The organism is Xanthomonas arboricola (genome assembly GCF_002940665.1).
Taxonomy (GTDB): Bacteria; Pseudomonadota; Gammaproteobacteria; order Xanthomonadales; family Xanthomonadaceae; genus Xanthomonas; species Xanthomonas arboricola_B.
Window position 1 is genome coordinate 167,627 of record NZ_MIGY01000001.1, and the last position, 57,216, is coordinate 224,842.

49 protein-coding genes (2 of these 49 only partly in view) are annotated in these 57,216 nt (G+C 65.9%); 21 read left to right on the forward strand and 28 right to left on the reverse strand.

Going from position 1 to position 57,216, the window contains the following annotated elements; all coding sequences use genetic code 11:
* The 10 genes from XarjCFBP7645_RS00810 to XarjCFBP7645_RS00860 all read left to right on the forward strand — a co-directional run.
* A protein-coding gene (locus tag XarjCFBP7645_RS00810) for a 23S rRNA (adenine(2030)-N(6))-methyltransferase RlmJ (protein WP_104535882.1) crosses the window boundary here: on the forward strand, positions 1–669 show its 3' portion. Its footprint begins 240 nt before the window's first position; 669 of the gene's 909 nt are visible here — the last part of the coding sequence; its start codon lies off the left edge, out of view; its stop codon occupies positions 667–669.
* Between the two features lie 190 nt (positions 670–859).
* Positions 860–1,402, forward strand: a complete 543-nt coding sequence (locus tag XarjCFBP7645_RS00815) for a GNAT family N-acetyltransferase (RefSeq protein WP_104535883.1) — start codon at positions 860–862, stop codon at positions 1,400–1,402.
* Between the two features lie 681 nt (positions 1,403–2,083).
* The gene (gene mfd / locus XarjCFBP7645_RS00825; RefSeq protein WP_104535885.1) at positions 2,084–5,554 is read left to right on the forward strand and encodes a transcription-repair coupling factor; all 3,471 of its coding nucleotides are present in this window, start codon (positions 2,084–2,086) and stop codon (positions 5,552–5,554) included.
* A gap of 498 nt (positions 5,555–6,052) precedes the next feature.
* On the forward strand, positions 6,053–6,382 hold the full coding sequence (locus XarjCFBP7645_RS00830; RefSeq protein ID WP_047126873.1) for an STAS domain-containing protein: 330 nt from the start codon (positions 6,053–6,055) through the stop codon (positions 6,380–6,382).
* 16 nt (positions 6,383–6,398) lie between these two features.
* Positions 6,399–8,408: a chemotaxis protein CheA gene (locus XarjCFBP7645_RS00835; protein WP_104535886.1), complete on the forward strand. Its 2,010-nt coding sequence runs from the start codon at positions 6,399–6,401 to the stop codon at positions 8,406–8,408.
* A 68-nt stretch (positions 8,409–8,476) separates the two neighbouring features.
* Entirely contained in the window at positions 8,477–10,630 is a 2,154-nt protein-coding gene (locus XarjCFBP7645_RS00840; RefSeq protein WP_104535887.1) for a methyl-accepting chemotaxis protein, read from the forward strand.
* 10 nt (positions 10,631–10,640) lie between these two features.
* Positions 10,641–11,159 (forward strand): chemotaxis protein CheW, encoded by a 519-nt coding sequence (locus XarjCFBP7645_RS00845; protein ID WP_104535888.1) that lies wholly within the window; start codon positions 10,641–10,643, stop codon positions 11,157–11,159.
* A gap of 28 nt (positions 11,160–11,187) precedes the next feature.
* On the forward strand, positions 11,188–12,471 hold the full coding sequence (locus tag XarjCFBP7645_RS00850) for an EAL domain-containing response regulator (protein WP_104535889.1): 1,284 nt from the start codon (positions 11,188–11,190) through the stop codon (positions 12,469–12,471).
* 1 nt (position 12,472) lies between these two features.
* On the forward strand, positions 12,473–13,279 hold the full coding sequence (locus XarjCFBP7645_RS00855) for a CheR family methyltransferase (protein ID WP_104535890.1): 807 nt from the start codon (positions 12,473–12,475) through the stop codon (positions 13,277–13,279).
* Complete coding sequence (locus XarjCFBP7645_RS00860; protein WP_181126204.1) at positions 13,276–14,403, forward strand: protein-glutamate methylesterase/protein-glutamine glutaminase; 1,128 nt, start codon at positions 13,276–13,278, stop codon at positions 14,401–14,403. Before XarjCFBP7645_RS00855 ends, XarjCFBP7645_RS00860 begins: the two co-directional genes overlap by 4 nt.
* A gap of 27 nt (positions 14,404–14,430) precedes the next feature.
* Here the strand turns inward: XarjCFBP7645_RS00860 and XarjCFBP7645_RS00865 are convergent, their stop codons facing one another.
* The 4 genes from XarjCFBP7645_RS00865 to gpmA form a co-directional block, all read right to left on the reverse strand.
* On the reverse strand, positions 14,431–15,993 hold the full coding sequence (locus tag XarjCFBP7645_RS00865; protein WP_104535892.1) for a phospholipase D family protein: 1,563 nt from the start codon (positions 15,991–15,993) through the stop codon (positions 14,431–14,433).
* A gap of 155 nt (positions 15,994–16,148) precedes the next feature.
* Positions 16,149–18,248, reverse strand: coding sequence for a M13 family metallopeptidase (locus XarjCFBP7645_RS00870; protein ID WP_104535893.1), 2,100 nt, complete (start codon positions 18,246–18,248; stop codon positions 16,149–16,151).
* A 250-nt stretch (positions 18,249–18,498) separates the two neighbouring features.
* Positions 18,499–18,816, reverse strand: a complete 318-nt coding sequence (locus XarjCFBP7645_RS00875; protein ID WP_104536696.1) for a hypothetical protein — start codon at positions 18,814–18,816, stop codon at positions 18,499–18,501.
* 124 nt (positions 18,817–18,940) lie between these two features.
* Positions 18,941–19,690, reverse strand: a complete 750-nt coding sequence (gene gpmA, locus XarjCFBP7645_RS00880) for a 2,3-diphosphoglycerate-dependent phosphoglycerate mutase (protein ID WP_104535894.1) — start codon at positions 19,688–19,690, stop codon at positions 18,941–18,943.
* A 103-nt stretch (positions 19,691–19,793) separates the two neighbouring features.
* On the opposite strand from gpmA, the gene nfi reads away from it, so the two are divergent.
* Together nfi and XarjCFBP7645_RS00895 are read left to right on the forward strand one after the other, a co-directional pair.
* Entirely contained in the window at positions 19,794–20,507 is a 714-nt protein-coding gene (nfi, locus tag XarjCFBP7645_RS00885) for a deoxyribonuclease V (RefSeq protein ID WP_104535895.1), read from the forward strand.
* Between the two features lie 699 nt (positions 20,508–21,206).
* Positions 21,207–21,668, forward strand: a complete 462-nt coding sequence (locus tag XarjCFBP7645_RS00895) for a hypothetical protein (protein WP_104535897.1) — start codon at positions 21,207–21,209, stop codon at positions 21,666–21,668.
* 209 nt (positions 21,669–21,877) lie between these two features.
* Here XarjCFBP7645_RS00895 and XarjCFBP7645_RS22135 read toward each other — a convergent pair whose 3' ends face one another.
* Together XarjCFBP7645_RS22135 and XarjCFBP7645_RS00905 are read right to left on the reverse strand one after the other, a co-directional pair.
* Positions 21,878–22,003 (reverse strand): hypothetical protein, encoded by a 126-nt coding sequence (locus XarjCFBP7645_RS22135; RefSeq protein ID WP_429001447.1) that lies wholly within the window; start codon positions 22,001–22,003, stop codon positions 21,878–21,880.
* A 40-nt stretch (positions 22,004–22,043) separates the two neighbouring features.
* Complete coding sequence (locus tag XarjCFBP7645_RS00905; protein WP_104535898.1) at positions 22,044–22,901, reverse strand: pirin family protein; 858 nt, start codon at positions 22,899–22,901, stop codon at positions 22,044–22,046.
* 231 nt (positions 22,902–23,132) lie between these two features.
* Here XarjCFBP7645_RS00905 and XarjCFBP7645_RS00910 point away from each other — a divergent pair, with 231 nt between their 5' ends.
* Together XarjCFBP7645_RS00910 and XarjCFBP7645_RS00915 are read left to right on the forward strand one after the other, a co-directional pair.
* Positions 23,133–25,205, forward strand: coding sequence for a carbon starvation CstA family protein (locus XarjCFBP7645_RS00910; protein ID WP_104535899.1), 2,073 nt, complete (start codon positions 23,133–23,135; stop codon positions 25,203–25,205).
* Entirely contained in the window at positions 25,205–25,429 is a 225-nt protein-coding gene (locus XarjCFBP7645_RS00915) for a YbdD/YjiX family protein (protein WP_016904074.1), read from the forward strand. Before XarjCFBP7645_RS00910 ends, XarjCFBP7645_RS00915 begins: the two co-directional genes overlap by 1 nt.
* Positions 25,430–26,452: 1,023 nt before the next feature.
* Here the strand turns inward: XarjCFBP7645_RS00915 and XarjCFBP7645_RS00925 are convergent.
* Positions 26,453–27,157: an HAD family hydrolase gene (locus tag XarjCFBP7645_RS00925; protein WP_181126085.1), complete on the reverse strand. Its 705-nt coding sequence runs from the start codon at positions 27,155–27,157 to the stop codon at positions 26,453–26,455.
* Between the two features lie 240 nt (positions 27,158–27,397).
* Here XarjCFBP7645_RS00925 and XarjCFBP7645_RS00930 point away from each other — a divergent pair, with 240 nt between their 5' ends.
* Positions 27,398–28,162, forward strand: a complete 765-nt coding sequence (locus tag XarjCFBP7645_RS00930; RefSeq protein WP_181126087.1) for an ankyrin repeat domain-containing protein — start codon at positions 27,398–27,400, stop codon at positions 28,160–28,162.
* 36 nt (positions 28,163–28,198) lie between these two features.
* Positions 28,199–29,365 (forward strand): XVIPCD domain-containing protein, encoded by a 1,167-nt coding sequence (locus tag XarjCFBP7645_RS00935; protein WP_104535902.1) that lies wholly within the window; start codon positions 28,199–28,201, stop codon positions 29,363–29,365.
* A 185-nt stretch (positions 29,366–29,550) separates the two neighbouring features.
* On the opposite strand, the gene XarjCFBP7645_RS00940 is transcribed toward XarjCFBP7645_RS00935, so the two are convergent.
* The 8 genes from XarjCFBP7645_RS00940 to XarjCFBP7645_RS00975 form a co-directional block, all read right to left on the reverse strand.
* The gene (locus XarjCFBP7645_RS00940; RefSeq protein WP_104535903.1) at positions 29,551–30,801 is read right to left on the reverse strand and encodes a DUF819 domain-containing protein; all 1,251 of its coding nucleotides are present in this window, start codon (positions 30,799–30,801) and stop codon (positions 29,551–29,553) included.
* Between the two features lie 223 nt (positions 30,802–31,024).
* Positions 31,025–31,240 carry a hypothetical protein gene (locus tag XarjCFBP7645_RS00945; RefSeq protein ID WP_104536698.1) on the reverse strand — a complete coding sequence of 72 codons (216 nt, stop codon included), beginning with the start codon at positions 31,238–31,240 and terminating at the stop codon, positions 31,025–31,027.
* 513 nt (positions 31,241–31,753) lie between these two features.
* Entirely contained in the window at positions 31,754–32,362 is a 609-nt protein-coding gene (locus XarjCFBP7645_RS00950) for a nucleotidyltransferase family protein (protein ID WP_104535904.1), read from the reverse strand.
* 527 nt (positions 32,363–32,889) lie between these two features.
* Positions 32,890–33,903 carry an XdhC family protein gene (locus XarjCFBP7645_RS00955; RefSeq protein WP_104535905.1) on the reverse strand — a complete coding sequence of 338 codons (1,014 nt, stop codon included), beginning with the start codon at positions 33,901–33,903 and terminating at the stop codon, positions 32,890–32,892.
* Positions 33,900–36,107, reverse strand: coding sequence for an aldehyde oxidoreductase molybdenum-binding subunit PaoC (gene paoC / locus XarjCFBP7645_RS00960; RefSeq protein ID WP_104535906.1), 2,208 nt, complete (start codon positions 36,105–36,107; stop codon positions 33,900–33,902). The genes XarjCFBP7645_RS00955 and paoC overlap by 4 nt, the downstream gene beginning before the upstream one ends.
* Position 36,108: 1 nt before the next feature.
* Positions 36,109–37,059, reverse strand: a complete 951-nt coding sequence (locus tag XarjCFBP7645_RS00965) for an FAD binding domain-containing protein (protein ID WP_104535907.1) — start codon at positions 37,057–37,059, stop codon at positions 36,109–36,111.
* The gene (gene paoA, locus XarjCFBP7645_RS00970) at positions 37,056–37,715 is read right to left on the reverse strand and encodes an aldehyde dehydrogenase iron-sulfur subunit PaoA (RefSeq protein ID WP_258079485.1); all 660 of its coding nucleotides are present in this window, start codon (positions 37,713–37,715) and stop codon (positions 37,056–37,058) included. Before paoA ends, XarjCFBP7645_RS00965 begins: the two co-directional genes overlap by 4 nt.
* A gap of 551 nt (positions 37,716–38,266) precedes the next feature.
* The gene (locus tag XarjCFBP7645_RS00975; RefSeq protein ID WP_104535908.1) at positions 38,267–39,274 is read right to left on the reverse strand and encodes a zinc-dependent alcohol dehydrogenase family protein; all 1,008 of its coding nucleotides are present in this window, start codon (positions 39,272–39,274) and stop codon (positions 38,267–38,269) included.
* 273 nt (positions 39,275–39,547) lie between these two features.
* On the opposite strand from XarjCFBP7645_RS00975, the gene XarjCFBP7645_RS00980 reads away from it, so the two are divergent.
* Positions 39,548–41,053, forward strand: a complete 1,506-nt coding sequence (locus tag XarjCFBP7645_RS00980) for a sensor domain-containing diguanylate cyclase (RefSeq protein WP_181126091.1) — start codon at positions 39,548–39,550, stop codon at positions 41,051–41,053.
* 210 nt (positions 41,054–41,263) lie between these two features.
* On the opposite strand, the gene XarjCFBP7645_RS00985 is transcribed toward XarjCFBP7645_RS00980, so the two are convergent.
* Positions 41,264–41,788 (reverse strand): single-stranded DNA-binding protein, encoded by a 525-nt coding sequence (locus XarjCFBP7645_RS00985; RefSeq protein ID WP_016902371.1) that lies wholly within the window; start codon positions 41,786–41,788, stop codon positions 41,264–41,266.
* Positions 41,789–42,061: 273 nt separating this feature from the next.
* Between XarjCFBP7645_RS00985 and XarjCFBP7645_RS00990 the strand changes: the two genes are divergently transcribed.
* Positions 42,062–43,060, forward strand: coding sequence for a polyprenyl synthetase family protein (locus XarjCFBP7645_RS00990; RefSeq protein ID WP_104535910.1), 999 nt, complete (start codon positions 42,062–42,064; stop codon positions 43,058–43,060).
* 76 nt (positions 43,061–43,136) lie between these two features.
* Here XarjCFBP7645_RS00990 and XarjCFBP7645_RS00995 read toward each other — a convergent pair whose 3' ends face one another.
* The 5 genes from XarjCFBP7645_RS00995 to XarjCFBP7645_RS01015 form a co-directional block, all read right to left on the reverse strand.
* Positions 43,137–43,937, reverse strand: a complete 801-nt coding sequence (locus tag XarjCFBP7645_RS00995; protein ID WP_047130474.1) for a dienelactone hydrolase family protein — start codon at positions 43,935–43,937, stop codon at positions 43,137–43,139.
* A 156-nt stretch (positions 43,938–44,093) separates the two neighbouring features.
* Positions 44,094–45,503: a UDP-N-acetylmuramoyl-L-alanine--D-glutamate ligase gene (murD, locus tag XarjCFBP7645_RS01000; protein ID WP_104535911.1), complete on the reverse strand. Its 1,410-nt coding sequence runs from the start codon at positions 45,501–45,503 to the stop codon at positions 44,094–44,096.
* On the reverse strand, positions 45,484–46,839 hold the full coding sequence (gene murL, locus XarjCFBP7645_RS01005) for a UDP-N-acetyl-alpha-D-muramoyl-L-alanyl-L-glutamate epimerase (RefSeq protein ID WP_104535912.1): 1,356 nt from the start codon (positions 46,837–46,839) through the stop codon (positions 45,484–45,486). The genes murD and murL overlap by 20 nt, the downstream gene beginning before the upstream one ends.
* On the reverse strand, positions 46,836–47,294 hold the full coding sequence (locus XarjCFBP7645_RS01010; RefSeq protein ID WP_104535913.1) for a hypothetical protein: 459 nt from the start codon (positions 47,292–47,294) through the stop codon (positions 46,836–46,838). Before XarjCFBP7645_RS01010 ends, murL begins: the two co-directional genes overlap by 4 nt.
* Positions 47,278–49,887: a bifunctional aspartate kinase/diaminopimelate decarboxylase gene (locus XarjCFBP7645_RS01015; protein WP_104535914.1), complete on the reverse strand. Its 2,610-nt coding sequence runs from the start codon at positions 49,885–49,887 to the stop codon at positions 47,278–47,280. The genes XarjCFBP7645_RS01010 and XarjCFBP7645_RS01015 overlap by 17 nt, the downstream gene beginning before the upstream one ends.
* A gap of 184 nt (positions 49,888–50,071) precedes the next feature.
* Between XarjCFBP7645_RS01015 and XarjCFBP7645_RS01020 the strand changes: the two genes are divergently transcribed.
* Entirely contained in the window at positions 50,072–50,950 is an 879-nt protein-coding gene (locus XarjCFBP7645_RS01020; protein ID WP_047126900.1) for a PhzF family phenazine biosynthesis protein, read from the forward strand.
* Positions 50,951–50,981: 31 nt separating this feature from the next.
* Complete coding sequence (locus XarjCFBP7645_RS01025; RefSeq protein ID WP_104535915.1) at positions 50,982–51,863, forward strand: PhzF family phenazine biosynthesis protein; 882 nt, start codon at positions 50,982–50,984, stop codon at positions 51,861–51,863.
* 128 nt (positions 51,864–51,991) lie between these two features.
* On the opposite strand, the gene XarjCFBP7645_RS01030 is transcribed toward XarjCFBP7645_RS01025, so the two are convergent.
* The 5 genes from XarjCFBP7645_RS01030 to XarjCFBP7645_RS01055 all read right to left on the reverse strand — a co-directional run bounded on the left by XarjCFBP7645_RS01030 (position 51,992) and on the right by XarjCFBP7645_RS01055 (position 55,387).
* Positions 51,992–52,588: a glycine zipper 2TM domain-containing protein gene (locus tag XarjCFBP7645_RS01030; RefSeq protein ID WP_047126902.1), complete on the reverse strand. Its 597-nt coding sequence runs from the start codon at positions 52,586–52,588 to the stop codon at positions 51,992–51,994.
* Between the two features lie 148 nt (positions 52,589–52,736).
* Complete coding sequence (locus tag XarjCFBP7645_RS01035) at positions 52,737–53,177, reverse strand: OsmC family protein (protein WP_047126903.1); 441 nt, start codon at positions 53,175–53,177, stop codon at positions 52,737–52,739.
* Positions 53,178–53,397: 220 nt separating this feature from the next.
* Complete coding sequence (locus tag XarjCFBP7645_RS01045; RefSeq protein WP_047126904.1) at positions 53,398–54,345, reverse strand: aspartate carbamoyltransferase catalytic subunit; 948 nt, start codon at positions 54,343–54,345, stop codon at positions 53,398–53,400.
* A 15-nt stretch (positions 54,346–54,360) separates the two neighbouring features.
* Entirely contained in the window at positions 54,361–54,828 is a 468-nt protein-coding gene (ruvX, locus tag XarjCFBP7645_RS01050; RefSeq protein WP_047126905.1) for a Holliday junction resolvase RuvX, read from the reverse strand.
* On the reverse strand, positions 54,821–55,387 hold the full coding sequence (locus XarjCFBP7645_RS01055; protein ID WP_047126906.1) for a YqgE/AlgH family protein: 567 nt from the start codon (positions 55,385–55,387) through the stop codon (positions 54,821–54,823). The genes ruvX and XarjCFBP7645_RS01055 overlap by 8 nt, the downstream gene beginning before the upstream one ends.
* Positions 55,388–55,717: 330 nt before the next feature.
* Between XarjCFBP7645_RS01055 and XarjCFBP7645_RS01060 the strand changes: the two genes are divergently transcribed.
* Entirely contained in the window at positions 55,718–56,272 is a 555-nt protein-coding gene (locus tag XarjCFBP7645_RS01060) for a DNA-3-methyladenine glycosylase I (protein WP_047126907.1), read from the forward strand.
* Here XarjCFBP7645_RS01060 and XarjCFBP7645_RS01065 read toward each other — a convergent pair.
* A complete protein-coding gene (locus tag XarjCFBP7645_RS01065; protein WP_047126908.1) occupies positions 56,257–56,931 on the reverse strand; it encodes a YitT family protein in 675 nt (224 codons plus the stop codon). The two genes, XarjCFBP7645_RS01060 and XarjCFBP7645_RS01065, sit on opposite strands and share 16 nt — an antisense overlap.
* 280 nt (positions 56,932–57,211) lie before the next feature.
* Positions 57,212–57,216, reverse strand: the end of a protein-coding gene (locus XarjCFBP7645_RS01070; protein WP_047126909.1) for a PilT/PilU family type 4a pilus ATPase. Its footprint extends 1,126 nt past the window's final position; 5 of the gene's 1,131 nt are visible here — the last part of the coding sequence; its start codon lies beyond the right edge, outside the window; its stop codon occupies positions 57,212–57,214.

Here is a 57,216-nt window from a genome sequence, read left to right on the forward strand (position 1 = left end):
CTGCGCGCGGTGCAGGCCGACAACCAGGGCGTCGCCCGCCCGGCCACGCCCGGCCAGAAGCCGGCACGCCCCACCGCCGGCATCCAGATCAACCATTACCCCGGCTCGCCGCTGCTGGCAGCGCAGGCGTTGCGCGAACAGGACCGCATGGCGTTCTGCGAGTTGCAGCCGGAAGAGGCCGAGGCGCTCAAGCGCCTGTTCGCCAGGGACAACCGCGTGCGCGTGCATGCCGGCGATGGCTACGAGGCGATTCGCGCATTCGTGCCGCCGCGCGCGGGCGAAACCAGGATCGGCCGCGGGCTGGTGCTGATCGACCCGCCGTACGAGGCGCAGGAGGCCGAGTACCCGCAGGTCATCCACAGCGTGCGCGAGACTCTGGCGCGCTGGCCGCAGGCGATCTGCATGGTGTGGTACCCGATCAAGCTGCGCCGCAGCCTGCAGCCGTTCATGCGCAAGGCCGCCACGCTGCCGGCCAAGTCGGTGCTGGTGGCCGAGCTGCAGGTGCGCGCGGACGACTCACCGCTGCGCCTGACCGGCAGCGGGTTGCTGATCGTCAATGCACCGTGGCAGTTCGACCAGGTGCTGGCGCCCGCGCTGCCGGTGCTGAAGCAGCATCTCGGCGAGGCCGGCGCCTCGACCCGGCTGGAGTGGCTGCGCCAGGACGCCTGAGTCATCGGTGGCGGCGCTTCCTCGCGCTGACAAACGCGGCGCCACACTCACGGCTGGATCACAGTATCGCTCGGTACAGTGGCGAGGGAAGCAATGCCACCCCCTGACGGCCCCAGCGGCGCACCGGATTCGTTCACGGTCGTGCCCTGGGCGGGTGCCAGAATCTTCCGATCTTTAAGGAACACCGGTCATGGCCATTCGTAATCGCATGCCTCCCTGGCATGAAAATTTCTGCCTGCCCAATGGCCGCACCCTTCTGCTCCGCCCGATCCGCCCCGAGGACGGTCCGCCGCTGCAGGGCGCTTTCAGCCTGTTGGGACCGGAGGAAATCCGCGCGCGCTTTGTGCGTTCCTCCGCCGAAATCACCCCGGAGATGGTGCAGCGCCTGACCCATCCCAACCCCAAGAGCGAAATCGTGCTGGTGGCCGCCGAACAGCTGCCGCCGGGCGAAGCGCTGGTGGGCGCGGTGGCGCGCGCGGCGCTGGTGCCAGGCACCCGCCAAGCCGAGTACACCATCCTGGTCAGCAGCTTCGTCGCCGGCCAAGGGCTAGGACGGCAGCTGATGCGCAAGCTGGTCAAGTGGGCACGGCGCAAGTACCTGGATTGCCTGTTCGGCGACGTGCTGCAAAGCAATATGCCGATGCTGCAGCTGGCCGAATCGCTGGGCTTCAAGCCGCAGCCGCATCCGGATTCGCCGGAGCTGGTGCGGATGGTGCTCGAACTGGATGCCTGAGGGCTGGGATTCGGGATTCGGGAACCGGTTAGAGCAGGATCTGCGGCTTGGCTGCAGGGTCCTTGCCCGCCCACCATCGCGGGACACGCCGCAAGTACGTCCCTGTAGGCTCTGGCGCGGCATCCATGCCGCTCAAGGTCCCGCGACGGTGAGCGGGCAAGGACCTGTCGGGATGGTCGGTAGGCATAGTGCGAACAGGCACGGTGTCCTGCTCGGGCAAGGACGCGTCCGCTCGTTCCGCAACAAAGCCAGGGCAGCGGACCAGCTTTTCAAACAACCGACCAACCGTCTGGTGCGGCGCCCTCGCCGATTGCGGGACCGTGTGGCGGCATGGATGCCGCCACCGAGCCCCCAGGGACGGGTTCACGGCGTGTCCCGCGAGCGGTGAGGACGCCGCGCGCCCGACTTACCCAGCTTTGATTGTTGATCTGTCGCTTGGCTGCAGGCCCTTACCCGCCCACCATCGCAGGACACGCCGCAAGGACGTCCCTGTAGGCTCTGGCGCGGCATCGATGCCGCTCAAGGTCCCGCGACGGTGAGCGGGCAAGGACCTGTCGGGATGGTCGGTATGTATCTGGCGGGAGCGCCGCATATCCGACCAACGTGGCGCAGGTAGCTCGACGCCGGCTTTCACGCCGGATGGACCGGCCGCGGTGGGTGCTCTGATAAAATTACCGGCTGATGCCGTCGCCAACCACCTTCCCCTCCCCGCCGCTGCCCAAGTCCGGCCAGCTCCGCGCCTATTGGCGCGCTCCGTCTTCGCCGACCGCACTGGCCTGGTCGATCGCACGCGCCGCCGAGGCGCATGCGGGGCCGTTGCTGGTGATCGCCCGCGACAACCAGAGCGCGCATCAGATCGAGGCGGATCTGCATGCCTTGCTCGGCGAGCAGACCACGCTGCCGGTGGTGCCGTTTCCCGATTGGGAAACCCTGCCCTACGACCAGTTCAGCCCGCACCCGGAAATCATCAGCCAGCGTCTGGCAGCGCTGCATCGGTTGCCTGCACTGACCCGTGGCGTGGTCATCGTGCCGGTGCAGACGTTGATGCAGCAGCTGGCGCCGTTGAGCTACATCGTCGGTGGCAGTTTCGATCTCAAGGTCGGGCAGCGGCTGGATCTGGATGCGGAAAAACGCCGTCTGGAAAGCGCCGGTTACCGCAACGTCCCGCAGGTGATGGACCCGGGCGATTTCGCGGTGCGCGGCGGCCTGCTCGACGTGTTTCCGATGGGCGAAGCCACGCCGCTACGGATCGAGTTGCTGGACGAGGATATCGACTCGATCCGCGCATTCGACCCGGAATCGCAACGCTCGCTGGACAAGGTCGAGGCCGTCAAGCTGCTGCCCGGCCGCGAAGTGCCGATGGACGATGCGAGCGTGGAGCGCGTGCTGGCCTGCCTGCGCGAGCGTTTCGACGTGGATACCCGGCGCAGCGCGCTGTATCAGGATCTGAAATCGGGCCTGGCGCCGTCGGGGGTCGAGTACTACCTGCCGATGTTCTTCAGCAAGACCGCCACCTTGTTCGATTATCTGGACAAGCGCGTGCTGCCGCTGGTCGCCACCGGCGTCTCCAACGCGGCGGACACGTTCTGGGCGCAGACACAGGACCGCTACGAGCAGCGCCGCCACGATGTGGAACGCCCGCTGCTGACGCCGGACGAGTTGTATCAATCGCCGGACGCATTGCGCGAGCGGCTCAACAAGCTGGCGCGTATCGAAGTCTGGGCCAGCGATCATCCGCGTATCGACGAGGCCGCCGCACTCGGCGACCAGCCGTTACCGCCGCTGCCGGTGGCGGCAAAAGACGCACCGGCCGGTCAGGCGCTGGCCTCGTTCCTGGGCCATTACCCTGGCCGCGTGCTGGTGGCCGCAGATACTGCCGGTCGTCGCGAAGCCTTGATGGAAGTGCTGGCCGCCGCGCAGTTGAAGCCGGAGGTGGTCGCCGACCTGCCCGCCTTCCTGGCTGCGCCCGGGCTGCGCTTCGGCATCACCGTGGCGCCGCTGGAAGACGGCTTTGCGCTGGACGCCCCGCAGATTGCGGTACTGACCGAGCGCCAGCTGTTTCCCGAGCGCGCCAACCAGCCACGCCGCAGCCGCCGGGTCGGACGCGAGCCGGAAGCGATCATCCGCGATCTGGGCGAACTGTCCGAAGGCGCGCCGATCGTGCACGAGGATCACGGTGTCGGCCGCTACCGCGGGCTGATCGTGCTCGATGCCGGCGGCATGCCCGGCGAGTTCCTGGAAATCGAGTACGCCAAGGGCGACCGGTTGTATGTGCCGGTGGCGCAGCTGCATTTGATCAGCCGTTATTCCGGCGCCTCGGCCGAGACCGCGCCGCTGCATTCGCTGGGCGGCGAGCAATGGACCAAGGCCAAGCGCAAGGCGGCCGAAAAGGTCCGCGACGTGGCGGCCGAATTGCTGGAAATCCAGGCTCGCCGACGTGCGCGTGCCGGTCTGGCCTTGCAGGTGGACCGAGCGATGTACGAGCCGTTCGCGGCCGGTTTTCCATTCGAGGAAACCGCCGACCAGCTGGCGGCCATCGATGCGACGCTGCGCGATCTAGGCAGCAGCCAGCCGATGGACCGCGTGGTCTGCGGCGACGTCGGCTTCGGCAAGACCGAAGTGGCCGTGCGTGCCGCATTTGCCGCGGCAAGCGCCGGTAAGCAGGTCGCCGTGCTGGTGCCGACCACGCTGCTGGCCGAGCAGCATTACCGCAATTTCCGCGACCGCTTCGCCGATTACCCGATGAAGGTGGAAGTGCTGTCGCGCTTCAAAAGCACCAAGGAAATCAAGGCCGAGCTGGAGAAGGTCGCCAGCGGCGAGATCGACGTGATCATCGGCACGCACCGGCTGCTGCAGCCGGACGTCAAGTTCAGGGACCTGGGCCTGGTCGTGGTCGACGAAGAGCAGCGCTTCGGTGTACGGCAGAAGGAGGCGCTCAAGGCGATGCGCGCCAACGTGCATCTGCTCACGCTCACCGCCACGCCGATCCCGCGCACGCTCAACATGGCCATGGCCGGCCTGCGCGACCTGTCGATCATCGCCACCCCGCCGCCGAACCGGCTCGCGGTGCAGACCTTCATCACCGCCTGGGACAACACGCTGCTGCGCGAGGCCTTCCAGCGCGAGCTCAGTCGCGGCGGGCAGCTGTACTTCCTGCACAACGATGTGGAAAGCATCGTGCGCATGCAACGCGAGTTGTCCGAACTGGTGCCGGAAGCGCGCATCGGCATCGCCCACGGGCAGATGCCCGAGCGCGAGCTGGAACGGGTGATGCTGGATTTCCAGAAGCAGCGCTTCAACGTGTTGCTGTCGACCACCATCATCGAGTCGGGCATCGACATCCCCAATGCCAACACCATCATCATCAACCGCGCCGACCGCTTCGGCCTGGCCCAGTTGCACCAGCTGCGCGGCCGCGTCGGCCGCTCGCATCACCGCGCCTACGCGTACCTGGTGGTGCCGGATCGTCGCTCGATGACCTCCGATGCGGAGAAGCGTCTGGAAGCGATCGCCTCCATGGACGAGCTCGGCGCCGGCTTCACCCTGGCCACGCACGATCTGGAAATCCGTGGCGCCGGCGAGCTGCTGGGCGAAGACCAGAGCGGGCAGATGGCCGAGGTCGGTTTCAGCCTCTATACCGAGTTGCTGGAACGCGCGGTGCGCAGCATCCGCCAGGGCAAGCTGCCGGACCTGGATGCCGGCGAGGAGGTTCGTGGCGCCGAGGTCGAGCTGCACGTGGCCTCGCTGATTCCCGAGGCCTATCTGCCCGATGTGCATACGCGCCTGACGCTGTACAAGCGCATCTCCAGCGCACGCGATGCCGATGCGCTGCGCGAACTGCAGGTGGAGATGATCGACCGCTTCGGCCTGCTGCCGGACCCGGTCAAGCACCTGTTTGCGATTGCCGAGCTCAAGCTGCAGGCCAATGCGCTGGGTGTGCGCAAGCTGGACCTGGGCGAGAACGGCGGCCGGCTGGTCTTCGAGGCAAAACCGGCGATCGACCCGGTCGCGGTGATCCAGCTGATCCAGAAGCAGCCCAAGATCTACACCATGGACGGCCCGGACAAGCTGCGCATCAAGCTGCCGCTGCCGGAAGGCGCCGACCGTTTCAACGCCGCACGCGGCCTGCTGACGATGCTGGCGCCGAGATAACGGAGCTGCCGGGGCGGTTGCGCCTGCTTTGCGCACCGCTCTCGGTCATGGAAGACGCAAGGACGGGTCGATCGCCTTGCAATTGCGGGGCGGAGTGAACCCGGTCCAGTGCGGCATTTCACTACGCGCAGCACCTTGCGATGCCGGTGCGTGACCCCTGCTGCCTGTTTCGTGTGCATTCCCGGCAGCGGCGGCGCACCCATCCAGGCCGCACGCAGGAAAAGCAGGCCACCATCCGGTTGGCTGTCCTGCGGGGCTGTCCAGGACATTGGTTCCTGAGTCTGCTTGCGACAAAGCTGAGCAATTAATGTCCGGGAAGTGATGGGTTTCGCAAATCCGTCACCGCAGTGAATTTGGCCTCAATATTCCTGCCGCGCGCCGATACCTGCATGGACCGGCGTGATCCCCGTGTGCAGAGATGCCCGCGAGCCCACGTCGGAGCGACCGTCTTCCGCGTCCAGGCACGCACCCGTGCGCCATCGCATCGTTGAGGCATCAATGAACACGCTCCTGTCCGATCTACCCGCGCCGCTGACGCTCGCCCTCGAAGGCGAGATGACCATCCGTCGCGCTGCAGAACTCAAGCCGCTGCTGCAGCCGGCATTGCTGCATCCGGGTGGATTGCATCTGGACCTGGGGGCCGTCAGCGAAATCGATACCACCGGTCTGCAGCTGCTGCTGGCGACCAAGCAGGCGATCCAGGCCGACGGACGGCCGTTTTCGCTGACCGATTCCAGCCGCGCGGTGGTCGATGTGATCGAACTGCTCGGCCTGCTCGAAGCGCTGTACCCGCATGCGGTTGCAGGTATCGGCGAACGCATTCACTAACGGACTGGCAACGCGCATGGACATGAATCAGCTGATGCAGACCTTCCTGGCCGAGAGCCGGGATCTGCTCGAAGACATGGAACGTCATCTGCTCGAAGCCGAGCGTGGCGAATCCTCGCCGGACGCGGTCAATGCGATCTTCCGTGCGGCGCACACCATTAAGGGCTCGGGCGGACTGTTCGATCTGCCGCAACTGGTCGGCTTCACCCATGTGGTGGAAAGCGTGCTGGACCTGGTGCGCGATGACGCGCTGACGCTGAGCTCGGAACTGATCGCGCTGCTGCTGGTGTGCTGCGACCACATCCATGCGCTGGTGGAAACTGCGGCCGACCCCGGTCACGCCGATGCCGCCGCATTGGCTGCAGAGGCCGAGCCCCTGCTGGCACAATTGCAGACCTACCTGCAGGTCAGCGCATGCGGTGTCACTGCCACGGCCCTCCAGCACAGCATTCCGGAAAAACAGAGCGGTTACTGGCGCATCACGCTGAAACTGTTCGCCGACGCGCTGCGCTACGGCAACTCGCCGCTCAAGCTGATTCGCAATCTGCGTGGGCTGGGTTCGGTCGAGTCGATCAGCACCGACGTCAGCCAGCTGCCGAGCTTTGAGGCACTCGATCCGGAAGCCAATTATCTCGGTTTCCAGATCCTGCTACGCAGCGATGCCGACCGTGCCGCCATCGAGGACGTGTTCGAGTTCGTACGCGAAGACTGCGATCTGGAAATCATCTCGGTGCCGGCGCCGTCAAACGCCACCGCCGTGCTTGCAAGCGAGCCGGCCGTGGCTGCCGCAGCGCCGATCGTCGGCTTGCTGGCTGCCGCCCCGGCCACAGCGCCGGTGCGTGCGGCGCAGGACACCGGCGCACGCAACACCGACGCGCGCTCGATCCGCGTCGATGCCGACAAGCTCGATCGCATGATCGACCTGGTCGGCGAACTCATCATCGCCGTGGCCGGCACCAATGCCAACGCACAACGCACCGGCGACACGCAGTTGCTGGAATCGGCCTCGATCCTGGCCGGCCTGGTGGAAGAGGTGCGCGAAAGCGCCCTGCAACTGCGCATGGTCAAGATCGGTGGTACCTTCAGCCGCTTCCAGCGCGTGGTCCACGATGTGGCACGCGAACTCGGCAAGGACATCGCGCTGGTGGTGGCCGGCGAAGACACCGAGCTGGACAAGTCGGTGGTGGAGAAGATCGGCGACCCGCTCACCCATCTGGTGCGCAACGCGATGGACCACGGCATCGAGCCGGCGGAGGTGCGCGTGGCGCGCGGCAAGCCCGCACGCGGCACGGTGGGCCTCAACGCATATCACGACTCCGGCAGCATCGTCATCCAGATCACCGACGACGGCGGCGGCCTGAACCGCGACCGCATCCTGGCCAAGGCGCTGGAACGCGGCCTGATCGAGCCGGGCCGCCAGCTCAGCGACCGCGAGGTGTTCGCGATGATCTTCGAGCCGGGGTTTTCCACCGCCGAAAAGGTCACCAACCTGTCCGGGCGCGGCGTCGGCATGGACGTGGTCAAGCGCAACATCACCGCGCTGCGCGGCACCGTGGAGATCGACAGCACGGCAGGCGCTGGCACCACCATCTCGGTACGGCTGCCGCTGACGCTGGCCATCATCAACGGCTTCCAGGTCAGTGTCGGCAAGTCGGTGTTCGTGGTGCCGCTAGACGTGGTGGAGGAATGCGTAGAGTTCACGCCCGACTACAGCAGCGACTACATCGACCTGCGTGGCAGCGTGCTGCCGTATGTGCGCCTGCGCGAACTGTTCGCGCTCGGCGGCAGGACGCCGGCGCGCGAAAGCATCGTGGTGATCCGCCAGGGCGCCCAGCGTTTCGGCCTGGTCGTGGACACCTTGCTGGGCGAATGGCAGACCGTGATCAAGCCGTTGTCCAAGGTCTTCGCACAGGTCAAGGGCATCAGTGGCTCGAGCATCCTGGGCAGCGGCGATGTCGCGCTGATTCTCGATATGCCCAGCCTGCTCCAGCAATTGCATCCAAATCAGGACGCCCTGGCGGCCTGAGCACATACACCAGCACTCTCCACATCACCGCGTCATTCGTTGTTACCTGACCCCAGGAAGCTGCCGCCATGCCACACCGTTCTCCGATCGCCACGCAGTTGTGGTTCACCACCGCCCTCGCCCTTGCCTTGCCCGTCGTGGTGGTGGTTGCGGGCGTTGCGCTGACGTTGTCGCGCGGCGCCCTGATCGCCACCAGCGTACTCGCCGCACTCCTCAGCGGTGCGTTGCTGCTCCGCGCGATCCGTACGGCTACCGGCTCGCTGGAGCTTGCCACCACGACGCTGGATGCCTTTGCGCGCGGCAACTTCGCCATCGCCATGCCGCAGTTGCCCGACGAGCAGGCCTGCGAGGTGCTGCGTTCGCTGCGCAAGGTGCAAAGCACCATCGCCCACGTAAACGAGGAGATCAACCGCGTCTCGCAGGAACACGACGCCGGCGACATCGACGTACGCATCGACGTGGCACGCTTCGACGGCGACTTCCGCACGATGGGCGAAGGCATCAACCGCATGGTGGCCAGCCATATCGCGGTCAAGAAGCAAGCCATGGACTGCGTGGCCGAGTTCGGGCGCGGCAACTTTTCCGCCGAGCTGGAACGCCTGCCGGGCAAGAAGGCCTTCATCAACGAGATCGTCGACCAGATCCGCGGCAACCTCACCGGCATGGTCGCCGAGGTCAACCGCATGGCGACCGAGCACGATGCCGGCGATATCGACGTGGTCATCGACACCCAGCGTTTCACCGGCGATTTCCGCCGCATGGCCGAAGGCATCAATACGATGGTGGCCAGCCATATCGCGGTCAAGAAACAGGCCATCGCCTGCGTGGCCGAATTCGGCCGCGGCAACTTCACCGCGCAGCTGCCGCTGCTGCCGGGCAAGAAGCGCTTCATCAACGAGACCCTGGAACAGGTGCGCGGCAGCCTCACCGGCCTGATCCGCGAGATCAACCACATGTCGGCCGAGCACGAAGCCGGCGACATCGACGTTGTCATCGACAGCAGCAGTTTCGACGGCGATTTCCGCAGCATGGCCACCGGCATCAACCAGATGGTGGGCGCCCACATCGCGGTCAAGAAACTGGCCATGGGCGTGGTGGCCGAATTCGGGCGCGGCAACTTCGACGCACCGCTGGCGCAGCTGCCGGGCAAGAAGGCCTTCATCAACGATACCGTGGAGCGTGCGCGTGGCAACCTGCGCAGCATTTCCGAAGTGATCCAGGTGATGGGCGCGATGGCCGGCGGCGATCTCACCCACACCGTGGAAGGCCACTACGAAGGCGCCTTCGCCGACATGCAGCGCTACGTCAACACCACCATGGGCCGGCTGACCGAGATCGTCGATGAGGTCAACCGCAACGCCGAGAATCTGGCCAGCGCCGCCGAACAGGTCAGCGCCACCGCGCAGGTGCTGGCGCAGGCCGCCAGCGAACAGGCGGCCGGCGTGGAAGAGACCAGCGCCTCGCTGGAACAGATGACTGCCTCCATCGCACAGAACACCGAGAACGCGCGCATCACCGACAGCATGGCCGCCAAGGCCGCGAGCGAGGCCGCCGACGGCGGCGACACCGTGCGCGCCACCGTGGTGGCGATGAAGGACATCGCCAAGAAGATCGGCATCATCGACGACATCGCCTACCAGACCAATCTGCTGGCGCTCAATGCCGCAATCGAAGCGGCGCGCGCCGGCGAGCATGGCAAGGGCTTTGCGGTGGTCGCAGCGGAAGTGCGCAAGCTGGCCGAGCGCAGCCAGATCGCCGCGCAGGAAATCGGCGAGGTGGCCGGCTCCAGCGTGGACCTGGCCGAAAGCGCCGGCCGCGTGCTCGGCGAGATGGTGCCCTCGATCCGCCGCACCTCCGACCTGGTGCAGGAAATCGCCGCCGCCTCCGAAGAGCAGACCGCCGGCGTCAGCCAGATCAATACCGCCGTCGGCCAGTTGAACCAGACCACGCAGTCGGCTGCGGCCAATGCCGAAGAACTGGCCGCCACCTCGGAGGAAATGAGCGCGCAGGCCGAACAACTGCAGCAGTTGATGGGCTTCTTCCGGCTGGGCAATGGCTCGCGCGCCGTAGCCTCGAACGCCAACAAGCCTGGCCCGCGCCGGATCGCTACGCACAGCAACAACGCGATCAGCGCGCCGCCGCGCCGTACCAACGTGCGCCAGATCAGCGCGGTGGCGGCCGCCGCCGATACGATCGACGAATCGCAGTTCGCCAGCTTCTGAGGAAACGACGATGCAACCGCACAGCGCAGCCAGCACCACGACAGCGCCGTCATCGACGGCACCGCAGCAATACCTGACCTTTCTGCTGGGCACGGAAATGTTCGGCCTGGGGATCCTCGGCATCAAGGAAATCATCGAATACCGGGCGCCCACCGACGTGCCGATGATGCCGCCGGCCCTGCGCGGAGTGATCAACCTGCGCGGCGCGGTGGTGCCGGTGGTGGATCTGCAGCAACGCTTCGGCCGCAACGCCAGCGCGATCACCAAGCGCAGTTGCATCGTGATCGTGGAGATCGCCCATGGCGAGGCGCATCAGGTGCTTGGCCTGTTGGTGGATGCGGTGAGCGAAGTGCTGGAGATCGCGCCAGACGCTATCGCCGGCGCCCCCAGTTTTGGCGCCGGCATCGCACGCGAGTGCATCCATGCGATGGCCAGGATCGGCGAACGCTTCGTGATCCTGCTCGACGCCGACGCCGTGCTGGGCAACGGCGCACTCGTACACCTGCCTGTCGCCGACCTGGCAGCCTGACATGTTCTGCATGCACGCAAGGACTCCCATGCGCCCCACCCTTCTCTCCTGCAGCTGCGCGCTGGACGGCCCGGTACTGGTCGTTGACGACAGCGTGGTTCAGCGCGAACACGCGATGGCGCTGTGCCGCCAGCTCGGCGCCGTGGCGGTCGACGGCGCGGTCGACGGCCACGCCGCGCTGGCCTGGCTGGGCAGTGCGATTGCGCCGTCGCTGCTGCTGATCGACCTGGAAATGCCGGGCATGGACGGCGTACAGCTGCTTGATGCGCTTGCGCGCGGCAAGTACGCCGTGCCGGTGGTCGTGGTCTCTCAACGCGGTGGCGCCTTGATCGATGCGGTGACGCAGCTCAGCCGCAGCGCCGGCGTGCACGTGCTCGGCGGCATCGAAAAGCCGATGCAGCTACAGGATCTGGCCAACGTGCTGGAATGCGAACCGGAACCGGCCACAAACGCGCCTACGTTTGCACAGGCGGCGATTTCGCCGCTGATGTCCAGCGGTGGCGCGGCGGCATCGCGGCTTGACCGGGCCATGCGCCGCGGTGAAATCCGCGTGGCCTACCAACCCAAACTCGATCTCAGGGATGGCCGTCTGCGCGGTGTGGAAGCGCTTGCCCGCTGGCGTCGTCCGCAAGGCGACATGATCGGACCGGACCGCTTCATTCCGCTGGCAGAACGCGAAGGCCTGATCCATGCATTGACCCAGCAGGTGATCGACCTGGCGGTCGCGCAACTGGTGGACTGGCGTGCAGAAGGCTTCGAGCTGAGCCTGGCGTTGAACCTGTCGCCCAATTTGCTTGGGGAGCAGGGCTTTCTTGAACAACTGTGCGGCAAGCTGAGCGACAACGGCCTGAGCCCTGCCGATCTGGTGCTGGAACTCACCGAAAGCGCCATCGTGGAGCCGACCAATGCCTTGAGCATGCTGGCGCGTCTGCGTCTGCATGGGTTCGGCCTGTCGATCGACGACTACGGCACGGGCTTTTCCTCGCTGCAGCGCCTGGCCAGCATTCCCTTCACCGAACTCAAGCTGGATCGCAGCTTTGTGCATGCCGCCCATCGCAGCCGCAGTCAACGCACCGTGCTCGAATCCACGCTGGAACTGGCGCACCGGCTCGAACTCACCGCCGTGGCCGAGGGCGTGGAAACGCCGGACGACTGGCGCATGCTGCGCGAGCTGGGCTGCGATCTGGCGCAAGGCTATCTGATGGGTTCGCCGATGCCCGGGCCGATGCTATCGGAATGGTGGCGCGAACACGCCGTGCGCATCGCACGCCTGTGCGGCGACGTGCTGCCCAGCGATGCGGATGTTGCCTGACATGAGCACGGCCACCGCCATCACCGAACAGGAATTCGGCCGCTTCCAGCGCTTCATCTTCGAAGCGGCCGGCATCAGCATTTCTCCCGGCAAGAAGGCCATGTTATGCGGCCGCCTGGGCAAGCGCCTGCGCGAACATCAGTTCAGCAACTACACGCAATATCTGCAGTTGCTGGAAGGCCGGCAGGACCGCGCCGAGATCCAGACCGCGATCGATCTGCTGACCACCAACGAAACCTACTTCTTCCGCGAGCCCAAGCACTTCGAGCTGCTGCGCAGGCTGGCCGGCGAACATCGCGGCGGCCTGCCGTTCCGCTGCTGGAGCGCGGCCAGTTCCAGCGGCGAAGAAGCCTACAGCATGGCGATGGTGCTGGACGACACCTTGCAGGGGCGTCCGTTCGACGTGGTGGGCACCGACATCAGCACCCGCGTACTGGCCAAGGCGCGTACCGGACATTACGCGCTGCAACGCATCGACGGCATTCCGCAGGCGTATCTCAAGCGCTATTGCCTACGTGGTCAGGGCGAGTACGACGGCACACTGCTGGTGGAACGCCGCCTGCGCGACCGGGTCAAGTTCGTGCATGCCAACCTCAATACGGCATTGCCGATACTGGGTAGCTTCGATGCAATCTTCCTGCGCAATGTGATGATCTATTTCAACGGTCAGACCAAGCGCGAGGTCATCCTACGTGTGCTGTCCAACCTCAAATCAGGTGGATACTTCTGCATCGGTCATTCGGAAAGCCTGAGCGAACTCGACATCGGCCTGGTGCAGGTGGCACCCTCGATCTTCCGCAAGGCCTGAGCCAAGGATCCGACGTGTCGACAGCCTTCAATCGCCCTGCCGCCAGCCCCAATCCCATCAAGGCCATGGTCGTCGACGACTCGGCGGTGGTGCGCCAGGTGTTGGTCAGCGTGCTTAACGACGCACCCGACATCGAGGTCATCTCTACTGCGGCCGACCCGTTGCTGGCCATCGAAAAGATGCGCAAGCAATGGCCGGACGTGATCGTGCTGGATGTGGAAATGCCGCATATGGATGGCATCACCTTCCTGCGCAAGATCATGAGCGAGCGCCCCACACCGGTGGTGATCTGTTCGACGCTCACCGAGAAAGGCGCACGCGTCACCATGGATGCCCTGGCTGCCGGTGCGGTGGCAGTGGTGACCAAGCCACGGTTGGGACTCAAGCAATTCCTCACCGACTCGGCCGAGGAACTTGTCAATACGGTGCGCAGCGCCGCACGCGCCAACGTCAAACGGCTGGCCTCCCGCGTTGCCGCAGCGCCACTGGAAGCCGAGGTCAAGCACACCGCCGATGTGATCTTGCCCGCGCAAAGCGGCCGCGCGCTGGCGCAGACCACCGAGCGCATCGTTGCCATCGGCACCTCCACCGGCGGCACCCAGGCACTGGAAGAAGTGCTGACTGCACTGCCACGCGTCTGCCCCGGCATCGTGATCGTGCAGCACATGCCGGAGAAATTCACCGCCGCCTTCGCCGCGCGCCTCAACGGCCTGTGTCAGATCGCGGTGAAAGAGGCCGCCAACAACGACCGGGTGATGCCGGGCCGCGCACTGATCGCGCCGGGCGGCAAGCATCTGCTGCTGCGCCGCAGTGGCGCGCAATATTTTGTCGAAGTGATGGAAGGGCCGCCGGTCAACCGGCATCGTCCGTCGGTGGATGTGCTGTTCCGCTCGGCCGCGCGTGCGGCCGGCAGCAATGCGTTGGGCATCATCATGACGGGCATGGGCGACGACGGTGCCGCTGGCCTGCTGGAAATGCGCCAGGCCGGCGCGCGTACCGTGGCGCAGGACGAACACACCAGCATCGTGTTCGGCATGCCCAAGGAGGCGATCAAACGCGGCGGCGCCGACCGCATCCTGCCGCTGGGCGCGATGGCACGCGAGATCGTGACACAGTTGCAGTGACGCGCGGCACGCGAAAAAACAGCAGAACTATAGCTGCGACTCCAGCGGCAACCAGCCCATCACCGTCACCGCACCACGTCGCCACACGCTCGCTGCCGGCTCCTGCGACCATACCTCGGGCGGTTGTGCCGCATCGTCGTGCCAGCGCAGCTCGCCCTGATCCAGGGTCACGCGGTAACTCAACGGCGCACTGATCTTGCGGTTGTAGACCTGCTCCAGTTGCGCCGCCACTGCGCGATCGTTGAACAGCAGGCCCATCTCGGTATTGAGGTTCATCGAGCGCGGATCCAGATTGAACGAGCCGATAAAGCCGCTGCTGTCGTCCACCACGAATGCCTTGGTGTGCAGGCTGGCACCGCTTGAGCCGAACAGGCTGCCGTCCGGCTTGCCCATCGGCTTGAGCTCGTGCAGACGCACGCCTTGCGTCAGCAAGGGCACGCGGTAATCGGCATAGCCGCTGTGTACGGCAACCACATCGTTTGCAGCCAGCGAGTTGGTCAACACGCTGACGCGCACATTGCGCCGACGCAACTGGTCGATCCAGCGCATGCCTTCCTCGCCCGGCACGAAGTACGGCGAGATCACCTTCAGTTCGTGCTGCGCACGCGCCATCTCGCCGATCAAGACCGGCGTCATCCAGTCCGCCTGCGGCGATGCGCCATCGGCCTTTTCCGGCGGGTCGGAGACGATCCGCGCCTGATCCAGCCAATGCACCTGGCGCTGGCCCTGCGTCAAGGCCTGCACGCTCGGCGATTGACGCAGCCGCTCCACATAGGGATGCGCGCGTGCCGATTCCAGGCCGGCGTCCAGACTGCCGCGCAACGCATCCAGCGCCTGCGGCTGTGCGGTCACCAGCGCGGCCAGCGGCAACGCGTTGGGGCTGTTCCAGTACGCATCGAAGACCTGTTCGGCGTGGCCGACGGCCGGCCCCATCAAGGCCGCATCCATGTCCATGAAGTTGGTGTCGCGCGCCGCATCGAAGTACTCGTCGCCCACGTTGCGGCCGCCCACCACCGCCATCCGGCCATCGGCAATCCAGGCCTTGTTGTGCATGCGTCGATTGATGCTGAACATGCGCAGCACCATCTCCACGCCGCGCATCAGCGTGCCTTCGCGCGCACGGGTGGGGTTGAACAGACGGATTTCGATCATCGGGTGGCTGTCCAGCGCCGCCAGTATCGAATCGCTGCCATGGATATTCATGTCGTCCAGCAGCAGGCGCACGCGCACGCCGCGATCGGCCGCATGCAGCAGTTCGTTGTGCAGCAGGTTGCCGGTGAAGTCCGCATGCCAGATGTAGTACTGCAGATCCAGGCTGCGGCCGGCCGCACGCGCGGTGAGCGCACGCACCGCGAATGCATCGACGTTGTCGGGCAGGATCACCATGCCGGTCTGATCGGCATGTGCCTGCTGCAGCGGCGCGACGACCTGATCGATCGGCGTTGCGATCGCCGTGGCAGGCAGCGCATGGCTCACTGCGCCACGCTGACGATCGGCAAAGCGTCCATAGCCGTACAACGACAGCACGCTGCCCGGCACCAGGACCAGCACACCGATCCCGATCGCTTTGAAGATCTTTCGTCTTGTCACTGCAGCCCCCCCTGCCATTCGGAGCGCGGCAGTCTAGACGCTGCGCAGGCAGCCCGATGTGCAGATGCAGCAAGAATCATGCGCTACAAAGCCGTTGAAACGCGCGGTTGCTGCCGCACGCGCGGCAGCAACCGCGCGTGCGGCAGGCGCGCCGATCACCAGATCGCAACGCGATCCTTGTCCGCACGGACCATCGCATCGCCAGGCCTGCACTGGAATGCCTGCGCAAATGCCGGCATGTTCGAGGGCGCAGCATTGGCGCGGAAATTGGCCGGCGCATGCGGGTCGGTGTTCAGGCGCACGCGCAATTCACCGTCGGTGAAGTTGCGGCGCCACACCGTGGCCCAGTTCATGAAGAAGCGCTGGTCCTGGGTATAACCGTCGATGTCCTTGCCGGCGTCGGGTTGTTCCTTCAACGCCACCTGCAGCGCGTCGTAGGCCACGGTGAGGCCACCCAGGTCGCCGATGTTCTCGCCCAGGGTCAGCTTGCCTTTGACGCGTACGCCGGGAATCGCCTCATAGCCGTCGAACTGCGCCACCAGCTGGTCGGTGCGCTGGGTGAACAGCTTGCGGTCCGCGTCGGTCCACCAGGTATCGAAATTGCCCTTGGCATCGAACTGGCTGCCCGAGTCGTCGTAGCCATGCATCATCTCGTGCCCGATCACCGCACCGATACCGCCGTAATTCAACGCTGCATCGGCCTTGGGGTCGAAGAACGGCGGCTGCAGGATCGCCGCCGGAAACACGATCTCGTTGCGCGTGGCGTTGTAGTAGGCGTTGACCGTCTGCGGGGTCATATGCCACTCGCGCTTGTCGACCGGTTTGCCGATCTTGTCCAGCATGTAGCGATAGTTGAATGCCTGCGCCGCCTGCATGTTGGCCAGGAAACCATCGCCACGGGTTTCCAGGCCCGACCAGTCGCGCCATTGATCCGGGTAACCGATCTTGGGCGTGAAGCTGGCCCACTTTTCCAGCGCGCGCTGCTTGGTGTCCGCGCTCATCCAGTCGAGCTTTTCCAGCCGTGCCTTGAGCGCCACCGAGAGGTTCTGCACCAGCTGCTGCATCTGCTGCTTGGACTCGGCCGGGAATGCGGACTGCACGTACAACTGGCCCAGGGCCTCGCCCATCGCCTCGTTGACCGCGTTCAAGGTGCGCTTCCAGCGCGGCAGCATGTCCTGCTGGCCACGCAGCGTCTTGGCATAGAAATCGAAGTTGGCCTGCTCGAACGGTTTGGCCAGGTACGGCGCTGCCCCATCCACGCTGTGGAAACGCAGGTACGCCTTCCAGGTCTCCACCGGCGTGTCGGCCAGCATCGCATCGAACTCGGCGAAGTAACCCGGCTGGCTCAGCGAGAAAGTCCCTGCCGGAACCTTCAGGGCGCTGAAGAATGCCTGCCAATCGAAGTGCGGTGTGATGGCATTGGCGCCGGCCACATCGACCGGGTTGTAGCGCTTGGCCGGATCGCGCAGTTCGATGCGCGACAGCGAGGCATTGGCCAGGCGCGTTTCGAACGCCATCACCGCCTTGGCCTGGGTTGCCGCCTGCGCTGCTGCAATGCCGGACAGTTCCAGCACGCGCGCGATGTAGGCCACGTACTGCTCACGGATCCTGGCCTGCGCCGGATCGGTGTAATAGCCCTTTTCCGGCAGCCCCAGACCGCCCTGGCCTGCGTAGGCGATCATCTGCTCGGAATTCTTGTAGTCGGCGTTGGCGCCGAACGAGAACATGAACCCCTGGCCCTTTGCATAGCTGTCGCGCAACCATGCGGCGATGGCCGGCACATCGGTCAGCGCATCGATCGCCTTCAGCTGCGGCTGCAGCGGCGTGATGCCGGCCTTGTCGATCGCCGCTTCGTCCGAGCCGGTGCGCCACAGGTCGGCGATCTTGGCATCCACCGAGCCGGCCGACAGGTTGCCGCGCGCCAGTTGCTCCACCAGCGCGTGCTGGATGGTCAGCGAACGCTCGGCCAGCACTTCGAAACTGCCCCAGCTGGTGCGGTCCGATGGCACCGGATTGGCCTTGAGCCACTTGGCGTTGACGAAGCCGTTGAGGTCCTGGCACGCGTTGATGGCCGGATCCAGGTCGTTGATGCCGAAGGCCACGATCGGTGCATCGAGCTTGGACACATCCACCCTGGTTGGCACTGCCGGCGTTGCGGCCGGTGCCGGCCTGGCAGTGTCGTCGGAACCGCCACACGCCGCGAGCGTCACCGCGATGGCCACCGCAAGCGACAGCGTCGCGAATTTGCTCAACATCGTTCCATTCTCCAAGGCATGCGACCGCATCAGACGCAGTCAAAAAAGTGGGCTATCAACGCAGACACACCAACCACACCATCATCGCAGCGGCACCGCAAGATCCTGACGTCCGGTGCCACGCCTTGGCGAAGAACACGCAACGCCCAACCGCGCACTCCGCGGTGCCTGTGCACGCGCGTGCCGGCGCTCTCTACTTCCGCGGAAAACCACCCAGCAGCCCGGCGCAGCAGCGCGCCATCGACTGCGGTCATTTGCGCGCGTACACCGGTGCCATCAGCAGATACACCGGATACGCCAGCACCATCAGCACCAGCGCGGCCTCATGCCCGGACGCCGCTTCCGCCCAGGATTCCATCTGTCGCGACGGCCCGAAAAAACCAAACGCCAGCAGCACGACACCCATGACACAGATCAGCAGCGTCAGGCCCATCGCCGAAGCGGATACGCTGCCCCGGGCCAGCAACGCGAACGCAGCGCTGCCACCTGCCAACAGCAACCCCAACGTCACCAGATACGCGCGGCAGTAGGTGGCACTCATCTGTTGCCTGTTACGCTTGCTGGACATCATGTCTCCCCTGCAAGAACACACGCTCGCGTGTCAGATGCGGAGCGCGCACTCGAGCGCGCGCTGCGAACCCCACGCCACGCTGCGCGCGTCATGCATGCAGCGCAGCCAGCGGATGCGACGATTATTTTGCCTTGCCCTGATTGGCCACCGCTTCGGCGGCGCGCTTGGCCGCTTCCTGGTCGCCCAGATAGCGGTAGCTCTGTACCTGCAGGTTGTCGTCCAGCTCGAACAGCAACGGGATGCCGGTCGGGATGTTGAGCTCCAGGATCTGCTCGTTGGAGACAGCGTTGAGGTATTTATACAGCGCACGCAGCGAGTTGCCGTGCGCAGTCACCAGCACGGTCTGCCCGGCCTTCAACTGCGGCGCGATCGCGTCGTGCCAGTAGGGCAACACGCGCACCAGCGTGGTCGCCAGCGACTCGGTGCCCGGCAAGGCATTGCGGTCCAGCGTGGCGTAACGACGGTCGTGACACGGATGGCCCGGGTCGTCAACGTCCATCGCCGGCGGCGGGATGTCGTAGGAACGGCGCCAGATCTTGACCTGCTCTTCGCCGTGCTTGGCGGCCGTCTCGGCCTTGTCCAGCCCCTGCAGGCCACCGTAGTGGCGCTCGTTGAGGCGCCAGCTCTTGGACACCGGCAACCAGTCCTGGTCGAGTTCCTTCAATGCGCCCTGCAACGTATGGATGGCGCGCTTGAGCACCGAGGTGTGCGCCACATCGAACTGCAGGCCTTCGTCCTTCATCAGCTTGCCGGCCGCAGCGGCTTCCTGGCGACCTTGCTCGGTGAGCTCCACATCCACCCAGCCGGTGAAACGGTTGTCCAGGTTCCATTGGCTCTGGCCATGGCGCAGCAGTACGAGTTTACGGGTCACTACGGTTCTCCGATTGGGGGCCGATCAGCCTGCGATTGTAACGGCAGCCAGCGCATCGCAGGCGTGCACGACACCGCCACGGCCGGCGCGCGATGCTGCGGCCATGCAAACGATCGATCCCGTCTTTGCCGGTTGGGATGGCAGCGTCACCCAGGCGCGACAGTTGCAACAGCAACTGGCACACCGCGTGGTGCTGCAGGACCAGCCCGGCGCAACACCGCAGCTGCTCGCCGGCTTCGACGTCGGCTTCGAAGACGACGGCCAGACCACGCGCGCGGCCGCGGTGCTGCTGGATGCAGACACGCTGATGCCGCTGGAAACCCATGTCGCGCGCGTGCCCACCTCGATGCCGTACGTACCGGGGCTGCTCAGTTTTCGCGAGCTGCCGGCCTTGCTGCAGGCGCTGGCACTGCTCTCGCGCCCGCCTGATCTGGTCTTCATCGACGGCCAGGGCATCGCGCATCCGCGCAAGCTCGGCATCGCTGCACACTTTGGCGTGGTGACCGGCTTGCCCAGCATCGGCGTGGCCAAGCAACGCCTGGCAGGCAGCTTCGTCGAGCCAGGACCCGGGCGCGGCGACCATAGCCCGATCCTGTTGGGCGGCACGCAGATCGGCTGGGCGCTGCGCAGCAAGCTGCGCTGCAATCCGCTGATCGTCTCGCCTGGCCATCGCGTCTCGATGCAGGGTGCGCTCGACTGGACGCTACGTACCTTGCGCGCCTATCGCCTGCCCGAGCCCACGCGCCTGGCCGATCGGCTGGCCTCGCGGCGCGGCGAGATCGCCCTGGACGCCACGGCGCCCGGACAACTGTTCTAGCGCGCGGCAGTCGATCGCGATCGACATGCTGCGTGCCTGCCGCTGTCGTCCGCGCTGGACCATCTCGGCGCGCTCGTGCTGGCCGCCAGCGTACCCCCGCAGTGCCTTTCCAGAGCGCGGCATCCAGGCGCATCGCATGTCAACGGTGCCGACACCGACACGAGCTGTCGCGCGGTCGATGGATGATTCTTCCTGCGATGAGTTACGTCATCTTCGCGCGAGCGTTCATGACTGGGGTCACTGCAGCACATCGCTACGCGCCGCTCGACTGCAATCGCGCGGCATGCGCCGTTGGACATGGGAAAGACACCCCCCGCCTTCGCGCGCGACACAGCCGGAGCGATCCGCCTTGGTTGAGCGCCTTCCCCGCCTGCACGCATGCAACGCTGGCGACCGAACGTGCGCTCTACATCCTCGACGGCGAGGCGCAGCTGGATGGCGCCGATGTGGTAGTCAGCAGCGGGCGGGCGCCGTGTACCCACCCAGGTCTCGAAACGGGAGTGCCCGTGCGCACGGCCGATTGCAGCCCGGCCTGCGAATTGCGCTTGAGCTTGCAGCCAAACCTGTGGTAGTGATGTCTCCATAGGTTGGGACAGGTTGCGTGCGAGGCACAGCCGGGCGGGGAGCGCACAGGCTGATGCGGCGACACGCGCGACGACGCTGTCTCTGCGCAGACATCCAACGCCGGGGAATACTTGAATGAAGTCCGCATCCTGCCTTGTCGGCCTGAGCCTGCTGTGGGCCGCCGCCGCCGTTCACGCCCAAACCTCACCGGTCTGCCCGCCGCTACCGCCAGCCTCCGGGCTGCAGTGGAACGAGCTTGCGGGCGCGGACTATCTGGTCTGCAAGGCCATGACCGCAGACGGTCGCCAGGTGGTCGGTGTGATGCTGACCATCCGCGACCCGGCGATGACGCTGGCGCGCGACCGACGCGCGGAGAAAGGCCAGATCCAGCAGGAGGACTTCTATTGGTACAAGCTCGACCTGGGCGGCCGTGACCTGCCGGGCATGGAATCGCGCCGCGTCACCGTGGTCGAGCTGGGCAAGAAGCGCTACGCACAGCTATGGATCGACGGCGCCAACACCGAGGAACTGGCCTCGATGCAGTCGCTGGTGCAGAACATGGATCTGCAGCCCGCCAGCCTGGCCTTGCAGCGCTGACGCAGGCGGCAGTGAAGCGCCAGGGCATGCCCACCTGGCGCGGTGCTTGAGGCGGGCCGGCTGAGCAAATGCTGCCGCACAACCGGCACGCCTGCTTTCTAGCGCCCGCCGCACCCGCCGACGCGTCGCCGCCTCCTTGCAGTGCCGTGGCGATCCTTACCTTGCCCTTGAGCAGGCGATGAATCGGCCATTCGTCGCCCACGTCCACGCTACGCACCGTCCAGCGCGCCTTCCAGTTCGATCTGCCGCGTGATCACCGTGCCCGCAGCGCCGCGCTGGGTGTGATGCAGACGCACATGCACCGCCGTCGAAGACCCCTGCTTGCGCGCGGCCATCATCGGCACCGCTGCCCCACGGCGGCTGCAGCGCGCCGGCTCAGAACCGCCCCTCCTGGAAATCGACGAAGGCCTGCATCAATTCCTGCTTGGTGTTCATCACGAACGGGCCGTGCCGCATCACCGGCTCGTTGAGCGGGCGGCCCGCCACCAGGATCAGCTGCGCACCGTCCGCACCTGCACGTAGCGTCAAGCGCTCGCCACCGCCCAGCACCGCCAGTTCCTGCGCCGGCAGCGCACGCGCGGCATCGCCCTCGCCCACCGTCACCGTACCTTCGAACGCGTAGGCAAATGCGTTGTGGCCGCTGGGCAGCACATAGTCCCAGGCCGCATCCGGCGCCAGTGCGATATCCAGGTACACCGGCGCGGTGGCCGGTTGCACGATCGGGCCGCGCACCTCGCCCACCGCGCCGGCGATCACCTTGACCGTGACGCCGGGCGCAGGCTGGGCGACCGGAATGCTCTCCGGCGCGTACTCCTGATACCTGGGGTCGGTCATCTTGTCGCGCGCCGGCAGGTTCACCCACAGCTGAAAGCCGCGCATGCGCCCGGATTCCTGCTCGGGCATTTCCGAATGGATCAGCCCGCGCCCGGCGGTCATCCACTGCACGCTGCCCGGGGTCAGCAGACCCTCGTTGCCATGGTTGTCCTTGTGGCGCATGCGCCCGTCCAGCATGTAGGTCACCGTCTCGAAGCCGCGGTGCGGATGGCTGGGAAACCCGGCCAGATAGTCTTCTGCCTTGTCGGTGCCGAACTCGTCCAGCATCAGGAACGGGTCCAGGTCCGGCAGCTGCTGAGTGCCGATCACGCGGGTCAGCTTGACCCCGGCGCCGTCGGAGGTGGGCATGCCACGGATGGTGCGCAGCACGCGTGCCGCTGCGGTGGTGGTGACGCTCATCGACCTCTCCTTAGCGTGAATGACTGGCCCGAATAATGGATGCAGCCGGCACGCGGCCCAACCGCGACCGGCGCAACCGATCGTTCCAAAAACCCGCCGGCGCCGCCGCGTGATCCGGCAGGCGGCGACCAGACGCTCTACAACTAAAGTTTTACCCCGGCCCCGAACGACGCCATTGACCCCGGGCGGGCAGAGGGTGACCCTTGGGTGAATCGTTCCTGAGGGGCATGCATGAAAGGGTTCTCGAAGCTGGCCTGGGGCGCGCTGGCGCTGCTGGCCGCGTTCTGTCTGGGCACCGTGGCACTACGGCGCGGCGAACACATCAACGCGCTGTGGATCGTGGTGGCGGCGGTGTCGATCTACCTGATCGCCTACCGTTTCTACAGCCTGTTCATCGCCGACAAGGTGATGCAGCTGGACGTCACCCGCGCTACCCCGGCGGTGGCCAACAACGACGGTCTGGACTACGTGCCCACCAACAAGCACGTACTGTTCGGCCATCACTTCGCCGCGATCGCCGGTGCCGGGCCATTGGTTGGCCCGGTGCTTGCCGCACAGATGGGCTACCTGCCCGGCCTGCTGTGGCTGGTGGTCGGCGTGGTGTTTGCCGGCGCGGTGCAGGACTTCGTGGTGCTGTTCCTGTCCAGCCGCCGCAACGGCCGCTCGCTGGGCGATCTGGTGCGCGAGGAAATGGGCCAGGTGCCCGGCACCATCGCCTTGTTCGGCGCCTTCCTGATCATGATCATCATCCTGGCGGTGCTGGCGATGGTGGTGGTCAAGGCACTGGCGGAAAGCCCCTGGGGCATGTTCACCGTCATCGCCACGATGCCGATCGCGCTGATGATGGGCGTGTACATGCGCTACATCCGGGTCGGCAAGATCGGCGAGATCTCGGTGGTCGGCCTGATCCTGCTGCTGGGCGCGATCTGGCTGGGCGGCAAGGTCGCGGCAGATCCAACTTGGGGCCCGGCATTCACCTTCACCGCCAAGCAGATCACCTGGATGCTGATCGGCTACGGCTTTGTCGCCTCGGTGTTGCCGGTGTGGCTGTTGCTGGCGCCGCGCGATTACCTGTCCACCTTCCTCAAGATCGGCACGATCCTGGCGCTGGCGATCGGCATCCTGGTGGTCATGCCGGATCTGAAGATGCCGGCACTGACCCAGTTCGCTTCCACCGGCGATGGCCCGGTCTGGAAGGGCGGCATCTTCCCGTTCCTGTTCATCACCATCGCCTGCGGCGCGGTCTCCGGTTTCCATGCGTTGATCGCCTCGGGCACCACGCCCAAGCTGCTCGCCAACGAAGGCCACATGCGCTACATCGGCTACGGCGGCATGCTGATGGAGTCGTTCGTGGCGGTGATGGCGCTGGTGGCCGCATCGATCATCGAGCCGGGCATCTACTTCGCCATGAACAGCCCGGCTTCTCTGGTCGGCAGCGACACGGTGGCCGTTGCGGCCAAGGTGTCCGAATGGGGCTTTGCAATCACTCCCGAGGTGCTGGAGGCCACGGCACGCGACATCGGCGAGCACAGCATCCTGGCACGCGCCGGTGGTGCGCCCACCCTGGCGGTGGGCATCGCGCAGATCCTGCACCAGCTGCTGCCGGGCGAAGACACCATGGCATTCTGGTACCACTTCGCGATCCTGTTCGAAGCCCTGTTCATCCTGACCGCCGTGGATGCCGGTACGCGTGCGGGCCGCTTCATGCTGCAGGACCTGCTGGGCAACTTCATCCCGGCGCTGAAGAAAACCGAATCGTGGGCCGCCAACATCATCGCCACCGCCGGTTGCGTGGCGTTGTGGGGCTACCTGCTCTACACCGGCGTGATCGACCCGTTCGGCGGCATCCAGACCTTGTGGCCGTTGTTCGGCATCTCCAACCAGATGCTAGCCGGAATCGCGCTGATGCTGGGCACGGTGGTGCTGTTCAAGCTGAAACGTGACCGCTACGCCTGGGTCACCCTGGTGCCGGCGTTGTGGCTGCTGATCTGCACCACCTATGCGGGGCTGATCAAGATCTTCGACAGCAACCCGGCGCAGGGCTTCCTGGCGCAGGCGCACAAATACCAGGACGCCATCGCCAGCAACACCATCACCGCGCCGGCCAAGACGGTGGCGCAGATGCAGCAGATCGTCACCAACGCCTACGTCAACACCGGGCTGACGGTGCTGTTCCTGTTCGTGGTGGGTTCGATCCTAATCTACGCGATCAAGACGATCGTGATTGCGCGCCGCAATCCGCAGCGCAGCGACCGTGAAACCCCGTACGTGGCCTTGCAGCCACACCAGATGGCGGATCTGTAATGGGCACCCAACTCGTTCTGGCCAGCCAGTACCAGGTGCATCGTCGCATCTGGCGGCGCCTGATCCAGACCGCACGCCTGTGCTGCGGCATTCCCGATTACGACAACTACGTGCGCCACATGCTGGAAAAACACCCCGACAAGCCGGTGATGGACTACCCCACCTTCTTCCGCGAGCGCCAGGATGCGCGGTACGGCGGCAAGAGCGGGTTTCGCTGCTGCTGACCGGATGACCGGATAGGTGGCGAGTCGGAACGCAGCAGGGCGCGATGCGAATCGCGCCCTGTTGCGTTGATGGCTTGGGATTGGCTGCAGGGCCCTTTGCCTGCTCACCATCGCGGGACACGCCGCAAGGTAGGTCAGCGCTCCCATGCAGGCCTGGCAAATCAGCGGGTTTTCAACCGACCACCGAGCAACTTTCTGGTGCGGTGTCCTCGCCGGTTGCGGGACCCTTTGGCGGCATGGATGCCGGCAACGAGCCTCAACGGAAGGATTCACGGCGTGTCCCGCAAGTGGTGAGGGCACCGCGCACTCGACTCGCCGCGCTGTTGACTGCACTCAACCGCCGCTGCTGCTGCGCGAAGTCTTGGTTGCTATTGTGGCTTTTGTCTCGAACAGAATGATCTAGTGCGGATGGATCAGTTGCGGAGCGGTTGATCTGCGGCTTCGCTGCAGGGCCCTTGCCCGCCCACCATCGCAGGACACGCCGCAAGTACGTCCGTGTAGGCTCTTACGCGGCATCCATGCCGCGTAAGGTCCCGCGACGGTGAGCGGGCAAGGACCTGTCGAGATGGCAGATGTGCATGGTTGCAAGCGGTGCATGACGTGCGTTGGTCGGATCATTGGGTGTCGACCAGCTTCTCACCACCCCATCGCGAGCCGAGCGGTGGACGGGCTTTCAGCACGCAACCCACAAACGTCTCGTCTGCCACCCAAAGCCGAGCAACAATCTCTCGAGAAAGCCACCGACCAACTTTCTGGTGCGGTTCCCTCGCCGGTTGCGGGACCGTGTGGCGGCATGGATGCCGCCACCGAGCCTACACGGACGTCCTTGCGGCGTGTCCCGCAAGTGGTGAGGGCACCGCGCGCTCGACAGACCAAGCTTTTGACTGTCTCCAAACGACTCCACGACTCAATAGCTCTGTCATTGCAAATCGACTATACGATCTGGCCCAGTCAGCCGCAAAACCAGAGGGCTGCGACTTCGCCGCCATCGACACCGCATTCAATAGGCCCTGCCGGCAGCTCTCAGCCAGCGCGTTTTTGCGCCAGCTGCCCGAACAACGCAGGCAGATTGCGCATATCGTCGAACACCGCCAGCACACCGATGCGACGCAAGGTGTCGGCATGTCCGTGCGGGATATGGCTGGCACCGATGAACCCCAGTACCTGCATGCCGGCCGCCAGTGCGGCAGTCGCACCGGTGGGGCTGTCTTCGATCACCAGGCAGCGCTCCGGCGCAACGCCCAAGGTCCGTGCAGCCAACAGGTAGACATCCGGCGCCGGTTTGGGCCGCTCCACCATATCGGCACTGAAGATGTGCCCCGCCGCGCGCACGGTGAGCCCCACCCGTTCGACCGAGGCAATGACATTGTGGCGGCGGCTGTTGGAGGCGACCGCCAGCGGCAACGGAATCTGTTCCAATGCATCGCGCGCGCCGGCGATTGGCTGCACCTCGGCCTTGATCAAGGCTTCGCCACGCGTCTGGATCTGTGCCAGCAAGGTCTCCGGCAGCCGGACCGCGAAATGTTCCTGCACGCGCAGCAACACCTCACGCGTGGTCTGCCCGAACGTTGTCCCGAGCAGATGCTCCAACGCCTCGGCAGGCACGAAGGCCGCCAGCGCCTCGCGCATCACCCGGTCGGCCAGTATCTCGCTGTCGACAAGCACGCCATCGCAATCGCTGATCAGTAATTCGTAGACCATTGCACCCATCTGCTCGCAAAGCGCCATTATGCCGGCCGCCCCGTGACCGTCGGCTGTGGCGGAGTGCAGGCGCGTATGAGGCCCATCGTGATGCATCGGCGACAGGCCGACACCACGACGGCAAGCGGACTCAACAACTGAAACCCGTGGCGGCGGCATGTCACAAAATCTTACCGCGCATCGTTTGTGCAGCTGGTAGGATCGGCCCGGCTGCGGAAGGACACACCGCAGTGCCACCAGGAATGCGATCAGGAGAAGGAGATTTCGATGCAGACGCGATTCCCCACCCTGCTCGTTCTTGCGACCTCGTTTTTTGCGGTCTCATGCACCGCCTCGCCCGGTGCCAAGGAGCAAACCACCATGTCAGCTACGCTGCAGGACCACACCGTCGCCTTCCGCGACCCCGGCCTGACCGACATCGCCAACGCCATTGCCCATGGTGATGTCGCTCGAATCCGTGCACTTGCACCGACGGTCGATCTCGCCGCACACGGCGATCAGAACGTCACCCTGCTCGAGTGGGCGATCTGGAACGAACAACCCCGCGCCCTGGCCGCATTGCTCGATGCCGGCGCAGATCCGTCGTTGCCCGGCATGGACCAGGAAACGGTCGTGCATATGGCCGCCATGGCGAAGGATGCGCAATATCTGAACATCTTGCTGCAGCACCATGCGCCGATCGATGTGGTCAGCGCGCGCGCAGGCTGGACGCCGCTGTTCCGCGCCGTGCAGAGCAAGCGCGACGCGCAGATCGCGTTGTTGATCGAAGCGGGCGCCGACGTGCAGCGCGTCGACAACACCGGCAACAGCGTGCTGCATCTGGCCGCACAGAGCGGCGCGGCAAGCCCGGCAGTGCTGCAATTGCTCAAAGCCGGTGTGGACCCCACGCTGCGCAACGCGCAACACCAGACCTTCCAGGCGTATTTCTTCACCACCCCCGACCGCCTGCTCAATGCCGCCGGCCAGCAGGCCAGGTCGGACGTGCGCGCATGGTTGAGCGCCCACAACATTCCCGTGGAAAGCAGCCGCTAGGCGGGCTTTTCGCACGACGAACGCAAGGAGCCGCGCATGAGCCCGTCAAATTCCTCGTCCACCCCATTCGCAGATTCGATGCGTGGACAGCAACCGCAGCCGGAAGACCGCCAGTTCCCGGCGGTGCTGCAAGACCTCTACGCCACTGCCTCGCAGCGACGCGAAGGCAGCGCCGAAACCTTTGCGCCACTGCCCAACGGCTGGACGCGCATGGACGACAGCACGCTGCAACGGGCCGGCATCGACCCCGGCCTGCTGCACGATGCCAAGAGCGGTTTCGATGCCGCGTTCTACCGCAACGAGCAGGGCCAGGTGGTGCTCGGCTTCTGCGGCACCGACGAAGGCAAGGACTGGAAGCACAACCTTGGCCAGGGCCTGGGCTTCGACGACGCGCAATACGCGTCTGCCATCCAGCTCGGCAGCCAGGCCAGGCAGGCGTTCGGCGACCAGGTGGTGATCTCGGGGCATTCGCTCGGCGGCGGCCTGGCGGCCGCGTCGGCGATGGTCAACGACATTCCAGCCGTGACCTACAACGCCGCCGGCGTCAACGACCGCACGCTGGAGCGCCAGGGCCTGGATGCCTCGGCGGCCAAGGACTACGCCAGCAGCGAGTTGATCCGCGGCTACCACGTCAAGAACGAGATCCTCACCCATCTGCAGGAAGACAGCATCCCGCTGAAGTGGGCGATGCCCAATGCGGCCGGCCATCAGATCGAGCTGCCGGAACCGGACCCGCTGTCGTTCGGGCAACGTCTGGTGCCGGGCATGATGTTGAAGCACCGCCTGGATCTGCACGGCATGGACTCGGTGATGAAGGCGCAGGACATGCAAGCGCCTGGGCAGGCGCAAGGTGCAGGCAGCCAGTTGTTCAACGACGCGGTGGTGCGCCTGGACGGCCAGCGAGAACGCCTGGGCCTGCGCGACGACACCGCGTTTCTCAACACCGCCGCCAGCGTGGCCGCACGTGCGAGCAGCGACGGCCTGCAGCGGATCGATCACCTGGTGCCCAACCGCGACGGCGACAGCCTGATTGCGGTGCAAGGCCGGATGGACGACCCGGCGCATCTGCGCAGCCATGTGCAGACTGCCTCGGCGGCCAACGAGCCGGCGCACGGCAATGTCGATCAGTTGCAGCAGCACAACCAGCAACAGTCGCAACAGGGCACGCAGCAGGAAGCGCAGCGGCGCGGCCTGCAGCAATGATCGCGACCGGGCACTGGCGCTGGCCAGTGCCCGCTTCGAGGTGGCTGACAACACCTCGCAAGCGCTCGCCGACGGGATGCAGCCAGTGCATCCGGCACTGCGGCAATGCGTGATACCGCGAGGTAACCCCCGGCACGTCCTGTCACACCTTCCCGACGATGCTCCCCGACCGTGCGACGGTCCGGTCAGCCGGCTCCCGCCATCGCGCGCAACGTGATGCCCACCAGATAGGCCAGATAGGTGCCGGTGGCGTAGCCCATCGTGCCCAGCAGCACACCGACCGGGGCCAGGGCCGGATGGAACGCAGCGGCCACCACCGGTGCCGAGGCCGGTCCACCGATATTGGACTGCGAGCCGATCGCGAAATAGAAGAACGGCACCCGCAGCAGGCGGCCCAGGCCCCACAGCAACCCGATATGCACCGCGATCCAGATCAACCCGAGCAGGAACAGCCACGGCCGGTCCAGCAGCGCCAGCAGATCCATCTGCATGCCGATACAGGCGATCAGGAAATACAGCAGTAGCGAGCCGATCCTGGAAGCGCCAGCGCCTTCCAGCGAACGCGCGCGGGTGAAGCTCAGCAGCAAGCCGATACTGGTCGCCAGCACTACGACCCACACGAACGGCGTGTCCAGGCTGAACTGGCTGGACCAGCCCAGGTGAGCCTTGCACCACGCGGCCAGCGGATTGGCCAATGCGTGCGCCAGCCCGACCCCGCCGAACGCCACCGCCACGATCACCATCAGATCGGCCAGGCTGGGAATGCGCGCGTGCTCGGCCTGGAAACGCGCCATGCGCTCCTGCAGGGAATCCAGCGCGCGGGTATCGGCGCCGCTGCGCGCATCGATGCTGCGTGCGCGACCGGCCAGGACGATCAGAACCGCCATCCATACATAACCGACGCCCACATCCACCACCGCAAACTGCCCGAACGTGGTGGCGTCCACATCGAATACCTCGCGCATCGCCAGCATGTTGGCCCCACCGCCGATCCAACTGCCCGCCAACGCGGCCATGCCGGCCCAGGTATCGCCCGCCACCGTGGCCGGATGCACCCAGCCCATTACCCAGAACGCCGCCACCGCCCCCAGCATGATGCTCAGCGACGCGCCCAGATACATGACGACCAGCTTAGGGCCCAGTTTCAGGATGGCGCCCAGATCGATGCTCAGCGTGAGCAGGATCAACGCGGCCGGCAGCAGCACGTCGCGTGCGATGGGGTTGTACAGGCGGGTATTGGCACCGTCGATCAGGCCAACGGTGTTGTAGATGCCGGGCAGCAGGTAACACAGCAGCAGCGCCGGCACCACGGCATAGACGCGTCGCCACAGCCCCTGCTCGCGCGACGAGGTCCAGAACACCGCCCCCAATGTCGCGGCGATCAGGCCGAACACGACGATATCGTTTTGGATCAGTGCAGAACCGGCGACGTTCACTAGGGCGGCATTCTCGACAAAGGACCGCCAAGGTGCGGATCGCAGCAAGGATGGCCGATCGGCTGCATCCAGTCGACTGGATACCCGGGCAGGGAAGTGCGGCGTGACTACAAGGCCGCCGGCTTGGCGCATCCGCACACGTTGCCGGGCACACGCAGTTCCCCGCCTCGCCCGGGCGGATCGTCATCGCTTGCCGCACGATCCCCGCAAGGGGCTGGCTCGCTCAGCCGTAGCGACGTACCACGCGGTCGCCTGCGGCGGTCTTCAACACCACGTCGCTGGGCTGACCGGTGGTCAGACAATGCAGCTTGGCCATCAATTCGGCATTTTCCAGCGCGCCCTGCTCGCGTAGATAACGCAGCGGCGACCACTGCGGCCGGGTCACCCACCAACCGCCCTGTTCCGGGTGAATACGGACAACATAGCGTGACTCGTCCATCAGAGCCTCCGGCCGGCGCATGCAGCGATGGAACGACGGAAACGGGCAGCGTGTGAAGGCGCAGCGCACCGACGGCGGGAGGGCCATGGCCCGGTCAGGGATGCCGGCGTGCCCTTACTCAAGGGGCCGCGGGAGAGTGGCCAAAGGCCCCGCGTCCGGCATAGCCAGAATGTCTTTTCGCTCATACAAACGCCGTCGGGCGGACACTGGCACAAAGGTAGGAAAATTCTTACATGACACCGATCAGAGCTGGCGCTAAATTCGCGTTCGAGCGGCACGTACACGTCGCAGATGGCCGTCGACGGGCGCAGACGGCGCGGGGACATTCGTCGCTCTTGAAGATGCCTTGGGGGAGACGTCGCATGCATCTGCTCAGGAAGTTCCAGTTTCCGGTCAAGACCGCAATGGTGGTGGGCTATGTCCTGGTGATCAGGGAAGCGATCGTGCTGTGGTCCTGATACCGCTCTGTCTCCAGGCTGCCGTATAGCGATTAGCGGCACCCGTCACGGTGTCTCAATCCGCATCCACCCAGCCACGCTGTTGCGCTGCGACCAGGTCGGCGGGCGTGTCCACGTCCAATGCGAGCGCCGGGGCGCTGATGCAGCCCAATGTCTGCACGTCCAGGCTGGCGAACAAGCCACGCAGGCCGCTGTCGCCCTGGAGCGGCACATCGGCCCAGGCCGTGTGGGACACCACCGCGGGGATGCCGCGCACACCGGCATACCCGCTGGTGGCACATCCGGATGCGGCACGGTCAGCCTCTTCCAGCAAGGCGCGCAGATGCGGCGTGTCCAGCGCGGGCTGATCGCACCCCAGGATCAGGCTGCGCCTCAGCGACGTATCGTCCTGCACATGCTGGCGCAGCGCAGCCAGACTGGAGCCCATGCCGGCGGCCCACTCGGAATGACGTAGCACTTCCACGTCCAGACCTTGCAGGACATCGGTCAACGCGTCGGCATCGGCGCCCAGCACCACCACGCAGCGACGTGGCGCCGTCTGCAGCGCGATGCGCGCGAAACGCCGCAACAACGGTTCGCCCTCGCGCAGCAGCAATTGTTTGGAGCGCCCCAGCCGGCGTCCTGCACCCGCGGCGAGCAGCAGCGCAACGTGATCGCTACTCATGCGTCGGATGCCATCGCGCGAAGCGCACACCGGCGCGCGGTCGGCAGCATCGGACCCGAATCGAAAAGTGCATTGCACGGGGTTGCGTCTGGACGAACGATAATGGCTGACGACGGCAATCGAGCTGCGTCGCAGGAGACGTCGGCATAGTGATCAAGTAATTCGGTCATGGCGACGTGGCGTGCATATTGGAGATGCGCCAGCCTAAAGATGTAACTGTGCGCGCAGAGTGACTAAATGCAATGCACTTACCGGACGCGAGTAACGCTCACGCTACAGCAGGGATTTCATCGGCTGATTGCCGGCGCTGGATGGCGCAGTTATTGTCATCCGGGAGGCGCAGCAGGTAAATGCATGCCTTATAAGACATATCAAAAATTACTTTTTTACAAATCAATCGCTTCAGTGCAGAAACTTATCCGGCAACCACGCACCAACAGTGTTGGCGACTGAATATTGAAATTCACATTGAAGTGAATGCAAACGCGACTGAGGCTTCCCTGCCCGCTCGCAGGGCAGCAACAGACTCAGCCAGCCACTGCAGCTGCCTGCCCATCGGCAACCGCCTGAGTGGCTTCGGCAATGATGCCCAGCGCAATCGTATGCGGTGAGGAGCGCCCCATGCGCCAGCCCGCCGGCAGCCGCAATCTGGCCAGGGCGACATCGTCATGCCCGAGCGCACGCAGTGCCTGCAGGCGTGCCTTACGTTTCTGGCGGCTGCCCAGAATGCCGATGCAGGCAGCCCTGGAGGCAAGCCCCCGACAGGCGACCTGCAGATCGCTGTCGCCGTCGTGCGCGAGGCTGTACAGCGCAGTGTCCGCATCCAGATGCAGATCCTGCAGCGCTTCGCCCAACGTACGGCGATCGTAATGGTCCGCGGCCAGTCCCGGCGGTGGTTCGCTGGGTCCATGCGGACGCAGCACACGTACCTCGATGCCCATCTGGCTGGCAAGCGACACCAGTACCAGCAGCGCAGGATCGGCACCGACCAGCACCAGCCGTAACGGGGGCCGATGCGTGCGCAGGAATTCGTCGGGACGCAGGTCCTGCATATTGACCGGATAACGGACTGCGCCAGTGATCCGATCCAGCGCGACATGAAACGGGCGACGATGCTGGCGCGCATTGCGCCAGCGTGCCAGATGCTCGCCCAGGTCCTGCACCGGCCAGACCAGCACGCCGATACGGCCGCCACAGCTGAGCTGGATATCCAGCACCTGACTGCCTTCGCCGTAGTCCAGCCAGCGTGGAGTACCGTCGCGCAGGGCAGCGATGGCCTCGTGCGCCACTGCGGCCTCCACGCACCCGCCCGAAACGTAGCCGGCCACCCGGCCGTCGGCGCTGATGGCCATCTCGCTCCCCAACGGTCGCGGCGAGGAGCCTTGCACCTCGATCAGCGTGGCAATGGCCACACGCTGCCCCGCTCGGTGCCAGGCGCTCAGCGTGGGCAGCAGGTCATCGTGCAGGGCATAGCTCGGCCATGCCGGCCACGCCGGCTCGGCCGGCGCCGCATGCGTGACTGGGGCCACCACTGCGCTCACGCGCGCAGCAACTCGGGCAGATGCGGGAGCAGCTTGTCCAGCGTGACCGGGTAATCGCGGACGCGCACGCCGGTGGCGTTGTAGACCGCATTGGCGATCGCCGCCGCCACCCCGCAGATGCCCAGCTCGCCGACGCCCTTGGCCTTCATCGGCGACGACATCGGGTCGCTTTCTTCCAGGAAGATCACGTCCTGATGCGGGATGTCCGCATGCACCGGCACTTCATAACCGGCCAGGTCGTGATTGACGAAAAAGCCCAGCCGCTTGTCGACCGCCAGCTCTTCCATCAGGGCCGCACCCGCGCCCATGGTCATGCCACCGATGACCTGGCTGCGCGCAGACTTGGGGTTGAGGATGCGCCCGGCCGCGCACACCGCCAGCATGCGGCGGATGCGCACCTCGGCAGTGGCGATATCCACGCCGACTTCAACAAAGTGCGCGCCGAAGGTCGACAGCTGATGCGTCTTGGAAAGTTCGCCGAACTCGATCTTGTCCTCCACCACCAAGGCGCCATTGGCCGCGGCATCACCGAGCGGGATGCGCTTGCCGCCGGCACGCACGTGGCTGTCGGCGAATTCAGCCTTGGCCGGGTCCAGCCCCAACTGCTTGGCGACGGCTTCGCGCAGTTTCACTGCCGCGGCATACACGCCGGCAGTGGAACTGTTCGCACCCCACTGGCCGCCGGAACCGGCCGAAGCAGGGAAGCTGGAATCGCCCAGCCGCACGTCCACCCAATCCAGCGGCACGCCCATCATCTCTGCGGCGGTCTGCGCAATGATGGTGTAGGAGCCGGTGCCGATATCGGTCATGTCGGTTTCCACCACCACCCGGCCGCCCTGCTCCAGCCGCATGCGCGCGCCGGAGGTCATCACCGGCGCATTGCGGAATGCGGCCGCCACGCCCATGCCCACCAACCAGCGCCCATCGCGGTTGCTGGCCGGCTTGGCCTTGCGCTTGGACCACGCGAAACGCGTTGCGCCATCTTCCAGGCACCTGACCAACTGACGCTGCGAGAACGGACGCTGCGGGCTTTCCGGATCCACCTGGGTGTCGTTGACGATACGGAACTTGACCGGGTCCATGTCCAGCTTCTCGGCCATCTCGTCCATGGCCACTTCCAGTGCCATCAGGCCCGGCGCTTCGCCGGGCGCACGCATCGCATTGCCTTCTGGCAGATCGAGCACGGCCAGGCGTGTGGAAATCAGGCGATTGGCACCGGCGTACAGCAACTGGGTCTGCGCGGCCGCGATTTCCGGTCCGCCCTCGGGCAGGTCGCCGGACCAGCTCTCGTGCGCGATCGCGGTGATCTTGCCATCGCGCTGTGCACCGATACGGATGCGCTGCACGGTGGCCGGGCGATGCGTGGTGTTGTTGAAGATCAGCGGCCGCGGCAGCATCACCTTGACCGGGCGTCCGACCTGGCGCGCGGCCAGCGAGGCGAGCACCGCATCGGCACGCAGGAACAATTTACCGCCGAAGCCGCCACCGATATACGGCGACATCAGACGCACGTTTTCGCGCGGGATCCCCAGCGTCGTGGCCAGATCGCCCGCGCTCCAGTCGATCATCTGATTGGAGGTCCACACGCTCAGCTTGTCGCCTTCCCACATGGCGATCGATGCGTGCGGCTCCATCATCGCGTGCGAATGATCGGGCGTGGTGTATTCGGCATCTAGCTGCACCGGCGCTGCCACGAAGGCGCTATCGAAATTGCCGACTGCACTGTTCGGCGCCCCGCCCTCCTTGGTGACCTTGGCGCCATCGCGTGCCTTTTCCAGATCGTAGGCGCCGACATGGCGAGCGTAGTCGACCTTGATCAGCTGGCCTGCGGCACGCGCCTGCTCGAAGGTTTCGGCAACCACCACCGCAATGGCCTGGTGGTAATGCTGGATCTCCGGACCGCCCAGCAACCTGGCCGTGTTGTATTTGCCTTTCTGCAACTTGCCCGCATTCTGCGCGGTGACAATGCCAAGCACGCCGGGCGCATTGCGCGCCGCGCTCAGATCGATGCTGCGAATGCTGCCCTTGGAGATGCCGGCGCCCACGATATGGCCGTAGGCGGCACGTCCAGGCAGATCGTGATGCTCGTACGCATACGGCGCCAGCCCGGTGGTCTTGAGCGGACCGTCGATACGATCGACCGGCTTGCCGACGACCTTGAGCCGGTCGATGGGATTGGTACTGGCGGGAGTGTCGAATTTCATATCAGGCCCTCGTCTCGGCCAGGACCGCGGTCAAGGCGCGCTCGACCAGCGGCAGCTTGAAGGCGTTGTGTTCGGTAGGTCGTGCGCCGTCGAGCAGCACGGAGGCAATTGCACGCGCGCCCTGGCGCGACTGCGCTTCGGCCGCCTCGCTGCGCCACGGCTTGTGGGCGACACCGCCTACGCCGACACGCAGGCTGCCATCGCGCTGCACGACCGCTGCAACCGACACCAGGGCGAATGCGTAGGAAGCGCGATCGCGCACCTTGCGATAGACATGCGTGCCGCCGAGCGGCTTGGGCAGGCTCACCGCCGTGATCAGTTCGCCGCGTTCCAGCACGGTTTCCAGGTGCGGCGTCTTGCCGGGCGCACGATAGAACTCGGACAACGGCACCGCTCGTATCTGTCCATCCGGACGCACCGTCTCGACCACCGCGTCCAGGACGCGCATGGCAACGGCCATGTCGCTGGGGTGGGTGGCGATGCACTCTTCGCTTGCGCCGATCACCGCCAGCTGCCGGTTGAAGCCACCGATCGCCGCGCAACCGCTGCCCGGCAGGCGCTTGTTGCACGGCTGATTGGTATCGTAGAAATACGGGCAACGTGTGCGTTGCAGCAAGTTGCCTGCGGTGGTGGCGCGATTACGCAGCTGCCCCGACGCACCTGCCAGCAATGCGCGCGATAGCACGGCGTAATCGCGACGCACACGGGCATCGGCTGCCAGATCGGTATTGCGCACCAGGGCGCCGATGCGCAGGCCGCCGTCCGGCGGTTCCTCGATGGTATCCAGACTCAGTCCGTTGACATCGATCAGATGCGAAGGCGTCTCGATCTGCAGTTTCATCAGATCGAGCAGGTTTGTGCCGCCTGCGATGAACTTGGCATCCGGCTGGCGCGCAGCCTTGGCCGCGGCGTCGGAGGGCGAGGCGGCGCGTTCGTAGCTAAACGCCTTCATGCGTACTCTCCCGCAACATCGTTGATCGCATCGACGATGTTGGAGTACGCGCCGCAACGGCAGATGTTGCCGCTCATCCGCTCCTGCAATTCCGGCGTGGTGAGCCTGGTCTTGCCGGTCAGATCCTCGGTGACATGGCTGGGGATGCCGCGCTTGACTTCGTCCAGTACCGCCACCGCCGAACAGATCTGCCCAGGCGTGCAGTAGCCGCACTGATATCCATCGTGCTTGACGAAGGCCGCCTGCATCGGATGCAGCTTGTCCGGCGTGCCCAGGCCTTCGATGGTGGTGATCTTGCCGCCCTGATGCATCACCGCCAACGACAGGCAGGAGTTCATCCGCTGTCCATCGACGATCACGGTACAGGCACCGCATTGGCCATGGTCGCAGCCTTTCTTGGTGCCGGTCAGATGCAGGTGTTCGCGCAGGGCATCGAGCAGCGTGGTGCGATTGTCCAGCGTCAGGGTCACTGGCTTTCCGTTGACCTCGAACGCGACCTGGCTCGATGCATTGGCAGGCTCGACCGCCTGCCGGTGCGACATCGCCTTGCCTGCAGTCACGGCCATCGACTGGTTTGCGGCAACGCTGGCTGCTGATGCCGTGCCAGCGATCAGTATCTCGCGACGGGTCATCTTGATCTCTCTCATGGCTGGCATCTCCAACAATGCTGGCTTATACATTCCTTAAACAATGTGCAGCGCGGTCGGTCACAATCACGTGAGCATGCAGCGGATGCACGCGGGCGCGAAGCGGGGGTATGGCCCGATTCTAGAGCCGCGTTCGGCGGGTATTGGCGGCATGGAGTGCATGCGCCTATGAAGCGCGCTCACCATTGCTGAAATGCATGGCCTACTCGCTACGCAACGATCATGCGGGCTGGCAGCCCGCGTTTTGCGGGCTTCGCGGCGTATGAAGTGATTCAAGATCTTCCACATGCTGCCAGGAAACACGTGCTGAGCGGGAAGACGTCGTCCCCGTCCGCGCGCTTGCCTCCGTCTCCACTGCGCGGTGCTCGTCTGCCGTATCCGGATGCACTGCATCGAGGACATCCGGACGCCAACGACCGACTTGGAGCGACCACCAATGCGTGACCGGCAGCCGTCAGGCGGGGCATGGATGGTGTGGAAGTGTGGTTCAGTGCCACATGCCGATTCCACGCAGCGCCCGCGCCCGCCTGACGGTAAGCGCAGGAGTTTGTCAGCCGCTCCTAGAATTCCAGCACGATCTTGCCCAGATGGCCGCCGGCCTGCTGCAACGCGAAGGCGTCGGCGATAGCGTCGAGCGCGAAGGCGCGATCGATCACCGGACGCAGCGGCAAGGCATCCAGTGCACGCACCAGTTGCCGTTGATGCATGCGGCTACCGACCACCAGCCCCTGCAGGCGCTGCTGTCGGCCCATCATTTCGGCGGTCGGCACCGGACCCGCGGCACCGGTCAACACACCGATCAAGGCGATATGCCCACCCACCCGCGTAGCGCGGATCGATTGCGCCAGCGTGCCCGGCCCACCGACCTCGACCACATGATCCACGCCACGCCCGTTGGTGATTTCCAGCACCTGCGCCGACCACTCGGCATGCTGACGATAATTGATGATGTGGTCGGCGCCCAGCGCGCGCGCCCTGGCCAGTTTCTCGTCGGACGATGATGTCGCAATGACGGTGGCGCCCATAGCCTTGGCGAACTGCAATGCAAAGATCGACACGCCGCCGGTACCGAGCACCAGCACGCTGTCGCCGGCCTTGAGTCCGCCATTGACCACCAGGGCGCGCCATGCCGTGACGCCGGCCGTGGTCAAGGTCGCCGCTTCGGCATGGCTGTAGCCGGTCGGAGCGTGCGTGAACGCATGCGCGGCGGCCACGACCGCAGAGCGTGCATAGCCATCGACGCCATCGCCGGGCGTGGTGGCAAAGCCGGCCTGCTGCGGCTCGCCATCCAGCCACCCGGGGAAGAAGGTGGACACCACATGGTCGCCGACGGCGAATTCGTCCACTTCAGGCCCGACGGCTTCGACCAAACCGGCACCGTCGGACATGGGGATGCGGCCGTCAGCCGTCGGCATCTGCCCGGCCACCACGCCAAGGTCATGGAAATTCAACGAGCTTGCATGCAGCCGCACCCTGATCTGACCGCGTGCCGGTTGCCCAGGGTCGGGCAGCGCAACGACGTGTAATGCATTCAGGCCTGCAGGATGAGCTAAACGAATCGCGCGCATGAGGCGCTCCTTGCTGTGATCGACGTTCGGGATAACACCCCGGGCGTTATCCGCATGCAGTCGAGCTGGCTTTCGGTCCTGTTGTCGGTAGCCGTGCGTGATCGCATCGTCGAGCGCGTGACGAGAGCAGGCTGGACAGCAGCGCGGTCGCACGCCACGCGAACTGCCGCGCAACGCATGAGGCATCAATCACAGATCGGCATTGCGCCACGCGATGCAAGCGATTCCACGCGACGCCAACGGCTAAGCTGGCACGGCAGTTGCAATGTCCTGATGTCCAGACAGGTAACTCCCGTGACATCGTCCACAAAGCGGCGACGGCAACGAGCACAACGTATCGCGTTGCACTTTGTGCTGAGCATTTCGTGCTTGCTGCTGCTGGGTTCGGAATACTGGTCCATCCACGAAGAGCGCGGAAGTGCGCTGCGCACCGCCGAAGCGCAATCGTTGAATCTTGCCAATTCGCTGGCGCAGCATGCCAGCGACACCATGACGATCGCCGATGCCGTGCTGTCCGGGTTGGTGTCGCGGGTGGAGCACGACCAAAGATCGGCCAGTGCGCGACTGGTCATGCATGATTTTCTCGTGCATGAAGCGCGTCGCTCGGACCGGCTGCATGGCATCTTCATCTATGCGCCCGACGGCAGCTGGGTGAGTTCGTCACTGGATAGCACGCCCAGAACGCACAACAACGCCGATCGCGCCTATTTCAAATATCACCGCAACCATCGCGACGCCTTGTCGCTGGTCGGACCGCCGGTACAGAGCCGATCCGATGGCAGTTGGGTGCTCACGTTGAGCCGGCGCCTGAATACCCCGAGCGGCGAGTTTGCAGGCGTAGTCCTGGTCACGCTGCAACTGAAGTATTTCCAGAATTACTACAGCACTTTCGAGGTCGGCCCGAACGGCACCATCGGCATGACCAATGACGATGGCATCGTGCTGGTGCGCCTGCCCGACAAACCGGGCGTGATCGGCACCTCGATCGCAGGCACCTCGATCTACGCCACCATGCGCGCCCGCAGGCACGGCACTGCCACCTATCGTTCGCCGATCGACGGCGTGGAGCGCATTTCCAGTTTCACGCCAGCGCGGGCGTATCCATTGACCGTGTTGACCGGTGTCTCGGTCGATGACGCATTGGCCAACTGGCGGCAATCGGCGCACCAGCGCATCGTGGTCGCCACCCTGGGGTGCGCGTTGCTGTTGGGCGTCGGCATCTGGCTGGATCTGCAACTGCGCCGCATGCATCGCAACGAGGACAAACTCAGCACCGAAGCCTGGATAGATGCACTCACCGGCATCGCCAACCGCCGTGCGTTCGACCACCGGCTCTCCCGTGCCTTGCAGCAGGCTGTTCATCGACAAGCGCCACTCTCGGTGCTGATGATCGATGTCGATCATTTCAAGCTTTACAACGACACCTACGGCCACGTCAATGGCGACGCCTGCCTGCGTCTGATCGCGCGCGCGATTGCCGGCTGCTCGCGGCGCAGCGAAGACATTGCCGCGCGCTACGGCGGCGAAGAGTTCGGCATGATCCTGCCGCAGACTGATGCCGCCGGCGCACTGCGGCTGGCCGACGCGATCCGCAGCGCCGTCGCCGGGCTCGGCCTGATGCACCTGTCCAGCCCGACCAGCGCGCACGTCACCGTCAGCGTCGGCGCAGCGACGTTCGAACCGGGCCAAGCGCCACGCACTCCGGATGCCTTTGTGCACGACGCCGACTCGGCGTTGTACCGCGCCAAGCAGAACGGCCGCGACCGGACGTCGGCGTAGCGCGACAGACAGCGGAACTGCGCTCAACACCAGGCGGGCGCGGCCCGTGCCCGGAGTCGGCATGTGCCAAGCGACAGGCCAGTTCCCGCGCGACCTGCACGTCAAACAATGGTTGAACGGGCCTGGCTTGCGTCGATGCAATCAGTGGCCAGCACGCAGAAGGCCCGCGCGATGCGGGCCCTCCTGAATGACAGACAGGCTGACTGCCGATCAGAACGGAATATCGTCGTCGGCAAAGTCGTCCATCGGCGGTGCCGACTGCTGCTGGGCCGGCTGCTGACGACGCGGGGCGTAATCCTGTCCGCCACCCTGACCACCACCGCCACCGCCTTGCTGCTGGCGCGGAGCCTGGCTGCGCTGCGGGCGATCACCACCCATGCCGCCACCACCGCCGCCTTCGCCACGGCCGCCGAGCATCTGCATCTCGTTGGCGACGATGTCGGTGCTGTACTTCTCCACGCCGTCCTGGCCGGTGTACTTGTCGTAACGCAGCTCGCCTTCGACGTACACCTGCGAGCCCTTGCGCAGGTACTCGCCGGCGATCTCGCCCAGCTTGCCGAAGAACACCACCCGATGCCACTCGGTGCGCTCCTGGTTGTTGCCATCGCGGTCCTTGCGCATGCTGGTGGTGGCCAGACTCACGCGCGTGATCGCCATGCCGGCCTGGGTGTACTTGGTGTCGGGATCGTTGCCGAGGTTGCCGACGAGGATGACTTTGTTGATGCCGCGGGCCATAGATGCTTCCGAGATGGTGCGCCGGCGCCAGTGGGCACGGCGGTGAATGTCTTGGTGCCAATGTTACCGCACCTGCCGGCCACGGTACCGGCGGATCGCCGCAGCGCCGGGCCGGGGAATGCCGCGCCGGCAGGTCGGAATCCGGGCGCTCGCGGACAGGCCCGACGCCGGCGCCGCAAGGGTTTGCGGCCACGCCGGAGGCCCTCGCACACGGCCAGCGGGACGGATCTGGCCCAGACACCTATAATCGGCGCACATCACGAACGCCTGCGCATGACCATCGCCGAAGACCTCCCCACCGTCCTGGGCTTGCCCCAGATCCAGTCCCTCGCCGCGCCCGACATGGCCGCGGTCGACGCGCTGATCCGCCGCCGTCTGGCCTCGGACGTCGTGCTGATCAACCAGATCGCCGATCACATCATCTCCGCCGGCGGCAAACGCCTGCGTCCGATGCTGGTGATGCTGGCCGGCCACGCCGCTGGCGGCTCCGGCCCGGAGCACCATCAGCTGGCGGCGATCATCGAGTTCATCCACACCTCCACCCTGTTGCACGACGACGTGGTGGACGAGTCGGACCTGCGCCGCGGGCGCAGCACCGCCAATGCGCTGTGGGGCAATGCGCCGAGCGTGCTGGTCGGCGATTTCCTGTATTCGCGCAGCTTCCAGCTGATGGTGGAGCTGGACCGCATGGAAGTGATGCAGATCCTGGCCGACACCACCAACCGCATCGCCGAGGGCGAGGTGCTGCAGCTGCTGCACGTGCACAACCCCGACACCGACGAAGCCGCCTACCTGCGCGTGATCGAGCGCAAGACCGCGGTACTGTTCGCCGCCGGCACCCGCCTGGGCGCGCTGGCCTCGGGCGCGGATGCGCAGGTGCAGCAGCGCCTGTACGACTACGGCATGCAGTTGGGCTTTGCCTTCCAGATTGCCGACGACGTGCTCGACTACGCCGCCGATGCCGCGGACCTGGGCAAGAACCTGGGCGACGACCTGGCCGAAGGCAAGGCGACCCTGCCGCTGATCCACGCCATGGCGCACTCGGATGCGAGCACCCGGGAGCGGCTGCGCCAGATCGTCGAACAGGGCGATGCGAGCGCAATGCCCGAGGTGCTGGCGGCGATTCACGCCACCGGCGGCCTGAATTACAGCCGCCAGCGTGCCGCCGAATACGCTGCCGCTGCGGAACAGGCGCTGGACGGCTTGCCGCCCAGCCCTGCGGTTGCAGCGTTGCGTGGTCTGGCACGTTATGCGGTGGAACGCACGCATTGATCCGGGCGGCAGGTTTCGCCTGCCGCGCTCACTGAACGGGCTGTCAGGCGGCGGTCAGCCGCGCCTGGCCACCTCATCAATCGCCAAAGCGTTCGTCGAAGAAATCGCCGAGCATGCGGTAGGCACGTTTCGCCGCACGTGGGTTGTACAGGCAGCCTGGCGGGCTGTTGGCATCGGCTTCGGCAAAGCAATGCACCGCACCGCTGAAATTGACGAACTGCCAGTCCGCGCCGGCCGCATTCATCTCGGTTTCGAAGGCCGCGATGTCCGCCTTGCTCACGCTCTTGTCGTCGGCGCCATTGAGTACCAGCACCGGCGTCCTGGCCGAGCCGGCCGCCGCCGGGCTGGGTGTGGCGATGCCGCCGTGCAGGCTGACCACACCGGCCAGCTGCGCACCTGCGCGCACCAGCTCCAGCACCGTGGTGCCGCCGAAGCAGAACCCCACCGCACCGATGCGTGATGCATCCAGCGGCGCCTTGCCGGCCTGCGCCTTGAGCACATCCACCGCTTTCAGCGCGCGGGCGCGCAGCGTCGGCGGGTCCTTCTTCAGGGCACCGGCAAACTGCCCGGCCTCGCTGTCGTTGGCCGGACGTTTGCCCTTGCCGTAGACGTCGGCAACCAGCACCACGTAGTCGTCGCCGGCCAGTTGCTTGGCCTTGGTGACCGCCGAATCGTTGACGCCGCGCCAGTTCGGCACCATCACCAGGCCTGGGCGCTTGGCGGCACCGGCATCGTCGTAGACCAGCACGCCGCCGAAGGTGTCCTTGCCGATCGTCCATTCCAGCGGTTTGGCCTGCATCGCTGCGGCGGCGGGCAACGCCAGCGACGCCAAGACACCGAACAACCCAACGCCACGCCATCTCCATTGCTTGTGCATGTGCCTGCTCTCGGGAAGGTCCGGCGAGTGTAGACGCTGCCGCCGTGCAGGCCGGGTCAGCGTGGACGCCGACGGACCGACCGCGGCAGCGTTCTGCCACGGCCGTCGAAAAACCCAGGCAAATGCCGCCGTCGACTGGCGTACAGCAATGCAGCGCTACTGCACGCCCAAGCCGGGAATCGCGCTGATCGCCGCCGGATCGAACCCGGCCAGCTGGGCGAAATGGCGGCCGCGCGCAACATAGTCGCTATACGCGCCGAAGCTGGGTGCGCCCGGCGACAGCAGCACCACGCCGCCCTGCTCGCCCAGCGCCTCGCGCGCCAGCTGCATTGCGCGTTCCAGGTCGTCGGCGGCATGCAGACCGAAGCGACCGCGCTCGGCCAGCGGAGCCAGCAACGCGTGGATACGCGGCCCGTTCGCGCCCATGGTGACGATTTCCAGCGGCGCCTGCTGCGCCATCTGCGCGGCAAAATCCTGCCAGTCCAGCCCGCGATCGTGGCCACCGACCAGCAAGGCCACGCGGCGTTGCGCAAAGCAGGCCAGCGCCGCCAGTGAGGCGTGCGGGGTGGTGCTGATGGAGTCGTTGACGTAGCTGATGCCGTCCACGCTGCCGAGCAGCTGCAGGCGGTTCGGCAACGGGCGGAAGCTCGCTGCGGCCGGCGCCAGCGCCGCAGCGTCCAGCCCCAGGGCTTCCAGCGCTGCCAGCACCGCGCACAGGTTGCGCCGATTGTGTTCGCCGGGCAGCGGCACGTTGGCGGTGTCGAACACCGGCTGCTCGCCGCGATACACCACATCGCCGCGCAGATGCCAGCCATCGGGATGGTTGAACCAACGCACCTCGCTGTCCGGCAACTGCAACTGGGTCAGATGCGGATCGGCGGCATTGAGCAAGGCGATGCGCGGGCGGCCTTCGGTGACCAGCGCCAGCTTGTCGCGCACGTAGCGCGCCTGGTCGCCATGCCAGTCCAGATGCTCGGGAAACAGGTTCAGCACCAGCGCCAATTGCGGACGTGCGCCGCTGCGCCCCACTTCACCGGTCTGATAACTGGACAGCTCGATCGCCCAATAGCTCGGCGGCGGTTGCGGCGCCAGCACTTCCAGCAAGGGTTGGCCGATATTGCCGACCAGGGCGGTGCGATGGCCGGCCGCACGCAACAGATGCGCCAGCAGCGCGGTGGTGGTGCTCTTGCCCTTGGTGCCGGTGACGCAGATGGCGCCAGGCACAGAGCCGTCAGGCTGCGCCTGCTCGGCAAACCACAACGCGGTGCCGCCGATGAATTGCGTGCCGTGCTCGGTTGCAGCGGTGTGCGTCTCGGGACGATACGGGCTGATGCCGGGCGATTTCACCACCACCTCGAACCGGCCCAGCGCCTGCGCGCTGGCATCGGTTTCCACATGCAATGCAGCATCGGCCAGCGTCTCGAGCTCGCGTGCTTCCTCGGCGTTGCAGAACACCGTCAGCGATTGGCTAGGCAACCGGGCACGCAACGCGCGATACGCCGCGCGCCCTTCGCGCCCCCAGCCCCATAACGCGACCGCCTTGCCCTCAAGCTGCGAAATTCGCACGCACGCGCTCCCACAGCGCCGACGGAATCCGGTGCTCGCCGTCGATCGCCAGCAACGGCTCCAGCTGCAGCGCCTGCTGGTCCAGCTGCGGCTGGATCTCGCGGATGAAACGCAGCACCAGCGCGTCTTCCTTCCATTCGGCACGGCTGGCCAGCACCGCCATCGCCGCGCGCGATTCGCGGCCTTCGCCGACGCATTCGAACGGCTTGTGGTCCTGGAATTCCAGCAGCGCATCGTAGCCGCCGGCCTGGGTTGCATCGTCGAGCAGATTGCGCCCGAAGATCTTGACCAGCCGCGTCTTGGGCATGAACGGCGCCAATGCCAGGAACACGAAATGGCACTTCGGGCACACGCCACACCAGCGATGCACCGGGCGCTCGCCCATGATGTGGAAGTTGCGGTTGCAGCTGGAAAAATGCGCGTCGTAGTGATCGGTCTTGGCGAACTGGCGCGCCACCGCCAGCTCCGACAATGGCCGCAGCAACGAGTAGTACCGCAGGTCGCCCGCCACATGCCGCTGCACGTAATCGCCGAACGCCTGCTCGAACGCCCAGCCCTTGGACCACTGGTGATTGACCTCGCCGGTGCCGGGAATCTGGCTGCCGTAACTGGCCGAACGCTCGTTGGAAAACACTACCTGGTCCACACCATTGAGCAAGGCCGACAACACCAGGATGGCCGAGTTCACCGCAGTGACCGGGATATGCCCGTTCCAGGCGCCCTGGCGATTGAGCTCGAACAATTCCGGCGCCAGCACGCGGCCGATATTGAGCACCGGCAAACCGGTGCGCTCGGCGCAGGCCCGGATCAGCTGCGAGCCGCCGATCCAGCTGACGGTCTGGTCGATGCCGGCATGCCGCAGCGCTTCGATACTGACCAGCGAATCCTTGCCGCCACCGATCGCAACCAAGGCGTGCTCGCGCAGGCCCAGCGCGGGCGCAGCGCCAGCAGCCGGTGCAGCCACCGGGAAGTGGATCTTGCCGTGCAGGTTCAAGCCATTGCGATAGGCGAACTCGCCCAGGCCGTGCAGGTAGACGTTTTCCACCAGCGCAGCGGTATCGGCATCGATGCTGTAGCTGTCGATGGCGATGGTCGGCGGCACTGCGGCCTTGTAGTAACTCACGCCCGCGATGAGATGCAGCAACTGCAAGGCCTGTTGCACGGCAGCGGCCTGCGCGCCGTCCAGCGCGAACGGTGCGCCCGGCACCGCGACGGTCTCGACCAGCTCCGGCCCTTGATCGAAGGCATACACCAGCGTCGCCACGCCGGTGTGCGCGTCCAGTGCGCAACGCACGAAACGGAAGGTGGAGATCTGGTGTTTGTCGAAAGCGCTCATGGACTACCTGCAGGAACACGTACGCGACGCAGATAACGCCGGCACAGGACATATTCAATCATGGAAAACGGCACCGCAGCCCACAGCAGCGGCAGGCAACCGAACAGCACCGCCAGCAACAGCACATCCAGACGTGCAGCCGTGGTATCGCCAGACACCGCAAAGGCGACGGCGAGATACAGCGCCACCACCGGCACATAACTCAGCGCGCTCAACAGCACCGTGCGCACCGCCATCCCGCCACTGCGACGCGACGGACCCCGCGCATCGCGCCCACGTTGCCAACGCCCGGCCAACCATGCGCCGATACCGGCAGCGACCAGTGCGGGCAGCAGCCATTTGAAGGTGTCGCTCCACGGCATGCCCAGGCTCAGTTGCTGCAGCGCGGTGGCGAACACGATCGCAGCACCACCGGCCAGCATACTGAGTGCAATGAACTCAGCCTGCGGGCGCATCGATCACCTCTTCGCGCGGCAATTCGCGCTGGTTGTAAGTGCTGGCCATCGAGTAACCGTAGGCACCGGCATCGGCCAGCAGCATCACATCGCCCGGCGCGGTGGCGGCAGGCAGACGACGGCGCTTGCCGAACACGTCGGACGATTCGCAGATCGGCCCGACGATATCGAAGCTGCCATCGGCCGGCGCGCCGAGCTGGCTGAGATTTTCGATGTCGTGCCAGGCGTCGTACAACGCGGGCCGGATCAGCGTGTTCATGCCCGCATCCAGGCCTACGCGCTGCACGCCGTCCTTCTCGATCACCTGGGTCACCTGCGCCAGCAGCACGCCGGCTTCGGCCACCAGGTAACGGCCCGGCTCGATTGCCAGTCGATAGCCCGGATGCACCGCCTTGACCTCGGCCAGGCCCTTGGCCCACAGCTCCAGATCGAACGGCTCGTCCTCGGCACTGTAGGGAATCGGCAGGCCGCCACCGATATCGATGGTCTCCACCGTGCCGATGCGGCGCGCGAAGCCTGCCAGTTCGTCGTACATCATCCGCCAGTGTTCGCCGGTCTCCACGCCGCTGCCCAGGTGCGCATGCACGCCGGTGATGGTGACCTCCAGCGTGCGCGCCACGTCCACGAACTCGTCCACGCGCGTGGACGACAAGCCGAACTTGGACGCCTTGCCGCCGGTGTTGACCTTCTCGTGATGCCCGTCGCCATGCCCCAGGTCGATGCGCAGCCACACGTTGCGGCCGCGGAACACCTCTGGCCAGCGCCGCAATGCTTCGACGTTGTCCACGGTGACGGTCACGCCCAGCGCAAATCCCGCTTCGTACTCGGCCCTGGGCGCAAAACTCGGGGTGAACAGCACGCGCCGCGGCGACAGCTCGGGCAAGGTATCGAACACGCGGCGCAGCTCGCCGTGCGAGACGCATTCCAGGCCAAAACCGGCCTGTTCCAGCGCCATCAGGATCGCCGGATGCGCATTGGCCTTGATCGCGTAATAGCGCTGATCCACCGCCGCGATCTGCGCCAGCGCCTGCGCACGCGCACGCACCGTGGGCAGGTGATAGACGTAACGCGGCGTACCGGCCTTGGACAGTGTCAGCAGATGGGTGCGCTCGGCGTGCCACCACGGCGTGGGCCGCGGGCGCACCGAGCCGATGATCTGCCGCCAGCGCGGCCCGAACACCTCGCCCTCGCTCACCGGCATCGCACCGCTGTCGATCAGTTCTGCATGCAGGATCGGCAGCAGGCCATCGGCATCGGCTTCGTCGATGACGAAGGTCAGATTCAGGTCGTTGGACGACTGCGAGATCATGTGCACGCGTTCCTGCCCGAACGTGGCCCACACGTCGGAGAGCTTGTGCAGCAGCGAGCGCATGCCGCGCCCCACCAGGGTGATCGCCGCACACGGCACGATGATCTTGACCTTGCAGATCTGCGACAGATCGGCCGACAACGCCGCCAGCACATCGGTGTTGACCAGGTTCTCGGACGGGTCCAGCGACACGGTGACATTGGTCTCGGCCGAACCGATCAGGTCCACCGACAGGCCATGCTTCTTGAACAGGGTAAACACATCGGCCAGGAAGCCCACCTGCTGCCACATGCCGATGCCTTCCATCGATACCAGCACGATGCCGTTGCGCCGGCTGATTGCCTTGACGCCCGGCACCGGCTCGGCATTGCCGTCGATGCTGGTGCCCGGCAGATCGGGGCGCTCGGTATCCAGGATCGCCATCGGCACGCCGGAATCGCGGCATGGCTTGATCGAGCGCGGATGCAGCACCTTGGCACCGGTGGTGGCGATTTCCTGCGCCTCGTAATAGTCCAGGCGGGTCAGCAGCCGTGCGTCCGGTACCTCCTTGGGATTGGCGCTGAACATGCCGGGCACATCGGTCCAGATTTCCACCCGGCTGGCGCCGAGCAGCGCACCGAAATACGCCGCCGAGGTATCCGAACCGCCACGCCCCAGGATCGCGGTGCCGCCATCGGCGTGCCGCGAAATGAAGCCCTGGGTGATCAACAGGCGCGTGGGCTGCGTATCGAAACGCGCGCGCCAGTCGGCATCGGACTGCCACTGGCAGGACACCGACAAGCGCTTGGACCACTCGCTCTGATTGGGCTGCGGCGGCAGCGCCGACAGCCACTGGCGCGCATCCAGCCAGCCCATGTCCAGGCCGCTGGCATGCAGATACGCCGCACCGATGGTGGAAGACAGCAATTCGCCCTGCCCCAGCACCTCGGCCTGCCAGTCCAGCGTGCGCGTTGCCGCGCGCGTATCGCCGATCAATGCATGCAGGGCGGCCAGGCGCTCGCCCAGCACCGCATCGGCATCCAGTTCCAGCTCGGCCAGGAACTGGCGATGACGCTGCTCCAGCGCCGCAACGCGCTGCGCGCTGTCGGCAGCGCCATCGGCGATCGCGGTGAGTTCGTTGGTCACGCCCGACAGCGCGGACACCACCACCAGCACGCGGCCGCCGGTCTCGTTGGCCCGTTTGCTCGCCAGTTTTCCAATCGTGTCCCAGCGATGACGACGCGACACCGAGGTGCCGCCGAACTTGAGGACGATCCAACGATCGGTAGAGTGGGGAGCTGACATTGAGATAGGCGTTTAGGATGAGGGGGAAGACGCCCGGTACGCCGGGCGGAACCTCCGATTCTACTGCCAATGTCGCCTGCATGACCCCGTGTGCGGTCGCAGCCTGCCGGCGGCCACTGCCATCACCGCAACGGTTTGCGCTGCAACCATCGACGCGCCTTCCATCGACCGAGATCCATGCCCCATGAGCAAGCACCGCTACCTGCAACTGGATGTGTTCGGCGGCCAGCATGGCCGCGGCAATCCGCTGGGCGTGGTCCTCAACGCGCAGACGTTGTCGTCGGAGCAGATGCAGCAGATTGCCGCCTGGCTGAACCTGTCGGAGACGATCTTTTTCCTGCCGGTCAGCGCACCCGATGCGGACTACCACATCCGTATCTTCACGCCACGCGCCGAGCTGCCGTTTGCAGGCCATCCCAGCGTCGGCGCTGCGTGGGCGGCGGCGACGCACGGGCTGGTTGCGTTCAAGCCGGACGGCCGGATGCGCCAGCAATGCGCGGCGGGCGTATTGCCGGTGCAGGTGCTCGACCGACATGGCGCCTCGCTGGTGCGGCTGCGGGCACCGCATGCGCGCGCGATCGAGACCGGTCAGACGCATGCTGCGGCGTTGCACGATGCCTGCGCTGGCCTGCGCCTGGCCGCACGCCCGGCCGCACTATGGAACAACGGCCCCGGTTGGTGGCTGCTGGAACTGGCCGACGCGCAGGCGGTACGCCAGGCGGCGCCCGATCTGGCTGCGATCAGCCGCCTGACCCAGGCCAGCGCGGCCACCGGCCTGGCCATCTACGCGCCGCAGGCCAGTAGCGACGCGGACCTGGTGGTGCGCGCCTTCTGCCCCGGCGACGGCATCCCGGAAGATCCGGTCACCGGCAGTGCCAACGCCTGCATTGCCGCGCGCCTGCACGGCGAAGGCCGCGTGCCGGGCGAGGCGTTGCGCTACGTCGCCAGCCAGGGCCGCGAGGTCGGCCGCGACGGCCGTGTGCACGTGGAGGTGGATCACGAAGGCGAAGTCTGGATCGGCGGAACGACCAGGCAAGTGATCGAAGGCCGTATCGATTGGTAAGCTGCCGCGCCCTGTTCGCGGAGCCGCCGCCATGACCACCCGCCGTTTCCTGCAACTGGATGTGTTCTCCGCCCGCCCCGGCAGCGGCAACCCGCTGGCGGTGGTGCTCGATGCCGAAGGCCTGGACGATGCGGCGATGCAGGCCATCGCACGCTGGACCAAGCTGCCGGAAACCACCTTCGTGTTTGCGGCGCCGGATGCGCACTGCAGCTATCGGCTGCGGATGTTTTCGCCGCAAAAGGAAGTGCCGTTTGCCGGCCACCCCAGCGTCGGCACCGCACACGCGGTACTGGAAGCCGGCCTGGCCGCACCCGACGACGGCGTGTTGATCCAGGACGGTATCGCCGGCCAGCTGCCGCTGCGCGTGGAGCAGACCGCAGGCCACCGCAGCATCGCCATCCGCACCCCGCGCGCGCGCGTGGCCGAGCAGGTGGAGGCCGACGACCCGCGCCTGCGCGATGCGGTGCGCGGCTGGCCACTCGGCAGCTTGCCGCCCGCCTTGATGGACGGCGGCCGCACCTGGTGGGTGGTGGAGCTGGCAAGCGAAGCGGCGCTGCGCGGCCTGCAGCCGGACTGGGACGCGATCGCCGCGCTGGCCGAATCCACCGGCAGCATGGGCGTGTTCGCCTATGCGCGCGCCGCAGCGCCCGGCGCCTACGATCTGGCGGTGCGCGCCTTCGTCGGCAATGGCCGGCGCTTCGAAGATGCCGCCTCCGGCGCGGCCAATGCGGTGCTCGCCGCCTGGCTGGACAGCCGCCAGGCATTGCCGGGCAAGGAACGTCGCTACGTGGTCAGCCAGGGCCGCGAGATCGGCTTTGACGCCTTGCTGGAATTGCGCATCGACGCCAATGGCGATGTGTGGTCTGGCGGCCAGGTGCAGACGGTGATCCGCGGCACGCTGGATTGGGCGTGATCGCGCCTGATCCGGCAGGCTGAAAAGCGCGTGCGTCGGAACAAAAAACGCTGCGATCACCCGCAGCGTTTTCGTCATTCAATGGGCCGATATCGATCGCCTGACCGCGGCACACGACACCGCACCGGTCAGTCGGGACGCACGTCCACGCGTACCCGGATACGGTCGCCCGGGTTGTAGTCGCTACGCGTATGATAGGTGCGGCCCGCGTATTCGTACGTCACGTCGTAGCCGTCGACACGGTCGCGTTCGCGGCGGTAGGACACCGGCTCGCAGACGCTGACATTGCCCTGGTAGTTGCGATTATTGGCTTCGTAGATCGAGCGACCTGCCGCGACGCCGGCCATGGTGCCGACTGCCGTGCCGACCAGACGGCCATTGCCGCCACCGACCTGGCTACCAAGCACCGCACCGGCGATACCACCGATCACGCTGGCCACACCACGATTGGACACGCCGGCCTGGCCATAGCTGCCGCCGTCGCGGTAATAGCCGTCGTTACTGGTGTAGTAACCGTCGGCCGGGCGGTTGTAGCAGCGTTCGCTGCTGCGCTCGCCATACGAATCGGTCACGATGATCGGGTCCACGCGCACCACTCGCGCATATTCGTAACGACCGTCCTCATAGCTGCCACGTCCGTCGTAGCCGCTGTCATAGCGCTGCGCCGTTGCATTGCCTGCAACTGCCACACCCATCACCAGAGCACCAAGCACAAGAGTTTTCATTGCGGCAGCTTCTACAGGGGAGGACACGCTGCCGATGCTCGACCTGCGCCAGTGAAACCGCCCTGAACCGAACCGACCTCGCAAAGCCCTATTCAGGTCGCCGCCAGCTGCGTGCGCCGGTAGTTATCGCCAACGCACGCAAGTGGGATCACGCCTGGCTGGAAAACTCGGTTTCCAGACTGATCGGCACGGCGCTCAGCGCCTTGGACACCGGGCAGTTCTTCTTCGCGATGTCGGCCAGTTCGCGGAACTTGGCTTCTTCGATACCCGGCACCACGGCCTTGAGCTTGAGGCGGATCTGCGACAGCTGCGGGCCGCCTTCCATCGACAGATCCACGTCTGCACGGGTATCCAGCGAGGTCGGCGGAAAACCGGCTTCGCTCAGCTGCGCCGACAGCGCCATGGTGAAGCAGCCAGCGTGCGCGGCGGCGATCAGTTCTTCCGGGTTGGTGCCCTTCTCGTCGCCGAAGCGGCTATTGAAGGCATAGCGGGTCTTGTCCATCAAGCCGCTTTGCGGCGTGCTGAGCTGGCCTTTGCCGGTCTTGAGGTCGCCTTCCCAGTGAGCGGTGGCGTGACGTGAAATACCCATTGCGATCTCCTGCGATGAAAGGAGGCGTCACGATAGGCGACTGGATGTTACGGCGTGGTGCCTGGATCGGGAATCGGGAATCGGGAATCGGGAATCGGGAATCGTAGGAGCAGGCCGCGCGCGGGTTCTGATGGCAAGGCGTTGGGATGTGCGCGCGAAGACGCGCACCTGGCGCGACCGCGACCGCATTGCGGGTGCGCGGCCGCGTTGCTGGGTTCGCTCAACCCAGCAGGGTTTCCAGTACGGCCATGCGCACCGCCACGCCGTTGGCGACCTGGCGCAGCACGCATGATTGCGCGCCGTCGGCGACTTCGTCGGTGATTTCCACGCCACGGTTGATCGGGCCAGGATGCAGCACGGCGGCGTCGCGGCCGGCACGTGCCAGGCGCTCGCGGGTGAGTCCGTAGTCGCTGTGGTACTGCTCCAGCGACGGCACCAGGCCTTCTTCCATGCGCTCGCGCTGCAGGCGCAGCATCATCAAGGCATCGGCCCCTTCCAGCATGGCGTCGAAGTCCTGGCCGACCACGCAGCCATTCAGCATGTCGTCGTCGGGCAGCAGGCTGGCCGGGCCGCAGACGCGGATCTCGCCGGCGCCCAGCGTGCGCAGTGCATGCAGGTCCGAGCGCGCAACGCGCGAATGCTTCACGTCACCGACAATCACCACCTTGAGCTTGGAAAAATCGGTGCCCTTGGCCTGGCGCAGGGTGAGCATGTCGAGCAGGCCCTGGGTGGGATGCGCGCTGCGTCCGTCACCGGCGTTGATCAAGGCGGTGCCCTCGCCTGCAGCCGCGGCCAGCGCTTCCACCGCACCATCGTCGGGATGGCGCACCACAAAGCCGCGTACGCCCATCGCCTCGAGATTTTTCAACGTGTCGCGCGCAGTTTCGCCCTTGCGGGTGGACGAGGTGGAGGCATCGAAATTGAGCACGTCCGCGCCGAGTCGCTGTGCAGCCAGATGAAACGAGCTGCGCGTGCGCGTGGACGGTTCGAAGAACAGCGTGCACACCGCCGTGCCGGCAAGCACGCTGCGCTTGCCCACGCGCCCCACCGCCGCGTCGCGGATCTGGCCGGCACGATCGAGCAGCTGCAGCAGCGTGGCGCGCGGCAGTCCTTCCAGGGTGAGCAGGTGGCGCAGGCGTCCGTCCGAATCGAGTTGCATGGTGGTCATCGCAGGTCGGGAGTGTTAGGGAAGAAGAGTGGCTTGGTCGGGCGCGGCCAACCAGCGTTCGACGATCACCGCGGCCGCCATCGCGTCCAGCGCCTCGGCATCGCGGCGGCGCTTGCGCCCGTCGGCGCGCTCGCGCGCGAAACGCTGCGCGGCTTCGACCGAACTGGAGCGCTCGTCGATCAGCACCACCGGCAGCGCGTAGCGCTCGCGCAGTTGGCGGGCGAAGGCATGCGCGCGCTTGCGTGCGGGTTGGTCCTTGTCGTCCAGGGTCAGCGGGTCGCCGACCACCAGACCGTCGGGACGCCATTGCTTATGCACACGATCCAGCGCGACCCAGTCCGGGCCGTTGGTATGTACATGGATGACGGCCACCGCACGCGCGCCGGCACCGAGCGCGGTGCCGACGGCCACGCCGATGCGGCGCGATCCCACGTCGAAGCCCAGCACCGTGCCATCCGGGCGGAAAGCGCCCGCCTCAGGCATGCCCGGAATAGTCCGTGAGCCGGAACAGATCCACACCGATGCGCCCGGCGGCGGTCTGCCAGCGATCTTCCAGCGCGGTGGCGAACAACACATTGGCATCCGACGGCGCGGTCAGCCAGCTGTTCTCGCCCAGTTCGAATTCCAGTTGACCCGCGCCCCAACCGGCACAGCCCAGCGCCACCAGCGCATTGCGCGGGCCTTCGCCAGCCGCCATGGCTTCGAGAATGTCGCGCGAGGTGGTCAGGTAGACGCCCTGCCCCACTTCCAGGCTGGAATCCCAGTCGCGCGCATCGTCGTGGATGACGAAACCGCGTTCCGGGTGCACCGGCCCGCCGCTGAGCACGACCTGCTCGCGCAGGTGCTCGTCGACGGTGTCGATGCCCATTTGCGACAGGACCTCGCCCAGTGTGTATTCGGAGGGCCGGTTGACCAGCACGCCCATGGCGCCGTTCTCGTCGTGCTGGCAGATCAGCGCGACACTGCGCGAAAAGGTGGGGTCGGACAGCGCCGGAAGCGCGATCAGCAGTTGGTTGGCCAGAGGCGTGGGCAAAACAGACATGGCCGCATTCTAGCCGTTCGCTTCGCCGCGCGCAGAGCCGCTGCCATACTTGCTGCATGCGGGCGGCACCGGACCGGCGATGCTGCCGATGGACAGCGACCTCCCAGAGGCCACCGATGGCACCCGGCAGGCAAGGCCGGCCCATTCAGATTGCCGGCGGCTGCGCAGCGCGAACATGCAGGCTGCGCTGTGCCGCGATCGATCTGTTTCCGTGAATGCAGTCGATCCGTGCACCCACGCGTCGCTGTTCGGTCGCTATCGTTGGGCATTGGATTCCCTGCCATCGCGCACGGGTCCACCGACACCTGCTCCACCCACAACAGGCATCTCATGAGCGGCTACTGCAGCATCGCCCCGGGCCACCCGGTCCACGGGCACTATCACGACCACGAATACGGCTTTCCACAGCGTGAGGAGCGCGAGCTGTTCGAGCGCCTGGTGCTGGAGATCAATCAGGCCGGCCTGAGCTGGGAAACCATCCTGCGCAAGCGCAGCAACTTCCAGCGCGCCTATGACGGCTTCGATGTGGACACGGTGGCGGCCTATGGCGAGAGCGACATTGCACGGCTGCTCGGCGACGCCGGCATCATCCGCAACCGGCTGAAGGTGCTGGCGGCCATCCACAATGCGCAGGTCGTCCGGCAGCTGCGCGCCTCGCACGGCAGTTTCGCGCAATGGCTGGACGCACAGCATCCGCTCGACAAAGCGGCCTGGGTCAAGCTGTTCAAGAAGACCTTCCGCTTCACCGGCGGCGAAATCACCGGCGAATTCCTGATGAGCCTGGGCTACCTGCCCGGTGCGCACCATGCCGATTGCCCGGTATTTGCACGCATCCAGGCGTTGTCGCCGCCGTGGGTGCAAGACGGCAATCAGACACCCATGTAACGATGCGGCCGGTGATTGAACATCAGCACCAGGCTGAGCATCAGCGCACCCAGCGCCGAGTACAGCACCTTGTCCGGGGTGAGGATGCTGAAGGCGACCAGCATCAGCATCGCATCGAAACTCATCTGCACCTTGCCGGCGCTCCAGCCGCGCTCGCGCTGCAGGTACACCGCCAGGATGCCGATGCCGCCCAGGCTGCCGCGGTGGCGGATGAAGAACAGGATGCCCAGGCCCGCCAGCGCGCCGCCGACGATTGCCGAAAACAGCGTGCTGATGTGCGCGTAGTCGGCCCAGCGCGGTAGCAGGTCGGTGAGCGCACCGCAGGCGCCCACTGCGGCAAAGGTCTTCAAGGTGAATTCCCAGCCCATGCGGCGCACGCTCAGCCAATAGAACGGCAGGTTGACCAGCACGAACACCAGGCCGAAATTCCAGTGCAATGCGTAATGCAGCAGGAACGCCACGCCGGCCATGCCGCCGATCATCAGGCCGCCCTTGGCGAAGATCGCCAGGCCCAGCGACGCCACCAGCGTCGCCAGCACCATGCCCTGCACGTCCTCGGCCACCGAGTGGTGAAACGCATGATCGTCGGCCGCAGTGCCGGCCGAATCCGGTGGCGGCGTCAACGGACCGGAAGTCATCACTGTGCCGTCGTCGGGCAACGGCTGCTGCTCCGGACGGAGATCGGAATCGGGAAGGCTCACGGACTGGGCACTGCGGTGGGGTGCGGATATTAGACACTATCGGCGCACCTGGTTACATCTGAAACATCACGCCATTCGCGCGTTGCGACGCCGCGCGTTCATCGAGCGCAGCGGCGTCCACCGCCGCATCGCGCAGGACACAGCTGCACGCAGGGCGCTGCATTGAATCCGGCGCAGGCCGTCCCGTTCGCATGCACCCCCGGCCATCCGTCACCGCGTGCCACGCGCCTGCAGGCGCTCAGC

Excerpts from the sequence above, each read along its gene's own strand:
- XarjCFBP7645_RS00815 (WP_104535883.1), top strand. The coding sequence starts at position 860 with ATGGCCATTCGTAATCGCATGCCTCCCTGGCATGAAAATTTCTGCCTG.
- mfd (WP_104535885.1), top strand. The coding sequence starts at position 2,084 with ATGCCGTCGCCAACCACCTTCCCCTCCCCGCCGCTGCCCAAGTCCGGC.
- XarjCFBP7645_RS00830 (WP_047126873.1), top strand. The coding sequence starts at position 6,053 with ATGAACACGCTCCTGTCCGATCTACCCGCGCCGCTGACGCTCGCCCTC.
- XarjCFBP7645_RS00835 (WP_104535886.1), top strand. The coding sequence starts at position 6,399 with ATGGACATGAATCAGCTGATGCAGACCTTCCTGGCCGAGAGCCGGGAT.
- XarjCFBP7645_RS00840 (WP_104535887.1), top strand. The coding sequence starts at position 8,477 with ATGCCACACCGTTCTCCGATCGCCACGCAGTTGTGGTTCACCACCGCC.
- XarjCFBP7645_RS00845 (WP_104535888.1), top strand. The coding sequence starts at position 10,641 with ATGCAACCGCACAGCGCAGCCAGCACCACGACAGCGCCGTCATCGACG.
- XarjCFBP7645_RS00850 (WP_104535889.1), top strand. The coding sequence starts at position 11,188 with ATGCGCCCCACCCTTCTCTCCTGCAGCTGCGCGCTGGACGGCCCGGTA.
- XarjCFBP7645_RS00855 (WP_104535890.1), top strand. The coding sequence starts at position 12,473 with ATGAGCACGGCCACCGCCATCACCGAACAGGAATTCGGCCGCTTCCAG.
- XarjCFBP7645_RS00870 (WP_104535893.1), bottom strand. The coding sequence starts at position 18,248 with ATGTTGAGCAAATTCGCGACGCTGTCGCTTGCGGTGGCCATCGCGGTG.
- XarjCFBP7645_RS00875 (WP_104536696.1), bottom strand. The coding sequence starts at position 18,816 with ATGTCCAGCAAGCGTAACAGGCAACAGATGAGTGCCACCTACTGCCGC.
- nfi (WP_104535895.1), top strand. The coding sequence starts at position 19,794 with ATGCAAACGATCGATCCCGTCTTTGCCGGTTGGGATGGCAGCGTCACC.
- XarjCFBP7645_RS00895 (WP_104535897.1), top strand. The coding sequence starts at position 21,207 with ATGAAGTCCGCATCCTGCCTTGTCGGCCTGAGCCTGCTGTGGGCCGCC.
- XarjCFBP7645_RS22135 (WP_429001447.1), bottom strand. The coding sequence starts at position 22,003 with ATGGCCGCGCGCAAGCAGGGGTCTTCGACGGCGGTGCATGTGCGTCTG.
- XarjCFBP7645_RS00905 (WP_104535898.1), bottom strand. The coding sequence starts at position 22,901 with ATGAGCGTCACCACCACCGCAGCGGCACGCGTGCTGCGCACCATCCGT.
- XarjCFBP7645_RS00910 (WP_104535899.1), top strand. The coding sequence starts at position 23,133 with ATGAAAGGGTTCTCGAAGCTGGCCTGGGGCGCGCTGGCGCTGCTGGCC.
- XarjCFBP7645_RS00915 (WP_016904074.1), top strand. The coding sequence starts at position 25,205 with ATGGGCACCCAACTCGTTCTGGCCAGCCAGTACCAGGTGCATCGTCGC.
- XarjCFBP7645_RS00925 (WP_181126085.1), bottom strand. The coding sequence starts at position 27,157 with ATGGCGCTTTGCGAGCAGATGGGTGCAATGGTCTACGAATTACTGATC.
- XarjCFBP7645_RS00930 (WP_181126087.1), top strand. The coding sequence starts at position 27,398 with ATGCAGACGCGATTCCCCACCCTGCTCGTTCTTGCGACCTCGTTTTTT.
- XarjCFBP7645_RS00935 (WP_104535902.1), top strand. The coding sequence starts at position 28,199 with ATGAGCCCGTCAAATTCCTCGTCCACCCCATTCGCAGATTCGATGCGT.
- XarjCFBP7645_RS00945 (WP_104536698.1), bottom strand. The coding sequence starts at position 31,240 with ATGGACGAGTCACGCTATGTTGTCCGTATTCACCCGGAACAGGGCGGT.
- XarjCFBP7645_RS00950 (WP_104535904.1), bottom strand. The coding sequence starts at position 32,362 with ATGAGTAGCGATCACGTTGCGCTGCTGCTCGCCGCGGGTGCAGGACGC.
- paoC (WP_104535906.1), bottom strand. The coding sequence starts at position 36,107 with ATGAAATTCGACACTCCCGCCAGTACCAATCCCATCGACCGGCTCAAG.
- XarjCFBP7645_RS00965 (WP_104535907.1), bottom strand. The coding sequence starts at position 37,059 with ATGAAGGCGTTTAGCTACGAACGCGCCGCCTCGCCCTCCGACGCCGCG.
- paoA (WP_258079485.1), bottom strand. The coding sequence starts at position 37,715 with ATGCCAGCCATGAGAGAGATCAAGATGACCCGTCGCGAGATACTGATC.
- XarjCFBP7645_RS00975 (WP_104535908.1), bottom strand. The coding sequence starts at position 39,274 with ATGCGCGCGATTCGTTTAGCTCATCCTGCAGGCCTGAATGCATTACAC.
- XarjCFBP7645_RS00980 (WP_181126091.1), top strand. The coding sequence starts at position 39,548 with ATGTCCAGACAGGTAACTCCCGTGACATCGTCCACAAAGCGGCGACGG.
- XarjCFBP7645_RS00985 (WP_016902371.1), bottom strand. The coding sequence starts at position 41,788 with ATGGCCCGCGGCATCAACAAAGTCATCCTCGTCGGCAACCTCGGCAAC.
- XarjCFBP7645_RS00990 (WP_104535910.1), top strand. The coding sequence starts at position 42,062 with ATGACCATCGCCGAAGACCTCCCCACCGTCCTGGGCTTGCCCCAGATC.
- XarjCFBP7645_RS00995 (WP_047130474.1), bottom strand. The coding sequence starts at position 43,937 with ATGCACAAGCAATGGAGATGGCGTGGCGTTGGGTTGTTCGGTGTCTTG.
- murL (WP_104535912.1), bottom strand. The coding sequence starts at position 46,839 with ATGAGCGCTTTCGACAAACACCAGATCTCCACCTTCCGTTTCGTGCGT.
- XarjCFBP7645_RS01010 (WP_104535913.1), bottom strand. The coding sequence starts at position 47,294 with ATGCGCCCGCAGGCTGAGTTCATTGCACTCAGTATGCTGGCCGGTGGT.
- XarjCFBP7645_RS01015 (WP_104535914.1), bottom strand. The coding sequence starts at position 49,887 with ATGTCAGCTCCCCACTCTACCGATCGTTGGATCGTCCTCAAGTTCGGC.
- XarjCFBP7645_RS01020 (WP_047126900.1), top strand. The coding sequence starts at position 50,072 with ATGAGCAAGCACCGCTACCTGCAACTGGATGTGTTCGGCGGCCAGCAT.
- XarjCFBP7645_RS01025 (WP_104535915.1), top strand. The coding sequence starts at position 50,982 with ATGACCACCCGCCGTTTCCTGCAACTGGATGTGTTCTCCGCCCGCCCC.
- XarjCFBP7645_RS01030 (WP_047126902.1), bottom strand. The coding sequence starts at position 52,588 with ATGAAAACTCTTGTGCTTGGTGCTCTGGTGATGGGTGTGGCAGTTGCA.
- XarjCFBP7645_RS01035 (WP_047126903.1), bottom strand. The coding sequence starts at position 53,177 with ATGGGTATTTCACGTCACGCCACCGCTCACTGGGAAGGCGACCTCAAG.
- XarjCFBP7645_RS01045 (WP_047126904.1), bottom strand. The coding sequence starts at position 54,345 with ATGACCACCATGCAACTCGATTCGGACGGACGCCTGCGCCACCTGCTC.
- ruvX (WP_047126905.1), bottom strand. The coding sequence starts at position 54,828 with ATGCCTGAGGCGGGCGCTTTCCGCCCGGATGGCACGGTGCTGGGCTTC.
- XarjCFBP7645_RS01055 (WP_047126906.1), bottom strand. The coding sequence starts at position 55,387 with ATGTCTGTTTTGCCCACGCCTCTGGCCAACCAACTGCTGATCGCGCTT.
- XarjCFBP7645_RS01060 (WP_047126907.1), top strand. The coding sequence starts at position 55,718 with ATGAGCGGCTACTGCAGCATCGCCCCGGGCCACCCGGTCCACGGGCAC.